47 protein-coding genes (1 of these 47 cut by a window edge) are annotated in these 51,827 nt (G+C 64.9%); 34 read left to right on the top strand and 13 right to left on the bottom strand.

Annotation, left to right across the window (positions count from 1 at the left end):
* Positions 1-131: 131 nt before the first annotated feature.
* From AB0O52_RS01355 to AB0O52_RS01325, 7 genes are all read right to left on the bottom strand, one after another.
* On the bottom strand, positions 132-2,654 hold the full coding sequence (locus AB0O52_RS01355) for an MMPL family transporter (RefSeq protein ID WP_364532246.1): 2,523 nt from the start codon (positions 2,652-2,654) through the stop codon (positions 132-134).
* 43 nt (positions 2,655-2,697) lie between these two features.
* The gene (locus AB0O52_RS01350) at positions 2,698-3,366 is read right to left on the bottom strand and encodes a TetR family transcriptional regulator (protein ID WP_364532243.1); all 669 of its coding nucleotides are present in this window, start codon (positions 3,364-3,366) and stop codon (positions 2,698-2,700) included.
* A gap of 37 nt (positions 3,367-3,403) precedes the next feature.
* Positions 3,404-3,823 (bottom strand): YbjQ family protein, encoded by a 420-nt coding sequence (locus AB0O52_RS01345; RefSeq protein WP_364532240.1) that lies wholly within the window; start codon positions 3,821-3,823, stop codon positions 3,404-3,406.
* A gap of 97 nt (positions 3,824-3,920) precedes the next feature.
* Positions 3,921-5,333 (bottom strand): dicarboxylate/amino acid:cation symporter, encoded by a 1,413-nt coding sequence (locus AB0O52_RS01340; RefSeq protein WP_364532237.1) that lies wholly within the window; start codon positions 5,331-5,333, stop codon positions 3,921-3,923.
* 284 nt (positions 5,334-5,617) lie between these two features.
* A complete protein-coding gene (locus tag AB0O52_RS01335) occupies positions 5,618-7,303 on the bottom strand; it encodes a DUF885 domain-containing protein (RefSeq protein WP_364532234.1) in 1,686 nt (561 codons plus the stop codon).
* A gap of 73 nt (positions 7,304-7,376) precedes the next feature.
* Positions 7,377-7,619, bottom strand: a complete 243-nt coding sequence (locus AB0O52_RS01330) for an acyl-CoA carboxylase epsilon subunit (RefSeq protein ID WP_364532231.1) — start codon at positions 7,617-7,619, stop codon at positions 7,377-7,379.
* Positions 7,616-9,199: an acyl-CoA carboxylase subunit beta gene (locus tag AB0O52_RS01325; protein ID WP_284980961.1), complete on the bottom strand. Its 1,584-nt coding sequence runs from the start codon at positions 9,197-9,199 to the stop codon at positions 7,616-7,618. Before AB0O52_RS01325 ends, AB0O52_RS01330 begins: the two co-directional genes overlap by 4 nt.
* Before the next feature lie 210 nt (positions 9,200-9,409).
* Here AB0O52_RS01325 and AB0O52_RS01320 point away from each other — a divergent pair, with 210 nt between their 5' ends.
* The 8 genes from AB0O52_RS01320 to AB0O52_RS01285 all read left to right on the top strand — a co-directional run bounded on the left by AB0O52_RS01320 (position 9,410) and on the right by AB0O52_RS01285 (position 17,774).
* Complete coding sequence (locus tag AB0O52_RS01320; RefSeq protein ID WP_364532228.1) at positions 9,410-10,309, top strand: NAD(P)-dependent oxidoreductase; 900 nt, start codon at positions 9,410-9,412, stop codon at positions 10,307-10,309.
* Positions 10,310-10,356: 47 nt separating this feature from the next.
* Positions 10,357-11,274: a biotin--[acetyl-CoA-carboxylase] ligase gene (locus tag AB0O52_RS01315; RefSeq protein ID WP_364532225.1), complete on the top strand. Its 918-nt coding sequence runs from the start codon at positions 10,357-10,359 to the stop codon at positions 11,272-11,274.
* Positions 11,267-11,902 (top strand): PH domain-containing protein, encoded by a 636-nt coding sequence (locus tag AB0O52_RS01310; RefSeq protein WP_364532222.1) that lies wholly within the window; start codon positions 11,267-11,269, stop codon positions 11,900-11,902. Before AB0O52_RS01315 ends, AB0O52_RS01310 begins: the two co-directional genes overlap by 8 nt.
* Positions 11,892-13,073, top strand: coding sequence for an adenylate/guanylate cyclase domain-containing protein (locus AB0O52_RS01305; RefSeq protein ID WP_364532219.1), 1,182 nt, complete (start codon positions 11,892-11,894; stop codon positions 13,071-13,073). The genes AB0O52_RS01310 and AB0O52_RS01305 overlap by 11 nt, the downstream gene beginning before the upstream one ends.
* Complete coding sequence (locus AB0O52_RS01300; RefSeq protein ID WP_364532217.1) at positions 13,073-13,831, top strand: protein phosphatase 2C domain-containing protein; 759 nt, start codon at positions 13,073-13,075, stop codon at positions 13,829-13,831. Before AB0O52_RS01305 ends, AB0O52_RS01300 begins: the two co-directional genes overlap by 1 nt.
* A gap of 143 nt (positions 13,832-13,974) precedes the next feature.
* Positions 13,975-14,622: a hypothetical protein gene (locus AB0O52_RS01295; RefSeq protein WP_364532214.1), complete on the top strand. Its 648-nt coding sequence runs from the start codon at positions 13,975-13,977 to the stop codon at positions 14,620-14,622.
* Positions 14,623-14,670: 48 nt separating this feature from the next.
* Complete coding sequence (ligA, locus tag AB0O52_RS01290; protein ID WP_364532211.1) at positions 14,671-16,950, top strand: NAD-dependent DNA ligase LigA; 2,280 nt, start codon at positions 14,671-14,673, stop codon at positions 16,948-16,950.
* Entirely contained in the window at positions 16,947-17,774 is an 828-nt protein-coding gene (locus AB0O52_RS01285; protein ID WP_364532208.1) for an inositol monophosphatase family protein, read from the top strand. Before ligA ends, AB0O52_RS01285 begins: the two co-directional genes overlap by 4 nt.
* Before the next feature lie 91 nt (positions 17,775-17,865).
* On the opposite strand, the gene AB0O52_RS01280 is transcribed toward AB0O52_RS01285, so the two are convergent.
* Positions 17,866-19,221 carry an LLM class flavin-dependent oxidoreductase gene (locus AB0O52_RS01280; protein WP_364532205.1) on the bottom strand — a complete coding sequence of 452 codons (1,356 nt, stop codon included), beginning with the start codon at positions 19,219-19,221 and terminating at the stop codon, positions 17,866-17,868.
* Between the two features lie 263 nt (positions 19,222-19,484).
* Here AB0O52_RS01280 and AB0O52_RS01275 point away from each other — a divergent pair, with 263 nt between their 5' ends.
* Together AB0O52_RS01275 and AB0O52_RS01270 are read left to right on the top strand one after the other, a co-directional pair.
* Positions 19,485-19,997 carry a GNAT family N-acetyltransferase gene (locus AB0O52_RS01275; protein WP_364532202.1) on the top strand — a complete coding sequence of 171 codons (513 nt, stop codon included), beginning with the start codon at positions 19,485-19,487 and terminating at the stop codon, positions 19,995-19,997.
* 57 nt (positions 19,998-20,054) lie between these two features.
* Entirely contained in the window at positions 20,055-20,435 is a 381-nt protein-coding gene (locus AB0O52_RS01270; protein WP_364532199.1) for a RidA family protein, read from the top strand.
* A gap of 59 nt (positions 20,436-20,494) precedes the next feature.
* Here the strand turns inward: AB0O52_RS01270 and AB0O52_RS01265 are convergent, their stop codons facing one another.
* Together AB0O52_RS01265 and AB0O52_RS01260 are read right to left on the bottom strand one after the other, a co-directional pair.
* The gene (locus AB0O52_RS01265) at positions 20,495-21,169 is read right to left on the bottom strand and encodes a response regulator (protein ID WP_364532196.1); all 675 of its coding nucleotides are present in this window, start codon (positions 21,167-21,169) and stop codon (positions 20,495-20,497) included.
* Positions 21,166-23,022 carry a sensor histidine kinase gene (locus AB0O52_RS01260; RefSeq protein WP_364532193.1) on the bottom strand — a complete coding sequence of 619 codons (1,857 nt, stop codon included), beginning with the start codon at positions 23,020-23,022 and terminating at the stop codon, positions 21,166-21,168. The genes AB0O52_RS01265 and AB0O52_RS01260 overlap by 4 nt, the downstream gene beginning before the upstream one ends.
* A 220-nt stretch (positions 23,023-23,242) precedes the next feature.
* On the opposite strand from AB0O52_RS01260, the gene AB0O52_RS01255 reads away from it, so the two are divergent.
* From AB0O52_RS01255 to AB0O52_RS01205, 11 genes are all read left to right on the top strand, one after another.
* Positions 23,243-24,661 (top strand): CitMHS family transporter, encoded by a 1,419-nt coding sequence (locus tag AB0O52_RS01255; protein WP_364532190.1) that lies wholly within the window; start codon positions 23,243-23,245, stop codon positions 24,659-24,661.
* Between the two features lie 146 nt (positions 24,662-24,807).
* Complete coding sequence (gene gatC, locus AB0O52_RS01250; protein ID WP_078105822.1) at positions 24,808-25,104, top strand: Asp-tRNA(Asn)/Glu-tRNA(Gln) amidotransferase subunit GatC; 297 nt, start codon at positions 24,808-24,810, stop codon at positions 25,102-25,104.
* Between the two features lie 4 nt (positions 25,105-25,108).
* The gene (gatA, locus tag AB0O52_RS01245; protein WP_364532186.1) at positions 25,109-26,665 is read left to right on the top strand and encodes an Asp-tRNA(Asn)/Glu-tRNA(Gln) amidotransferase subunit GatA; all 1,557 of its coding nucleotides are present in this window, start codon (positions 25,109-25,111) and stop codon (positions 26,663-26,665) included.
* Complete coding sequence (gene gatB / locus AB0O52_RS01240; RefSeq protein WP_364532183.1) at positions 26,665-28,173, top strand: Asp-tRNA(Asn)/Glu-tRNA(Gln) amidotransferase subunit GatB; 1,509 nt, start codon at positions 26,665-26,667, stop codon at positions 28,171-28,173. Before gatA ends, gatB begins: the two co-directional genes overlap by 1 nt.
* Positions 28,174-28,412: 239 nt before the next feature.
* Positions 28,413-29,030: a hypothetical protein gene (locus AB0O52_RS01235; RefSeq protein ID WP_364532180.1), complete on the top strand. Its 618-nt coding sequence runs from the start codon at positions 28,413-28,415 to the stop codon at positions 29,028-29,030.
* Positions 29,031-29,112: 82 nt separating this feature from the next.
* A complete protein-coding gene (locus AB0O52_RS01230; RefSeq protein WP_364532177.1) occupies positions 29,113-30,117 on the top strand; it encodes a LacI family DNA-binding transcriptional regulator in 1,005 nt (334 codons plus the stop codon).
* Positions 30,118-30,376: 259 nt separating this feature from the next.
* Positions 30,377-31,699, top strand: coding sequence for an extracellular solute-binding protein (locus AB0O52_RS01225; protein ID WP_364532174.1), 1,323 nt, complete (start codon positions 30,377-30,379; stop codon positions 31,697-31,699).
* Positions 31,696-32,646: a sugar ABC transporter permease gene (locus tag AB0O52_RS01220; protein WP_364532171.1), complete on the top strand. Its 951-nt coding sequence runs from the start codon at positions 31,696-31,698 to the stop codon at positions 32,644-32,646. Before AB0O52_RS01225 ends, AB0O52_RS01220 begins: the two co-directional genes overlap by 4 nt.
* The gene (locus AB0O52_RS01215) at positions 32,639-33,616 is read left to right on the top strand and encodes a carbohydrate ABC transporter permease (protein WP_364532168.1); all 978 of its coding nucleotides are present in this window, start codon (positions 32,639-32,641) and stop codon (positions 33,614-33,616) included. Before AB0O52_RS01220 ends, AB0O52_RS01215 begins: the two co-directional genes overlap by 8 nt.
* A gap of 39 nt (positions 33,617-33,655) precedes the next feature.
* Entirely contained in the window at positions 33,656-35,377 is a 1,722-nt protein-coding gene (locus AB0O52_RS01210; RefSeq protein ID WP_364532165.1) for a DUF4091 domain-containing protein, read from the top strand.
* Positions 35,378-35,387: 10 nt separating this feature from the next.
* The gene (locus tag AB0O52_RS01205; protein WP_364532162.1) at positions 35,388-36,572 is read left to right on the top strand and encodes a Gfo/Idh/MocA family oxidoreductase; all 1,185 of its coding nucleotides are present in this window, start codon (positions 35,388-35,390) and stop codon (positions 36,570-36,572) included.
* Here AB0O52_RS01205 and AB0O52_RS01200 read toward each other — a convergent pair.
* Complete coding sequence (locus tag AB0O52_RS01200) at positions 36,569-37,507, bottom strand: LysR family transcriptional regulator (protein ID WP_364532159.1); 939 nt, start codon at positions 37,505-37,507, stop codon at positions 36,569-36,571. The two genes, AB0O52_RS01205 and AB0O52_RS01200, sit on opposite strands and share 4 nt — an antisense overlap.
* A gap of 115 nt (positions 37,508-37,622) precedes the next feature.
* Between AB0O52_RS01200 and tdh the strand changes: the two genes are divergently transcribed.
* The 11 genes from tdh (at position 37,623) to AB0O52_RS01145 (ending at position 48,972) form a co-directional block, all read left to right on the top strand.
* Entirely contained in the window at positions 37,623-38,669 is a 1,047-nt protein-coding gene (gene tdh, locus AB0O52_RS01195; protein WP_364532156.1) for an L-threonine 3-dehydrogenase, read from the top strand.
* A 58-nt stretch (positions 38,670-38,727) separates the two neighbouring features.
* Entirely contained in the window at positions 38,728-39,936 is a 1,209-nt protein-coding gene (locus AB0O52_RS01190; RefSeq protein ID WP_364532153.1) for a glycine C-acetyltransferase, read from the top strand.
* A 5-nt stretch (positions 39,937-39,941) separates the two neighbouring features.
* Positions 39,942-41,342: a 6-phospho-beta-glucosidase gene (locus AB0O52_RS01185; protein WP_364532150.1), complete on the top strand. Its 1,401-nt coding sequence runs from the start codon at positions 39,942-39,944 to the stop codon at positions 41,340-41,342.
* A 54-nt stretch (positions 41,343-41,396) separates the two neighbouring features.
* Positions 41,397-41,867, top strand: a complete 471-nt coding sequence (locus AB0O52_RS01180; RefSeq protein WP_364532147.1) for a pyridoxamine 5'-phosphate oxidase family protein — start codon at positions 41,397-41,399, stop codon at positions 41,865-41,867.
* Positions 41,868-41,907: 40 nt separating this feature from the next.
* Entirely contained in the window at positions 41,908-43,020 is a 1,113-nt protein-coding gene (locus AB0O52_RS01175) for an FAD-dependent oxidoreductase (protein WP_364532144.1), read from the top strand.
* An 11-nt stretch (positions 43,021-43,031) separates the two neighbouring features.
* Complete coding sequence (gene hutI, locus AB0O52_RS01170) at positions 43,032-44,255, top strand: imidazolonepropionase (protein ID WP_364532141.1); 1,224 nt, start codon at positions 43,032-43,034, stop codon at positions 44,253-44,255.
* A gap of 191 nt (positions 44,256-44,446) precedes the next feature.
* Positions 44,447-45,394, top strand: coding sequence for an SIS domain-containing protein (locus AB0O52_RS01165; protein WP_364532139.1), 948 nt, complete (start codon positions 44,447-44,449; stop codon positions 45,392-45,394).
* Between the two features lie 8 nt (positions 45,395-45,402).
* Positions 45,403-46,353 carry an ROK family protein gene (locus tag AB0O52_RS01160; RefSeq protein ID WP_364532136.1) on the top strand — a complete coding sequence of 317 codons (951 nt, stop codon included), beginning with the start codon at positions 45,403-45,405 and terminating at the stop codon, positions 46,351-46,353.
* Positions 46,350-47,321: a hexose kinase gene (locus AB0O52_RS01155; protein WP_364532133.1), complete on the top strand. Its 972-nt coding sequence runs from the start codon at positions 46,350-46,352 to the stop codon at positions 47,319-47,321. Before AB0O52_RS01160 ends, AB0O52_RS01155 begins: the two co-directional genes overlap by 4 nt.
* Entirely contained in the window at positions 47,318-48,157 is an 840-nt protein-coding gene (locus AB0O52_RS01150) for a class II fructose-bisphosphate aldolase (RefSeq protein WP_364532130.1), read from the top strand. Before AB0O52_RS01155 ends, AB0O52_RS01150 begins: the two co-directional genes overlap by 4 nt.
* 23 nt (positions 48,158-48,180) lie before the next feature.
* Entirely contained in the window at positions 48,181-48,972 is a 792-nt protein-coding gene (locus tag AB0O52_RS01145; RefSeq protein WP_234750768.1) for a DeoR/GlpR family DNA-binding transcription regulator, read from the top strand.
* 15 nt (positions 48,973-48,987) lie between these two features.
* Here AB0O52_RS01145 and AB0O52_RS01140 read toward each other — a convergent pair whose 3' ends face one another.
* Positions 48,988-49,668 (bottom strand): phosphoglycerate mutase family protein, encoded by a 681-nt coding sequence (locus AB0O52_RS01140; protein WP_364532127.1) that lies wholly within the window; start codon positions 49,666-49,668, stop codon positions 48,988-48,990.
* 100 nt (positions 49,669-49,768) lie between these two features.
* Here AB0O52_RS01140 and AB0O52_RS01135 point away from each other — a divergent pair, with 100 nt between their 5' ends.
* Positions 49,769-50,533 carry a type II CAAX endopeptidase family protein gene (locus AB0O52_RS01135; protein WP_364532125.1) on the top strand — a complete coding sequence of 255 codons (765 nt, stop codon included), beginning with the start codon at positions 49,769-49,771 and terminating at the stop codon, positions 50,531-50,533.
* Positions 50,534-50,656: 123 nt separating this feature from the next.
* Here the strand turns inward: AB0O52_RS01135 and AB0O52_RS01130 are convergent, their stop codons facing one another.
* Positions 50,657-51,295 carry a VOC family protein gene (locus tag AB0O52_RS01130; RefSeq protein ID WP_028266517.1) on the bottom strand — a complete coding sequence of 213 codons (639 nt, stop codon included), beginning with the start codon at positions 51,293-51,295 and terminating at the stop codon, positions 50,657-50,659.
* A 247-nt stretch (positions 51,296-51,542) separates the two neighbouring features.
* On the opposite strand from AB0O52_RS01130, the gene AB0O52_RS01125 reads away from it, so the two are divergent.
* On the top strand, positions 51,543-51,827 hold the 5' end (the start) of the coding sequence (locus tag AB0O52_RS01125) for a bifunctional o-acetylhomoserine/o-acetylserine sulfhydrylase (RefSeq protein WP_364532123.1). It continues 1,032 nt past the right edge of the window; only the first 285 of its 1,317 coding nucleotides appear in the window; its start codon is at positions 51,543-51,545; its stop codon lies beyond the right edge, outside the window.

Here is a 51,827-nt window from a genome sequence, read left to right as displayed (position 1 = left end):
GGGGTGGGGGGTGTTGGTGTATGGGGCGTTTTGGGCGGGGGGGGGGGGGGTATGGGCGGGTTGTGGGGGGGGGGGGGGGGTTCCGGCCCCCCCCCCCCACGCCCGCTCAGACCGCTAAGGCGACCAGACGCTCAGTGCACCAGCTCCTTGGCCCCGCCTGCCGCCGTCGTGCGCTGCAATTTAGCGCCCTCGACGTCGACGTCGGGCAGGATCCTGGACAGCCAGCGCGGCAGCCACCAGGCCTTTTCGCCCAACAGGTACATCACGGCCGGAACGATGGTCATCCGCACCACGAACGCATCCACGAGCACGCCGAAGGCCATCGCGAAACCGAGCGGCCGGACCATCGTCAGGTGGCTGAAGATGAACCCGGCAAACACGCTGACCATGATGATGGCGGCGGCCGTGACCACAGCTGAGGCATGGCTGAAGCCGGTTCGGACCGCCTGCTTCGCGTTCTCCCCGTGCATGAACGATTCGCGCATGCCGGAGGTGATGAACACCTGGTAGTCCATGGCGAGGCCAAACAGCACGCCAATCAGGATGATCGGCAGGAAGCTCAGCACGGCTCCGGGATTGGGCACGTCGAACACGGTACCCAGCCAGCCCCACTGGTACACGGCCACCACGGCGCCGAACGCTGCCGCGAGCGAGAGCAGGAAGCCGCCGGTGGCCAGCAACGGAACGACGATCGAGCGGAACACCAGCAGCAGGAGGAGCAGCGAGAGCCCGACGACGATCGCCAAGTATGGCGGCAACGCTGCACCGAGCTTTGCGGAGACATCGATGTTGCCGGCTGTCTGCCCCGTCAATCCAATGGTGGCGCCTATGGCCTGCTGGATTTCGGAACCCTTCGCACGCAGTTCCGAGACCACCTGGACGGTGCTGGCGCTCGCGGGTCCATCCTTGGGGATGACCTGGAAAACGGCCGTGCGGTGATCCGGGCTGAGGGCTACCGGAACGGCTGCCACGACGTTGTCGACGCTGCGCAGCTTGTCGGCCACGTCGAACTGCTTGGCTTTGGCCTGGTCGTCGCTGAGTCCGGACGGGAACGTGCCGACAACCACGATGGGACCGGTCATGCCCTCCCCGAAGCTCTTCCGGGTGAGGTCATAGGCCTTGAACGCTTGCGAGTCGACCGGTTCCGAACCGCCGTCGGGCAAAGCGAGGCGCAGCTGGGAGGCCGGGAGCGCCAGCACCCCGAGAAGCACGACCCCGGCAAGCAGCGAGACCACCGGGTGCCGGGTCACCAGTCCGCCCCACCCGCGGCTGCTCCGCCGTTGGTCCTCTGCGCGGTCCGCCGAGGCGTGCTCCGGCTCCGCGTTGTGGCGCTCCGCCTTGGCCCACGCCCGCTTCGAGATCAGTTTGCGGCCGACCAGTGACAGCACCGCCGGGGTCATTGTGAGGGAGACGACGACGGCGACTGCCACCGTCGCGGCGGCCGACAGGCCCATGACGGCCAGGAACGGGAGTCCCGGAACGACCAATGCGGCAAGCGCGATGACCACAGTGAGGCCTGCGAAGAGAACGGCGTTGCCTGAGGTGCCGGTGGCGAGGGCCACGGATTCTTCCGCGTCCATCCCCGCAAGCAGTTGCCCGCGGTGGCGGTTGACGATGAAGAGCGAGTAATCGATTCCGACGGCGAGGCCCAGCATGAGCGCGAGCATCGGGGAGATGGAGCTCATGTCGATGACGCCGGTGAGGGCAAACGTTCCGCCGACGCCCACGGCCACGCCAATGATGGCCATCAGGAGGGGCAAGCCGGCGGCGACAAGCGTTCCCAGCATCACGATGAGGGCGATGGCCGCCACAGCGATGCCGATGATTTCGGAGACGCCGAACAACTGCGAGACGTCCTCGGTGATTTCCTTGCTGGCCAGGGCCGTGACACCTGCTGAGGAGACGCCATGGACGATGTCCTGGACTTGTTGCCGGACTGCCGGCGTCAGGCCGTTGATGGAGGTCTTGAACTGGACCTGGGCGATCGCCGCTTTGCCGTCTTCGGAGACGAAACGCATTCCTTGGGAAGCTGTCACCTGGCGTTTGGCCAGCGCGAGGGCGGCGGCACCATCAGTTGCTTGCTTCTGGCCGGCATCGAGCTTTTGGCGGCCAGCGAGAAGTTCGGCCTTCTGCGGGGCGAGCTGGGCCTGGATCTGCGCAGGGGGCATGCCCGCAGCGGTCATTTGCTGCTCGGCGCCCTTGAGCTTGGCATCACCTGCATCAAGGATGGCCCGGGCCTTGTCCAACTCGGCCTGCCCGGCGGCCGCCTTCTGTTCCCCGGCAGCAAGATCGGACGGCGCCTTGTCCAACGTGGCTTGGGTCGTGAAGGGGTTGACCGTGGACTGCACATCCGGCAGTTTCTCCAGCCGGGCGAGGGCCGACGCAACGGCGTCCTTGCCGGCCTGGGTGAATCCGGCGTCGCCGGCTTCGAAGACGATCCCTGCTGAACCGCCCGAGGACGCCGGAAGGTCCTTCTTGAGCTTGTCCAGCATCTGCTGGGTCTCGGTTCCGGGGATCTGGAAGTTGTTGGACATGGTGCCGTGGAATGCTGCAGCGGAGCCGCCGACGGCCACAAGCACGGCCAGCCACAGGGAGATCACCAGCCAGCGGTGACGGTAGGAGAACTTGCCAAGGCGGTAGAGCAGGAGTGCCATATCGGAACCGATCTGTCGGTGTGGTTATGCCGAGTGTTGTGGGTCAATCGCGGGCGGAGTGCCGCGCGACGCCGGGACTTCGAGGGGCGGGTGCCGTAAAGCCTGAACCGAGCAGGCCAATTGCGTCGATCAAGTGCTGCCGCAGGCTCGCGAGCGATTCCGGGGAAAGATCCGGGCCGTGTTGTTCGAACCAGACGCTCATGGCTGCCTTGCCGCAGGAAATAATCGACCCGGCCAAGGCCCGTAAATAGAGCTCATCGACATCCGGGCCGAGGCGAAGGCGGGCGGCGTCGATGATCTGCGTGGTGCAGTGGTCCCAGGCTTCGAGTTCGGAACGCACCAAGGCACGGTTGTCGTGGGTCAGGCTGAAGAGTTCGGCCATGGGGGAAACCGTCATGGGGTCTGCCAGCGCCGTGAGGGCGGCCCGGGCGGAATCGAGGATGGGTTCCTCCGATGGGCGCAGGCGGAATTGTTCGAGGGCATGGTCCAGGAAGCCCTCGGTCACGGAGGCCAGGGCGGCTTCGAGGCTCGGGAAGTAATTGAAGAAGGTGCGCCGGGACACGCCGGCCGCTTCCGCGATATCTTCCACGGTGAAATTGCCGGCGCCCCTGCTGCGCAACATGGCAAGGGCAGCGTCCGTGATCGCTTGGCGGGTGGCCAGTTTGTTTTGTTCCCGGCGCGAGGGGACAGTAGCGGTGTCGGAAGTCGTCACCTACTTACACTAAGTGCAACTTTGCACTCAGGGCAAGTTAAGATCGGGTTGAATCTTCTGTGGTGGGCTGCGCGGACTGCCGGGCTGCGGTGCTCGTCAAGTAGATCGACTGGCCTGTTGCGCCGGGCTCGCCTTCGGCCAGGGGGATGGCGAACACTGCGGTCCCGTAGGCGCACACCTCGGTCCAGTTGCCGCCCATCTCGGACGTGTCGAAGCGCATGGCGACGATTGCGTTGGCGCCGCGCTGCTGTGCCTCGTTGACCATGCGGGCCATGACTTCCTGGCGGCTTTCATAGAGCGCCTTGGTCATTTCGGGCAGCTCGCCGCCGCCGAGGGAGCGGAAGCCGGCAATCATTTGGGAGCCGAGATCCCGGGAGCGGACGGTGAGGCCCATGACTTCGCCGAAGACGGCGTCGATCCGGTGGCCCGGAATCTTGTTTGAGGTGACGATCAGCATGGACAGAGCCTATCCAGAATCCACCGTTTTCCACGGTTAAAAGGACGAATCCCCAGGGTGTTCCCCGGGGATTCGTCCGTGCGCCGTTGGGCCGCCGCTAGGCCTTGGCGTCAGCGAGTTCGCGAGTGTTCCCGGACGCCTCCGGAGACTCAGTCTCGGCCGCGAACGCCGTTCCCTTGCGTGGCGCGTTGTAGAGCGATTCGTCCAGGATTCCCTGCCGTTTGGCCACGATGGCCGGAACCAGCGCCTGTCCGGCGACGTTGACGGCCGTGCGGCCCATATCCAGGATGGGGTCGATCGCGAGGAGGAGCCCGACGCCGGCAAGCGGCAGTCCCAGGGTGGACAGGGTCAGAGTGAGCATGACGACCGCGCCCGTGGTGCCTGCCGTTGCCGCCGAACCAAGGACCGAAACCACTACGATCAGCAGGTATTGGCTGAAGTCCAGGTTGATGCCGAAGAACTGGGCAACAAAGATCGCGGCGACGGCCGGGTAGATGGCGGCGCAACCGTCCATCTTGGTGGTGGCGCCGAGCGGCACGGCGAAGGAGGCGTAACCCTGCGGAACGCCGAGGTTGCGTTCGGTGACGCGCTGCGTGAGCGGCAGCGTGCCGATCGAGGACCGCGAGACAAATGCCAGCTGCACCGCAGGCCACACGCCCGAGTAGTACTGCTTGATCGAGAGCCCGTGGGACTTGACCAAGATGGGGTAAACCACGAACAGCACCAAAACCAGGCCCGCGTAGATGGCCACCGTGAACTTGCCGAGCGAACCGATGGTGTCCCAACCGTAGACGGCTACTGCGTTGCCGATCAGGCCGATGGTGCCCAGCGGGGCGATGCGGATGATCCACCAGAGGACCTTCTGGATGACGGCCAGGGCTGAAGCATTGAGGTTGAGGAACGGCTCGGCCTGCTTGCCGACCTTGAGGGCGGCGACGCCGACGGCGATGGCGATCACCAGGATCTGCAGCACGTTGAAGCTGATCGACGTGCTGGCGACGCCATCCGTGACGTTCGTGCTCGCGCCAATGCCGAGGAAGTTCTTGGGGAAGAGGCCGGTGAGGAAGGCCCACCAGTCGCCGGTCTTTCCGGCGTACTCGGCCTTCTTGGTGATGCCGGTGCCGGAGCCCGGTTGCAGGAGCACTCCAAGTCCGATGCCGATCATCACGGCGATGAGCGAGGTGATGGCGAACCAGAGCAAGGTGTTCCACGCCAATTTCGCCGCATTGGACACTTGGCGGAGGTTCGCGATCGAACTCACCACTGCGGTGAAGATCAAGGGCACGACGGCGGTCTGCAACAGTGAGACGTAGCTCGAGCCGATGGTCTGCAGCGTGGCGCCGAGCCCGTTGGGAGCCTTCGTGGTGCTACCGGTGGCTTTGGCCAGGAGGCCTAGGGCCAGGCCGATCACCAACGCCGCGATGATCTGGACGCCGAAGGACGTTGCCCACGTGGGAAGCCGGGACGGAGTCTTTTCGGCGGAAGTCAAAGTGTTGGATGAATTGCTCACCGGAACAAACTAGGCCCCGGCAATACCACCGCGACCCGACGTTGAGAAATGTTACGGTCCCAAATTCACCCAACTACCAGAGAACCCTGCGAATTCGCCGCCAATCCAGCCATTTATGAAGTTATTCCCGGACGGAATGTGGGGAATGTAACAGCCACGATGCGCTTGGCGGCGGGCGCCTTCCGCACCGAGCCCTTGGCGACAGGCATCCGGCAGCGTGCGTCAAAGCGACGAAGGAGCAGCACGCCCAGGATGCGTGTCGCCAAGGGCGGCCAGACTTCGGACTACCCCAGCAGCGCCCGGCGAAGCGTATCCAGGCCGACAGAGCCAATGTTCAGCGCATCCGTGTGGAAAGATTTCAGGTCGAACCCGTCGCGGCGTTCGAGTTCAGCCCGGATTTCTTCCCATAGCCGCTGCCCCACCTTGTACGACGGGGCCTGGCCCGGCCAGCCGAGGTACCGGGTGAATTCGAACTGGAGCTGGCCCGCGCTGATGGGAAGGTTGGCCTTGAGGAATTCGAAGCCCTTGTCCGAGGTCCACGTCCCGCTGCCCCAACGTTCTGGAACTTCCAGCTCGAGGTGGACGCCGATATCGAACACCACGCGGGCGGCACGCATGCGCTGCATGTCCAGCATGCCCATGTGGTCGCCCGGGTCCTTGAGGTAGCCGAGCTCCAGCATGAGCTTTTCGGCGTAGAGGGCCCAGCCTTCGCCGTGTCCGGAGACCCAGCAGACGTTCCGTCGCCAGTTGTTGAGGAGTTCGCGGCGGTAGACGGCAGTGGCCACCTGGAGGTGGTGGCCGGGGACGCCTTCGTGGAACACCGTAGTGGTTTCGGCCCAGGTGGTGAAGGTGTCTTCGCCGGCGGGGACGGACCACCACATGCGGCCGGGCCGGGAGAAGTCGTCGGAGGGACCCGTGTAGTAGATGCCGCCTTCGTCCGTGGGGGCGATGCGGCATTCGAGCGTCTTCATGACGTCCGGGATGTCGAAGTGGACGTCGGCCAGTTCGGCTACCGCGCGGTCTGAGAGTTCCTGCATCCAGGCTTTAAGGGCATCGGTGCCCTTGATTTGCCGCTCGGGATCGTTGTCGAGAATGGCTTTGGCCTCCTCGATGGACGCACCGGGCTTGATTTGCTCGGCCACGCGTTCCTGCTCGGCAATGAGCCTGTCGAGTTCCTGCACACCCCAGGCGTACGTTTCCTCCAGGTCCACGGTTGCTCCGAGGAAGGAGCGTGAGGCCAATGCGTAGCGTTCGCGGCCCACGGCATCCTTTTCCGGTGCATACGGCAGAAGCTCCGCTTCGAGGAAGGCGGCAAGGCGCAAGTACGCGGAACGCGCGACGGCGGCACCGGCGTCGAGCTTTTCCTGCAGTTCCGCCGGCAGCGGTTGGCCGTCGATGGTGGCTTCGGCGGCGAGCTTGGCGAAGAAGCCGTCCTCGGCCGCGTATTTGCTGGTCTGTTCGATGACGATCTTGACTTGGCGGACCGCGGAGACTTTCCCTGCATCCCTGGCCGAGCGAAGGGAAGCGATGTACCCGTCGATCGCTTCCGCCACGTTGGCCGCGCGGCCGGCGATGTGCTCCCAGTGTTCGGCCGTGTCGGTGGGCATGAGGTCGAAGATCGCGCGGATGGTTTGGGCGGGGGACTCGATATTGTTCAGGTCCGCGGCATCCCAGCCGGACTCGTGGATCTCGAGGGCCAGGCCGAGCCGTTCGCGCATCGCGTCCAGGGTGACGACGTCGGAGGCGTCCGCGGGTTCGAGCGCGGCCAGCTCGTCCAGCGTATTGCGTGCCGCCTTGGCGAATGCCTCCGCGCCGGCAGGCGAGAAGTCCTGGTACTCGGTTTCGTGTCCGGGCAGGCCGAGGGTGGTGGCGAGGCTCGGGTTGAGGGCAAGGAGGGTGTCCGTGTAGGCGTCGGCGACCGCGTCGATGGCAGTCTGGAGGCGTGCCGGAGCTGTGTTAGGAGTAGTCACCCCACGAGCCTAACCGGGACAACACTCTTGTGAAAGGGTTGTTGCAGATCTCCCGGAGGCCAAGCGCGGGGAGTCAGCCCCGGCTGCGCTTCCAGGCGCCCGGCCCCGGCGTGGGGTCCATGCGCAGTTGCTGCCGGCGCAGCCAGTGCCGCGTGCTCGGTTTGGGCGTTTCGGCTTCCTGCGGCGAGCCAAGGGAAGCGACGACGGCGGCAAGCGCCGCGAGCTCTTCGGGCGTCGGGTCTCCCTTGACTACCGAAAGCAAGGGCTCGGCCGGCGCCGCGTCCGCAAGGTTGGGAACGTTCTGTTCGAGGCTCACAGGGGGATGTTTCCGTGCTTCTTGGTGGGCAGGCTGGCGCGCTTGTCGCGAAGGGCGCGGAGGCCCTTGATGATCTGGATGCGGGTCTCCGACGGCACGATGACTGCGTCGACGTAGCCAAGCTCGGCTGCCTGGTAGGGGTTGAGGAGTTCTTCCTCGTACTGGCGGATGATCTCGGCACGCTTGCCTTCGACGTCGCCGCCCGCCTCGGCGACGGCGGCAAGGTCGCGGCGGTACAGGATGTTGACGGCACCTTGGGCGCCCATGACGCCGATCTGGGCCGTCGGCCAGGCCAGATTGAGGTCGGCCCCAAGCTTCTTGGAACCCATCACGATGTACGCTCCGCCATAGGCCTTGCGGGTGATGACCGTCAGCTTGGGCACAGTGGCTTCGGCGTAGGCGTAAAGCAGCTTGGCACCGCGGCGGATGATGCCCTGGAATTCCTGGTCCTTGCCGGGCAGGAAGCCGGGGACGTCCACCAAAGTGATGATGGGAACGTTGAAGGCATCGCAGTGGCGGACAAAGCGGGCGGCCTTTTCCGAAGCGGAGATGTCCAGGGTGCCGGCGAACTGCATCGGCTGGTTGGCCACGATCCCGACCGTGTGCCCTTCAACCCGGCCGTAGCCGATGATCACGTTGGGGGCGTAGAGCGACTGCATTTCGAGGAAATGGGCGTCATCCACGATCTGCTCGATGACCTTGCGCATGTCGTAGGGCTGATTGGCGGAGTCCGGGATGAGCGTGTCCAGGGCGAGGTCGTCGTCGTCGAGCTCCAGTTCTTGCTCGTGCTCCAGGACGGGGGCCTCGGACAGGTTGTTGGACGGCAGGAAGTCCAGGAGTTCGCGGACGAACTCGATCGCGTCGGCTTCGTCGCTGGCGAGGTACGTTGCAGTGCCGGTGGTGGCGTTGTGCTGGCGCGCGCCTCCGAGAGTTTCCATGTCCACGTCTTCGCCGGTGACGGTCTTGATGACGTCGGGGCCGGTGATGAACATGTGGGAGGTCTTGTCCACCATCACCACGTAGTCGGTGAGGGCGGGGGAGTAGGCGGCGCCGCCGGCGCACGGGCCCATGATGAGGGAAATCTGGGGGACGACGCCGGAAGAATGGACGTTGTTGCGGAAGATGTCGGCGAACATCGCCAGCGAGGCGACGCCTTCCTGAATGCGCGCGCCGCCGCCGTCGTTGATGCCCACCATCGGGCAGCCGTTGCGGAGGGCGAATTCCTGGACCTTGACGATCTTCTCGCCGTTGACCTGGCTCAAGGAGCCGCCGTAGACGCTGAATTCCTGGCTGTAGACGGCCACGAGGCGGCCGTCAACGGTGCCGTAGCCTGAGACGACGCCGTCGCCGAGGGGCTTCTTCTTCTCCATGCCGAACGCGGTGGAGCGGTGGACGGCCAAGGCGTCGAACTCCACGAAGGAGTCTTCGTCGAGGAGCATGTCGATGCGCTCGCGGGCGGTGTTCTTGCCGCGGGCATGCTGCTTCTCGATCGCTTCGGGGCCGGAAGGTTGTTCTGCACGGGCCTGGCGGTCGCGGAAGTCGGCAATCTTTCCCGCTGTCGTTGTCAGATCGTGGCTCATCAATGTCTCCGGCTCTGTAGCTGATTTATGCTGGCACTGCTTCGTTAGGCATGCGCTCTTAAGTAGCATCCGTACAAAGTGCGGGCCCTGTTGGCTAGTCTAATGACGCAAAAGCCGCAGACCGCTGTAGAAACCCTACAATTTTCCGACTTCAAGTCGGGCATTGAATAATGTTACTCGTCAGTAACATGGTTGGGCTACAGTGTCCTCATGACCTCAAGCAACGACGCTTCTGCAAGCCCTGCCCTTCCCTACCAGGCGCGTGGATCACTGAAGGGCCGTACGATCCTCATGTCCGGCGGCAGCCGCGGCATCGGCCTGGCAATCGCCACCCGCGCGGCCCGCGACGGCGCCAACATCGTCATCATGGCCAAGACCGGAGAACCCCACCCCAAGCTGGAAGGAACGGTCTTCACAGCTGCCGAGCAGCTGGAAGCAGCCGGTGGCCAGGCGCTGCCGCTTGTGGGAGATGTCCGCAACGACGGCGACGTCGCCGCCGCGGTTGCCGCCGCCGTCGAACGCTTTGGCGGAATCGACGTCGTAATCAACAACGCCTCGGCGATAGATCTCTCCCGCACCGACGCAATTGACATGAAACGCTATGACCTCATGCAGGACATCAACGTCCGCGGCACCTTCCTGCTGTCCAAGCTCGCGCTTCCGGCCCTGCGGAACTCGAACAACGCGCACATCCTGACTCTTTCCCCGCCGCTGAACCTTGACCCGAAGTGGGCCGGCATGCATTTGGCCTACACCATGGCCAAGTACGGCATGAGCCTCACCACGCTGGGCCTGGCCGAAGAACTCAAGAACGACGGCGTGTCGGTGAACTCGCTGTGGCCCTGCACGCTGATCGACACTGCTGCCATCCGAAATATGCCCGGAGGGGCACAGATCGTCCAGGCCGCCCGGGGCCCGGAAATCATGGCCGATGCGGCCCACGCTGTCCTGACCGGGTCAATCCGGACCGCAGACTCGGGCGGTTCGGCAAGTAAGACAGGCAACTTCTACACGGACGAACAGGTGCTGCGGGCTGCGGGTGTTTCGGACTTCAGGCCCTACAGCCTGGGTGCCCCGGAGGAGAAGCTGATGCCGGATATCTTCCTCTAAGCGGACAACTTCTTCCGGGACCAGCCTGGCTGGATAGGATTCTGTTTATGGATGTCGAACAGCCTGCCAGCAGCGAACCGCGTGCCCCGCGCTCGGGCCTGGACCGTGATGCCCTGCTTCATCCCGACTTCCTGGCGGCCGCCGGTATTTCACAATTGAAGATCGTGGAGACCACCGGCTCCACGAACGCTGATCTGCTGCGCGCCGTCACCACCGAGCCCAAGGAATGGTCCGACCTCGCAGTCCTCACCGCCGAGCACCAGACGGCGGGTCGGGGCCGGCTCGACCGTCAGTGGGAATCTCCCGCGCGTTCGGCGATTTCCGTTTCGATCGTCCTGCGTCCCGTCAATTCCCAAGGCCTGCCGGTCCCGACCCAGAGCTACTCCTGGCTGTCCCTCCTCGGCGCGCTGGCCTTGCGCGAGACCCTCTTGGAAACTGCCGGCCTTCCTGCCGAGATCAAGTGGCCCAACGATGTCCTCGTCCGAGGCCGGAAGATTGCCGGCATCCTGGCCCAGATGGGGCAGTTGGGACAGGTGAGTGACGGATCGGTTCCTGCAGTGATCCTGGGCACCGGCCTCAACGTGACGCTCGCCGAGGATGAACTGCCTGTCCCCACTGCGACCTCCCTCCTGCTTGAAGGTGCCACCACCACGGACCGCACTCTGCTTCTGCAGAACTATTTGTCCCGCTTCGCGGCGCTCTACCGCAGTTTCTGCAATGCCGACGGCGACCCTGCAGCGGGATTGGCCGGGGGCCCATCCCTGCACAAGCGGGTGGAAGCCGCCATGGTCACCTTGGGACGCGAAGTGAAGGCCCATCTGCCCGGCGACCACGAATTGGTAGGGCACGCGTCCAGGTTGGATGAATATGGTTCCCTCTTGGTGGTGGACCATGGCGGCCGCGAGCACGTCGTGACCGCCGGCGACGTCGTCCACCTGAGGGCTACCGAAAGCGGTTATGCGTAAAGAGCTCCTGCGTGGGGAGCAAGTCATCGTGATCACGCGGCGGCAGCCCAGGATGCTCTTTGGTCCCGTTCTGGCATTCATCCTGGTCCCCGCTGCGGCCGCGTTCGCCTGTGCATGGATAGTCAAGGGCGGGCCGGGCAAGTTGCTTCCGGTCATCACGAGCGACTGGACCCAATGGTTGGTGGCCGCGTGCCTGGCGATAGTGGCGATTGTGCTGCTCGGCTACAGCCTGCCGCGATTCATCCGCTGGCGAGGCATACGGTACATCCTGACAAGCGGCCGGATAGTTGCCCGTTTCGGAATGCTTCGCCGGGGCGACTGGCAGGTTCCGCTGGCTGCGGTGCGCAGCGTGGGGATCGAACAATCGCTCCTCCAACGGATATTGCGCTCCGGGAATATATCCTTGGATACCGGGCACCCCGGCGCGGCCGTCCTCGCCGACGTCCCGGAGGTCGGCAGGTTTCGAAGTTTCATCTTGGATGCCATGGCCGAGGTTCCGACGAATGTCAGGTTCGGCCCCGGCGACGTGCCGGAGACCGGCGATTTTGACAGTTTTGCCGGACCAGGTGACTACCCTGGTGCCGCGTTGCCCTGGGATATGAGAGAAGGTGGAAGAGATGAGCGTTGACGAGCAGGAGCCCGAGTACATGGACCACGAGCCCGACGCCGTGCCCGAACCTTCCGTGGACCCCGAACCTTCCGTGGACCAGGCGCCAACGGGGGTCCTCCCCGTCGTGTCCCCGCCGACCGGTGCCCTGTCGGCAGAACGGCTTGCCATCAAGGCTTTGGAAACAAGGCTGCTGGGCGGCGAACGCAAACTCCGGCGACGCGAAGTGGCGGCGGGCGCAGGCGTCTCGCTGCTGTCGGCCCGCAAATTATGGCGAGCGCTGGGTTTCCCCAACTTCGGCGACCAGGACGTGGCATTCACAGAGCGCGACCTCGCCGCGCTTTCCACCATCCTTGACCTTGTCCGCGCAGGAAAGCTCACCGAGGAAGCTGCCATTTCCGTGACGCGCGCCATCGGGCAGATGACCGACCGCATGGTGGTGTGGCAAGTCGAGGCACTCATTGAAGACATGGTGGTGCAGCAAGGCATTCCCGACGCGGTTGCCCGCAAACAGTTGGTCAACGAACTGCCCAACCTCGTGGATGCCATGGAAGAGATCCTGCTGTACTCGTGGCGCCGCCAGATGAACGCCGGCGTGCAGCGCCTGGCCGTCCGTGCCGAAGCGGGCTTGCAGGCCAGCGAGGCCGGCCGCGAAGGCGACGAAGACGATGCCCCGTTGCCCTTGGCACGAGCCGTGGGCTTTGCCGACCTTGTCTCCTACACGAGCCTGTCACGCCGCATGAACGAGAAGACTCTGGCCCAGCTGGTCCAGCGCTTCGAGAACAAATGCGCGGAGATCATCTCCATCGGCGGTGGACGCCTCGTCAAGACCGTCGGCGACGAAGTCCTCTACATCGCCGAGACGCCGGCAGCCGGCGCTGAGATCTCCCTGGCACTCGCCCAGGCCTTTACGGAAGACGAAATCCTGCCGGAAGCCCGCGTGGCCATGGTCTGGGGGCGCATCCTTTCCCGTCTCGGCGATATCTACGGCCCCACCGTCAACCTTGCGGCCCGACTCACGGCCTTGGCTGAACCCGGCACGGTCCTCGTGGACGAGATGACGGCGGCAGCGCTCGGCCAGGACGATCGCTTCGTCCTGGTTCCGCAGGCCGCCGAGAACGTTCGTGGCTTCGGGGAAATCCTTCCTGTCCGGCTTGCCCGCGGCCTTGGCAAAGGACTGGTTCTCGATTGATGAGTTCACCCTCCGCATCGACCGCCCCTGAGCCGGGATTCACGTTGAGCTATGGCTACGGGACGGACCGCGGACTCAGCCGGGAACTCAACGAAGATTCGTTCATTGCGGAGGATCCGGTCTTCGCAGTGGCCGACGGCATGGGCGGGCATGAGGCAGGCGAGATTGCCAGCGCCTTGTGCGTGCGTACTCTCGGCAGCCTGCCGCAACTGGCGTCGGGAGTCCGCTCGGCAACCGCTGTTGCCATGCAAGAGTGCATCTTCGCGGCCGACTTCCAGATCCGGAATGCCACAGGTGGCCGCGCCGGAACCACACTCACCGGCGTCGTCGTCGCTGAGCACATGGGCGTCCCGTATTGGCTGGTCATGAACATCGGCGATTCGCGGACGTATTGCTTGAGCGGGGGCGATTTCAGGCAGATCACCGTGGACCATTCGGAAGTCCAGGAACTCGTGGAGGCCGGAAGCATCACGCGTGACGAGGCCATGGTGCATCCGCGCCGCCATGTGGTGACCCGCGCGCTTGGAACCGGCGGCGCAAACGAGCCGGACTTCTGGTTGCTGCCCATCCAGGATGGGGACCGGATGCTGATCTGCTCGGACGGACTCACGGGGGAGCTGAGCGACGAGCACATGTTCCGGATCCTGAGCACGGTGGAAAAGCCCCAGGACGCGGTGGACGCCCTCATCCAGGAGGCGTTGCTGAGCGGCGGGCGGGACAACGTCACCGCGATCGTGGTGGATGCCAGTATCGGGTAGTACGACGGCGAATGGGCCGGCGCACGCTCCTGCCGATGGCGCTTTTGGAGGGGGGGATTTGCGACACGCCCGGACTATGTAGGAAGATTCCGGTCAATACCACCCCAACTCCGGGCGGCCCGTGCCGTCCTGCAGAGGTAAACATGACCCAACGCTCCTCCGCGCGCTCTGGCGGCGCGAACCGTGCCGCTGTGCGACGCCCGTTCTCCGTTGCCCTCGCGGGCATTGCCATGGCTGTGGTGATGTGCGCTTTCCCGTTGCTTTCGGCCCACGCCGAGACCGTCATGGCTCCCGGCCAGGGACAAGTTTCGCCCACCTCGCCGGCCCCGGCCCCGGCCCCGGCCCCGGCACCAACCGAGCCCACGCCGACACAGCCGAAAGTCGTGGAACCCGCTCCCTCCAAGCCGCCGGTCGTCGTGCCGGTTCAACCCGCCCCGGTGGCACCCGCGCCCGCCGCGCCAGCCGCGCCGGCCGCGCCCGCCCAGGGCCCCGTGACTCAGGTGACGGTGGAACCGGAACCCGGCGTGGCGCCGTCGGAGGCTCCGGTGGCCTCCAGCCAGGCGACCCCGTCGGACAGCCCGACGACGAGCAGCGCCTCGCCGTCGGCGTCGTCCAATTGGAATACCCCCATCCAAGACGGGCTCAAGGCCACCCAGGCTGCCTCGGTGAGCGATGCCAAAGGGCCGGGTTCGGATATGTTCGCCGTGATCGCCATCATGGGCGGCGTGCTTTTGGTCGCGGCCGGCGGCATTGCCTTCGCTTTGTGGAGCCGCCACCACTTTACGCACTGATTCCTGCTCGTCTCTTCTTCCCGTCCGGGGCCCTATTTTGTCGCGGCTTTGCGGCAAGATAGGTACGTGAGCACAGCAGAGAGCGAAACCGCAGTTCCAACGGAAGCCGTACGGGAAGAGTACGAAAACCTCGCAGACCTCGTCCGCAAGTACCGCTACGCGTACTACCAGGAGGATGCGCCGACGGTTTCGGACGCCGAGTTCGATTCCCTCTACCGCCGCCTTGAGGAGCTCGAGGCCCTGCATCCGGAGCTCGTGTCCAACGATTCGCCCACGCAGGAAGTGGGCGGAGAGGTGTCGGCCGCTTTCGCCGCCGTCGAGCACCTTCAGAGGATGTACAGCCTGGAGGATGTCTTCACGCTGGACGAGTTGGAAGCGTGGGTCCGCAAGGCCGAGGCTTCGGTCGAAAGACTGGGCACAGCGGCTTCCCGCATTGCGTGGCTGACGGAGCTTAAGATCGACGGCCTGGCGGTGAACCTGCTCTATCGCGACGGCAAGCTGGTCCGTGCCGCCACGCGCGGAGACGGCACCACGGGCGAGGACATCACCCACAACGTGCTCACCATCAAGGAGATCCCGCGCCAGCTCAGCGGCAGCGGATATCCGTCCGAGGTGGAAATCAGGGGCGAAGTCTTTATTCCGTCCAAGGCTTTCGCCGAATTCAACGAAGCGCTGATCGAGGCCGGCAAGGCGCCGTTGGCCAACCCCCGCAACGCCGCGGCCGGTTCCCTGCGCCAGAAGGACCCGGCGGAAACGGCCAAACGTCCATTGCGGATGTTCGTCCACGGCATCGGGGCGCGCGAAGGCCTGGATGCCACCAGCCAGTCCGAAACGTACAAGCTCCTGGAAGAATGGGGCTTGCCGGTCAGCCCGTACCTGAAGGTCCTGCATTCCTTCGAGGAGGTCCTGGACTTCATCAAGCACTTCGGTGAGCACCGGCACGACCTCCTGCACGAGATCGACGGCATCGTGGTCAAAATCGACGACTTCGCCACACAGCGCGCCCTCGGCTACACCTCGCGGGTTCCTCGTTGGGCCGTTGCCTACAAGTACCCGCCGGAAGAAGTCCACACCAAACTGCTGGACATCCAGGTCAACGTTGGCCGCACCGGCCGCGTCACCCCGTACGGCGTGATGGAACCGGTCAAGGTGGCCGGATCCACCGTGGAGATGGCCACCCTGCACAACCAGGATGTGGTCAAAGCCAAAGGCGTCATGATCGGGGACATCGTGGTGCTGCGGAAGGCCGGCGATGTCATTCCCGAGATCGTTGGGCCGGTATTGGCGCTGCGTGATCAACAGGATCCTCCCGTGCGTGAGTTCGTGATGCCCACGGAATGCCCGTCCTGCCACACGCCGCTGGCTCCGGCGAAGGAAGGCGACGTAGATATCCGCTGTCCCAACGCGAAGTCGTGCCCGTCCCAACTGCGCGAGCGTGTCTTCCACGTCGCGAGCAGGGGAGCCTTCGACATTGAAGCTTTAGGGTGGGAAGCAGCCATCGCCCTCACCCAGCCCGCCGAACCGGAAATTCCGCCACTGCGCAGCGAGGCGGCGTTGTTCAGCCTCAAGCCGGAAGATCTCGCCGACGTCCGCATCCGCCGTGAGAAGCGCTCCAAAGGCGTGGGGACGGGAACGTTCGAACTGGTGCCCTACTTCTATTCCAAGGCCACGGCCAAGACTCCTTCAAAACCCACGGCCACCACGGAGAAACTGTTCAAGGAACTCGAGAAAGCCAAGACGCAACCCCTCTGGCGCGTCCTTGTCGCCCTGTCCATCCGGCACGTCGGCCCCACTGCTTCCAGGGCGCTGGCTACGGCCCTGGGGAGCATGGACGCCATCCGGGCCGCCTCGGAGGAGGAACTGGCCAACGTTGACGGGGTGGGACCGACCATCGCGGCGGCACTGAAGGAATGGTTTGCCGTCGACTGGCACCAGGAAATCGTTGATAGCTGGGCCGCCGCCGGGGTGCGCATGGTTGACGAACGCGACGCCGGCGTCGAGCGGAACCTGGAAGGCCTCACCATCGTGGTGACGGGTTCCTTGCCAACGCTTAGCCGCGACGAAGCCAAGGAAGCCATCATCATCCGGGGCGGCAAGGCAGCCGGCTCGGTTTCCAAGAACACCAGTTACGTCGTAGCCGGAGAGAACGCAGGCTCCAAGCTGGACAAGGCTGAGCAGCTCGGCATCCGGGTGCTGGACGAGGACGGCTTCAAGGCATTGCTCGACGGCGTCCTGGAACCAGCCGGCGGCATCGCTCCGGATGATGAAGACGCCGCTGTTGCCATGGCGGAAATGGAAGCCTCATCGGACACGGACGCCGCCGAATGACGGCCGATGTCTTGGAGCTTCTCGCCGTCGCCCGCACGGCGGCGGCGGCAGGAGCGGAGGTGCTCGCAGCCAGGCCTGCCGGCCCCGACTCGGCGGGGAACCTCGGCGTCGTGAACAAGGGCGACGCCGGCGACTGGGTGACGGCCTTCGACGTCGCGGCGGAGAACGCTGTGCGGGGCGCCATCACGGCAGCCCGCCCGCACGACACCATCACGGGCGAAGAACACGGCACCACCCGGCCCGAGCAGCCCAGTGGCTATCGATGGTCCATCGATCCGCTGGACGGCACCACCAACTTCATCCGTAATATCGTCTACTACGCCACGTCCGTGGCCGTTGCGGATGCCGACGGCGTCTGGCTGGCCGGCGTCGTCAACGCCCCCGCGCTGGGACGCATCTACTCAGCGGCACGCGGCCACGGAGCGTGGCTTGAAGAAAACGGGCAGCGCACCCAGCTGAGCGGACCGCTTTTGGGCCGCACCGGGCTGATCGTTGCCTCCGGGTTCAGCTACGATCCCGCCACGAGGGCCGAGCAGTTCGCTGGGCTCGGGAACCTCATGGAAGGCTTTGCCGACCTCCGCCGGTTGGGCTCCGCAGCGTTGGACCTGTGCCTCGTGGCCGACGGAACCTACGACGCCTTCGGAGAGCGCGGGCTCAACGAACACGACTACGCGGCAGGCGCCCTGATCGCCGAGGAAGCCGGATGCTGGGTCCGGCGCCCACGGCTGAGAAGCCCGCTGGACGGCGGCCCCACAGATGCGGACCGTCTGGAAGCGTGGACCTGCGCGGGAACCCTCGAGCTCTCGGGCAAGTTCCCGCTCTAGCCCCCTGGCGGACGCCCGCTCACTTATGTGGTGTTTCCGGCGGACGCCCGCTCACTTGTGTTGGCTTTTTGGGCGACGGGGGTCCGTCCCGTCAGGCGCCGGCATTGGCGAGCGGCCCCGCCGCTGAGAAGCGGTTCGCGGGGCGTTCCAAGCCGTAGTGTCCGCGCGGCGTGTTACCGCTGTACTCACTGCGGAACAGCCCGCGCTGGCGCAGCACCGGCACCACCTGGTCAACAAAGGTCTCGAGACCTGACGGTAGAACGGCCGGCATGATGTTGAAACCGTCGGCCGCGCCGTTTTCGAACCATAGCTGGATCGCATCGGCGACTTGCTCCGGCGTTCCGGCGAAGGTCAGGTGTCCGCGGCCGCCTCCCAGCCTGCCGATCAGTTGCCGTACCGTGAGTTTCTCGCGGCGGGCCAGCTCCACAATGAGGGTATATCGGCTCTTCGCTCCTTCGATCGAGTCCTCGTCCGGGAGATCCGCGGGAAGCTGCCGGTCCAGCGGCAGGTCCTCAGGATCCACCCGGAGGGTCCTGGCAAGCTCGGCCCTGGCGTATTCGGGCCGGATGAGCTCGTCCAATTCGCGTTCCAGGTAAAGCGCTTCGGCTTGGGTGGAGGCGATCACGGGGACAATTCCCGGCAGGATCTTGAGGCTCTCAGCTGCCCGGCCGAGTGCAGCGCTCCGAGCCTTGAGATCAGCGTAGAACGCCTGTGCATCTTCCAGGGTTTGCTGGGCGGTGAACACGGCCTCCGCATACCTCGCCGCCAGGCCCTTGCCGTTCTCGGAGGAGCCCGCCTGGACAATCAGGGGATGGCCCTGGGGTGAGCGCGGCACATTGAGCGGCCCTTGGACCCGGAAATGCTTGCCAACGTGATTGATGGGCCGGACCTTGGCGGAGTCTGCCCAGACGCCGCCCTCCTTGTCCGCGAGCACGGCGTCGTCCTCCCAGCTGTCCCAGAGCTTGGCGGCCACCTCCAGGAACTCGGCTGCCCGTTCGTAGCGGGTGGCATGGGCGGGCTGATCGTCTATGCCGAAGTTGCGTGCAGCTTCCGGTCCGGCTGTGGTCACCACGTTCCAGCCGGCCCTCCCACCACTGACGAAGTCCACCGAGGCGAAGCGTCTGGCCAGGTTGAAGGGATCGTTGTACGTGGTGGACGCCGTGGCGATGAGGCCAATCTTTTCGGTCGCAGCCGCAATCGCGGTGAGCAGCACCGTCGGTTCCAGCTTTCCCGCGGGGCGGCGTCCGACGTCGCCGAAGATCACGGGGGAGTCGGCGAAGAAGATCGAGTCGAACGTGCCGCGCTCGGCGATTTGTGCGAGGTTTTGGTAGTGCCGGATGTCGGTGTTGGCGCGCGGGTTGCTTTCCGGCAGCCGCCACGAAGCTTCGTGGTGGCCGGTGCTCATGAGGAAGGCGTTGAGGTGGAGTGTGCGTTGCTGCGGGCTCATGGGGGTTCCTTTCGTTGGGTCCTGGCCGCCAATCAACCACGCGGCACCCGCCCTGCGCCAGCATCGCGAAACCTTCCCGCAACAGCAGGAAACCAGGCTTCACCGTCCGCAACCCGACTCAATCTGGCGCCACGCAAAGCAATGTTTCAGGCGCCGCCGATGCTCGCTTGGTGTGTATGTGAGCCGGCGTTGGGGGTGATAGTTCGGTCACGGAAACGGCGCTTTGGCGCCTCGGCCTCCGTGGACGCGACTACCATGGATCAGTGCATTCGCAGATTACTGTCCGTCCCGCCCTGCCCGAAGACTACGACGCCGTAGCCCGTATCACGATGGCGTCTTACGTGACCGCTGGCTACTACGGCAGCCCGGACCACCCGTACCTGGAGAAGCTGCGCGATGTGGCCGGCCGCGCCCGGTACGCCGACGTTTTCGTCGCCGAGCGCGATGGCCGGGTCATCGGCTCCGTCACGTCAGCCAAGGCCGGAGGCGACTTTTCGGACATAGGCCTTCCGGACGAACTCGAAATGCGCACCTTGGTGGTTGATCCGGAGGTTCAGCGCTCCGGCGCGGGACGAGCCCTCGTTCAGGCTGTAGTCGACCAAGCCCGCTCCATGGATGGCATCAACGCCGTTTCGCTCACCACAGGCGCCACGTGGGAAAGCGCCAATGCCCTCTACGCCAAGACCGGATTCGAGAGGGAGCCCGAACGCGACTGGTTCGTACCCGGGACCGACATAAAGCTGTTCGTTTACCGGCAGGATGTCCGCCAGCCATAAAGTTTCCTCGTAAACCCCGGTCATCGGGCCGGGTGCGGAAACTGAGAAAGGCGCGGCATGCGCAAGACATTCGGCACGGGTTCGGTCTGGGAACAGACCCTTGGATACTCCCGGGCAGTCCAGGTGGACAACACGCTCTTCATTTCGGCCACGGCGGCCAGTGGCCCCGATGGCATTGTGGGCAATGACTTCTACTCGCAGACCAAGTACATCCTCGAAAAGCTCGAAGCGGTCCTGGCTGACGCCGGGTTCTCTTACGAGGACGTCGTGCAGTCCAAGCTCTACCTGACCGACATCAGCAAGTGGGAAGACGCCGGCCGTGCGCACGGCGAAGTCTTCGGCGAGATCCGTCCCACCCTTTCCCTGGTCCACGTCCTGCCGTTTCTCGACCCGGAAATGCTGGTCGAAATCGAACTGGTAGCCCAGAAGAGCGCCTAAGAACGATCAAGGGTTGGGCGCGAGCTGGCAGCAGATGCCCTCAGAAACGGCGGGAAGGGTCATTTGCTGCCAGTTCGCGCGGGAACGCCGTAGCGGTGTTCCGGGCGGCCCGTGGTGCCGTAACGAAGTTGGATCTCGACGGCGCCGTCGTCGGCCAGCGAGGACAGGTACCGTTGCGCCGTGGCGCGCGAGACGCCCACCCGTTCCGCCACTTCCGTGGCCGAGTATTGTTCCCCCGGTGCCAGGGACTCCAGCACTGACGCTTCGGTCGCCGAACGGGGCTTTCCCGACGGCGCCACGTCACCGGCGACGAGCGCCCGCTTGGCCCGTTCGATCGTGTCCTGGTCCACGGCATGCTGCCGGCCGAGGATCCGCCGGTATCTGGCATAGGAACGCAGTTGCTGCGACAGGGATTCAGCTGTGAACGGCTTCAGCAGATACGCCAAAGCTCCGCGGCGCACGGCTGTCCTGATGGACACGGCGTCGGACGCTGCAGTCAGCATCATGGCATCGACATCGAGTTGGCCCAGGAGATCCAGGCCCGAGCCGTCCGGCAGATAAACGTCCAGCAACACGAGGTCCGGCCGAAGGCTGTGCACGGACTGCAGCGCCTGCGCCGTGGATCCCACCGGCGCCAAGGCAAGGAAGCCGGCCACGGAGTCCACGTAGGCGGCATGGAGCTTGGCGACGTGGAAATCGTCATCGACAATCAACACCCTGAAGTCTTTGCTCACTCGTGTCCTTCCGTGGGTTCGGTTGCGGAGCGTTCGGTTGCTGCGGTGGGTTCAGCTCGCGGGGCCCCCTCCGGTGTGCCGGTCACCTTCGGCATCGTGGCCATGAAGACTGCCCCTGGACCGCCCGGCGAGCCCGGTTCCAGGACGCGCACGTCGCCACCGCGACGGCGGGCGAGTTGCCGGACCAGCGCGAGGCCGAGTCCCTGGCCGCCGGCCTTGGCGTTCCCGCCGTCGGCGGCCTCCGCCGTCGTGAATCCTTCCACGAAAACCCTTTCGGACTCGACCTCGCCTAGGCCGTCACCGGAGTCCGCGACGACGATGTGCAGCGTGCCGCCGTCGGGCCCCGGCTCGTCGAGCAGCTCGAGCTCCACCCAGCGTTGCGTCGAAGAGCCGGCGACGGCAGCGTTGACGGCGTTGTCGATCAGGTTGCCGAGCACTGTGGTGACGTCCTGCGGCTCGGTGACGTGCTCCCGCACCAGCGTCTCCGGGCCGATCCGCAACGCCACCCCTCGCTCGTGTGCCTCAACGCTCTTCGCGCCGACGAACGCCTGCAGATAAGGATCTTGGAGGAGCTCGGCTTGCTGCACGGGAAACTTCAGCGGCCCGGTGGCGGAGATCCTGGCGAGATAGTCCTTGGCCTGGCCATGTTGGCCGATGCTCATGAAGCCGGCGATCGTATGGAGCTGGTTCGCGAATTCGTGGCGCTGGGCCCGGAGCGCGGCGGACATGGTGCCCACGGCGTCGAGCTGGCGTGTCAGCTGCTGCAGCTCGGTCCGGTCCCTGAGCATGACCACCCAGCCGAGATCTTCCTTGCGGTGCAGCGCTTTGCGGGCATTGGCAACCAAGACCCGGCCGCCCGCCACGATTTCCACGGCTTCGGCGTCGTGCGCGGAAGGTTGAGTCAGGGCTTTCAGCTGCGCCGGGACGGCGGCGTTGGCCCAGTCGGTGCCGGTCCAATCCGAGCCTGCCCACTCGGTGCCGGCCGTGGCGGGGGAGGGATGTCCCGATTCTTCCGGCATGCCCAGCAGTCGTCGGGCGGCGGCATTGAATACTGTGATGCGCCCGTCGGCGGAAATGCCGATCACGCCGTCGTCCACGCCTTGGAGCACGGCAACCTGGTCATGGACCAAAGTGCTGATTTCTTCGGGTTCGAGGCCCAGGGTCAGGCGTTGCAATCGACGACGTAGGAGGAACGACGCCAAGACGCCTGCAATCAGGGAGCCCGCGGCGGTCAGCGCAATCGGGACGATGTCCTCGGCAAGGCTTTGGCCCAGAGACTCCATGGAGTAGCCGACGCTGATTTCGCCCACCACCGTCGCGGCGGAACCGGGCGTCGCTGCGGAACCGGGCGTCGCTGCGGAACCGGGCGTCGTCGCGGCGGAACCGGGCGCGTACACCGGAACCTTTGCACCCGCGGACGGCCCCAAGGTTCCGGTGTTCCGGGTGGTGACTTCCTTCCCGGAGAGAGCATCCGAGGGGTCGGTGCTGACCCGTTCGCCGAGCCGGGCCCGGTCCGGGTGCGCCAGCCGCAGGCCGGTCTCGTCCGTGACCACCACGAACAAGGCACCGGTGCGGCTCCGGGCAGCCTCGGCGGCGGCTTGGATGGGCCCGGCCGCGAGAACGGCAGCGGGCGGGGTTCCCGATTCTTTGCTGATGGCTTCGACCTGGGAACGGATCACCGGATCCGAGGCCACCGTTCGAGCCAAAGTCAGCGCCTGGTTCTCAGCCTCTGTGCCGATCCGCCCATAGACGAGCCACGCATGGACGGTACCGCTGAGCAGCACTACCAGGAGGACGACGCCGAGCTGGAGGAGCAGGGTCTGCGTCGAGAACCGCAGGGCAAGCCTGGGCATCCTGCCTCCTTCCGATGGGGAACGGCCGGCTGGAGCGGGGCAGCAGCGGCGCTGTACTTCTACCTCTCCATTGAAGCATTGAGCAGAATGAGCAAAATGCTCTCAATCAGCAGTATGTCCATCAAATCCCACAAACGCCCCGCCGTGAGCGTCGCCACTATACGTTCTGTATCGCGCATCACACCGACGTGATGCCGTTCACTGTAGTAAGGAGCCGGCTGTGCTGGTATTGCTTGGATTCGCAATGATTGCGGTGTTCATGGTCCTGATCATGACAAAGAAGTTGACGCCCGTTCTGGCGCTGATCATCGTTCCCACCATCTTCGGTTTGTTTGCCGGCGCCGGCCTCGGCATCGGAAGCATGGTCATGGACTCGATGAAGTCCATGACGTCCACGGCCGCCCTCCTGATGTTCGCGATCGTGTATTTCGGACTGATGATCGACGTCGGCCTGTTTGACCCACTGGTGAAGTTCATCCTCCGCAAGCTGGGCAACGACCCCGCCAAGGTGGTCCTGGGCACGGCCATCCTCGCTGCCGCTGTCTCGCTCGACGGCGACGGCTCCACCACCTTCATCCTCACCACCGCGGCGATGCTGCCCGTCTACCTCCGCTTGAAGATGAGCCCCGTCGTCCTGACCTGCGTTGCCGGCCTGGCCAACGGCACCATGAACATCCTGCCGTGGGGTGGCCCCACAGCCCGCGCCGCCACGGCCCTTAAGGTCGACGTCAACGACGTGTTCGTTCCGATGGTGCCGTCCCTCATTGCGGGCCTCGTCGTCGTGTTCGTGTTCTCCTGGCTCCTGGGCCTGCAGGAACGCAACCGCCTCCGTGCCACGGCCCCCGAGATCTGGGGCGACGTCGCCGACGCCGGTGACGTGTTCGACGGCGGCACGCGCCGCAGCGGTGCCGGCACCGGCGGAGGCCCCGGCGTCGGGCTCCTGGAAAGCACCGAAACCCTCGTGGAGCTCGCCGACACAGGCTTGACCGCCACCGCGCTCGATCCCAACCGCAAGACCCTGCGCCCGAAGCTCTTCTGGTTCAACCTCGGCCTGACCGTCGCCGTCATGGTAATGCTCGTGGCCAACCTTGTGCCGCTGCCCTACGTGTTCATGGTGGGTTCCGCGATTGCCCTCTTGGTGAACTTCCCTAAGGTCAAGGAACAAGGCGCGCAGCTGGTGGCCCACGCACCGTCCATCGTGGCCGTGGTCAGCATGGTCATGGCCGCGGCTGTCCTCACAGGTGTCCTCAACGGCACCGGCATGGTCAAGGAAATGTCCGCGTGGCTGGTCCACATCATCCCCGCCGAAATGGGTCCGTTCATGGCCGTCATCACCGGCCTGCTCAGCATCCCGATGACGTTCTTCATGAGCAACGACGCCTTCTACTTCGGTGTCCTGCCGGTCCTGAGCGAAACCGCCGCGCACTACGGCATCAGCGGCGCGGAAATGGCCCGCGCCTCCATCACCGGCCAGCCCTTCCACCTCCAGAGCCCCCTGGTCCCCGCGATCCTGCTCCTCGTCTCCCTGGCCAAGGTGGAACTGGGAGACCACCACAAGAAGGTCCTGTGGCGCACGGCGGTCATCTCCGTCGTCATGCTCGCAGTAGGCATGCTGACGGGAGCCATCGGCATCGGGTAGCAAAGCGATCACCCGCACCAAGCAACGCGGGGTCACTTACAGCCCATTCCGGACCTCCGGATGGACCGTAAGTGACCCCGCGTTGTTCGTCGTCCAACCAACGTAGACTAGTCCGGAAAACCATTTGAACTTTGCAGGGGAGATCCATGGCTGCGATCAACCGTGACGACGTCGCGCATCTTGCGCGTCTGGCTCACATTGAAATGAGTGCCGAAGAGCTGGACAGGATGGCCGGCGAGCTTGCCGTCATCGTGGACTCGGTGAAGTCCGTCAGTGAAGCCGCCGGGGACGATGTCCCGGCTACGTCCCACCCGATTCCGTTGAGCAACGTGTTCCGTGAGGACGTCGTGGGCCACACCTTCACGGCCGAGCAGGCGTTGTCCGGGGCTCCGGATTCCTTCGAGGGCCGCTTCAAGGTTCCGGCAATCCTGGATGAGGACTAAGCGAATGACTGAATTGAACAACTCCGAACTCATCCGCCTGTCCGCAGCACAGCTGGCCGCCAAGCTGGCCGCGCGCGAGGTCACGTCAGTCGAGGTCACCCAGGCTTACCTGGACCGCATTGCTGATGTCGATGGGCAAGTCAACGCATTCCTGCACGTCAACGCTGAAGAAGCGCTCGCCGTCGCCGCCGAGGTGGACGCGATCCGCGCCGCAGGCGGTGCCGAAGCTGAAGCGCTGCACGAACTCGCCGGCGTACCCATCGCCGTCAAGGACCTCATCGTCACCATTGGCCAGCCCACCACGGCCGGTTCCAAGATCCTCGAGGGCTGGCGCAGTCCCTATGACGCCACCGTCATCAAGAAGCTGCGCGCAGCGAAGATGCCTATCCTGGGCAAGACCAACCTGGACGAATTCGCCATGGGGTCCTCCACGGAACACTCGGCTTACGGCCCCACCCGCAACCCGTGGGACCTGGACAGAATTCCCGGCGGTTCGGGCGGCGGCTCCGCGGCCGCCGTCGCAGCTTTCGAAGCCCCGCTGGCCCTCGGCACGGACACCGGCGGGTCCATCCGCCAGCCAGGCGCCGTCACCGGAACTGTCGGCATGAAGCCCACCTACGGTGCGGTCTCGCGCTATGGCGCCATTGCCATGGCGTCTTCGCTTGACCAGATCGGCCCCGTTTCGCGGACCGTGCTGGACTCGGCCTTGCTGCAGGAAGTCATCGGCGGCCACGACCCCTTCGACTCCACCTCGCTGACCGACCCCTTCGACACCCTCGTTGCAGCAGCCAAGACGGGCAACGTCACGGGCATGAAGATCGGCATCATCAAGGAACTCCACGGCGAGGGCTACCAGGCCGGCGTCGAGAATCGTTTTAACGAATCCCTTGACCTGCTCAAGGAGGCCGGCGCGGAAATCGTCGAGGTTTCCTGCCCCAACTTCAAGTACGCGCTGGGCGCCTACTACCTGATCATGCCGTCCGAGGTTTCGAGCAACCTGGCCAAGTTCGACGGCGTGCGCTACGGTCTGCGGGTTCTGCCCGAGGACGGCCCCATGACAATCGAACGCGTCATGGCCGCTACCCGCGCCGCCGGTTTCGGCGATGAGGTCAAGCGCCGCATCATCCTGGGCACCTACGCCCTGAGCGCAGGCTACTACGACGCTTACTACGGTTCCGCGCAGAAGGTCCGCACGCTCATCCAGCGTGACTTCGACGCCGCGTTCACGCAGGCCGATGTCCTGATTTCGCCGACGGCTCCCACCACCGCCTTCAAGCTGGGGGAGAAGCTCGACGATCCGCTGGCTATGTACCTCAACGACGTCGCCACCATCCCGGCGAACATGGCCGGTATCCCGGGCTTGTCCCTGCCGGGCGGCCTGGCCGACGAAGACGGCCTGCCCGTCGGCATCCAGCTGCTGGCGCCTGCCCGCGAGGACGCGCGACTGTACCGTGTGGGCGCTGTCCTTGAATCCTTGCTCGAAGAGAAGTGGGGCGGCCCCTTGCTGGACCGTGCGCCTGTTCTCGGTTCCAGCTCCACCATCGCCGGAGGTTCCAACTGATGTCTACCGACGCCATCCTCAGCTTCGAAGAGGCCATGGAAAAGTACGATCCCGTCCTTGGCTTCGAGGTCCACGTGGAGCTCAACACCAAGACCAAGATGTTCTCCTCCGCCCCGAACGTCTTCGGCGACGAGCCGAACACCAACGTCAACGAGGTTGACCTCGGCATGCCCGGCGTCCTGCCCGTGGTGAACAAGACGGCAGTGGAATCCTCCATCAAGATCGGCCTTGCCCTGAACTGCAAGATCGCCGAGTCGTGCCGCTTCGCCCGGAAGAACTACTTCTACCCGGACACCCCGAAGAACTTCCAGACGTCCCAGTACGACGAGCCCATCGCGTATGACGGCTACCTGGACATCGAACTCTCGGACGGCACGGTATTCCGCGTCGAGATCGAACGCGCACACATGGAAGAGGACGCCGGAAAGCTCACCCACATGGGTGGCGCCACGGGACGCATCCAGGGCGCCGACTACTCCCTGGTGGACTACAACCGCTCCGGTGTTCCGCTCGTGGAAATCGTCACCAAACCGATCGAGGGCGCAGGCAGCCGGGCACCCGAGCTCGCCAAGGCCTACGTTGCCGCAGTGCGCGAAATCGTCAAGAACCTCGGCGTTTCCGACGCCAAGATGGAACGCGGCAACGTCCGTTGCGATGCGAACGTCTCCCTGCGCCCGCACGGCCGCGAACGTTTCGGCATCCGTTCCGAGACGAAGAACGTGAACTCGCTGCGCGCCGTCGAGCACGCCGTCCGTTACGAAATCCAGCGCCACGCCGCCGTTTTGGACTCCGGCGAGCCGGTCGTCCAGGAAACGCGCCACTGGCACGAGGACACGCGCACGACGACGTCGGGCCGGGCAAAGTCCGACGCCGACGACTACCGCTACTTCCCGGAGCCGGACCTCGTTCCGATCCTCGCGTCCCGTGAATGGGTCGAGGAACTGCGCGCCACGCTGCCCGAGCCGCCCGCGGCCCGCCGCAAGCGGCTCCAGGCCGACTGGGGCTATTCGGACCTCGAGTTCCGCGACGTCGTGAACGCCGGCGTCATGGACTCCATCGAGGAAACCATCGCCGCCGGTGCCAGCGCCTCCGTGGCCCGCAAATGGTGGATGGGCGAGATCGTCGGACGCGCCAAGACGGCCGACGTCGATCCCTCCGAACTCGGCGTCACACCGGAAACCATCGTGGAGCTCAACAAGCTCGTCGAGGGCGGCAAGATCAACAACAAGATGGCTTCCCAGGTGCTCGACGGCGTCCTCGCCGGCGAGGGCACCCCGGCGGAGATCGTCGAGAAGCGCGGCCTCGCGGTTGTGTCCGACGACGGCCCCCTGCTGGAAGCGATCGACGCCGCACTTGCGGCCCAGCCCGACGTCGCGGAGAAGATCCGCGGCGGCAAGCTTCAGGCCATCGGTGCGATCGTCGGCGGAGTCATGAAGGCCACCCGCGGGCAGGCCGACGCCGGCCGCGTCAGGGAGCTGATCCTGGAGAGGCTCGGCGTCGAAGGCTAGCCCCCGCCGCCTAACCCCGTCGCAGTTGTTGTCGTTATGACGGCTCATAACGACAACAACTGCCGGGGCCCACGCCGCCCGGGTTCCCTGGCCGAGCGAAGCGAGGTTAGGGAGGCGGTGGGGACTGGTTGTGTCTGGATCCACAGCCGCTACACAGCTTCTAGGATCATGATGGAGTCATCAGTTCTTTGCTGCCCGCCCCTTACCGGCTCGGGGAGGAGCGGAGGAAGGATTCGGCCATGTCCACGATGACTCCGGGGCTTCGCAAGGCCCTCATCGCCGGCGGTATCGCCGTCGTTTTGAGCGGCGGTGGTGTGGCTGCAGTCTGGGCTGCCGGCCAGGTCATCCCCTCGTACGTAGAGGCTGCGACGCCTACAAGCACGGCATCGCCGGCGACTCCGTCGCCCGGGGCTACTTCGCCGGCCACACCGTCGCCAGGCAAGGGCCGGCCGTTCCCGGGATTTCCCCGCGGCCTCGCAGGCCCGGGGATTCACGGTGAGTTCACGGTCAAGAACAACGACGGCAGCTACACGACCCTGGTGACGCAGCGGGGCACCGTCCAGTCCGTCAGCGATTCGAGCATTTCGGTGAAGAGCGATGACGGTTTCACGCAGAGTTACGCGATCACATCGTCTACCACCATCGTCAAGCTCCCCGCCTCCGGAACGGGCATGCAAGGCCGGCGGCCGTCGCCCCAAACCATCAAGGCCACCGACCTGAAGGCGGGCGACACCGTCGCAGTCTCCGGTACGAAGAGCGGCACCACGGTCACGGCCACACGCATCATCGGTGGTACCCTGCCCGCGGCGCCCAATGATGGCGGACGGCGGCTGGGCTATGGGGGAGTTTCTTCCTGACCCGGCGCCCGCTCGTCTGGCTATGATGCTACTACCGCCGAACCACGCCCGTGGTTCGGCGGCTTAGCCAAGAAGGAGACGAATGCGCCCCACGATCAAGTCCGTGGCGGCGGCAGCCGGGGTTTCGACGGCGACTGTGTCCTATGTGCTCTCAGGCAGGAGCGGCAAAGACGGCAGCAGGAGCGGGTCCGGCGTGGCCCCCGCTACCGTGCTGAGGGTTCAAGAGGCTGCCCTCGCCCTCGGATACCGCCCCAACCAATCGGCCAGGGCGATCCGCACTGGACGAACGAACCTGCTCATGTTGTCGCTGACCATGATCTCGGATCCGTGGGCACTGGATGTGAGCCGCGCCGTCGGTGCGGCTGCTGCCCAACGCGGCATTACGCCCATGATCCTGGCCGATACGGACTGGCGGGTCGCCCTGAGACGGCAGAACGCAGACGTGACCTTCATCGACGGCGCCGAAGAGCCCGGGGATGCCGAACTGCTGGCGCAGGCGGCGAGATTGCAGCGCCTGGTGGTTTTCAGCGACACCATGGAACCTGAGGGATTCGACGTCGTGCGGCCCTTGGCGGGTTCATCTTGCGAACAGGCGGTGGATCACCTCACCGGGCGGCACCGCCGGGTAGCTTGCCTGATCTCCTCAAGGCATTCGACGAGCACCATGGACATCCGGTTGGGCGCCTACACCCGTGGCCTGGCCAAGGCTGGTTTGGATTACCGGGACGACTACGTCGAGACGTATGACCGCGACGAACTCAGCGCCTTCGATGCAGCGCTGCGGCTCCTGCAGCGGGCCGACCGGCCGACGGCGATCTATGCGACCACCGACTTCGCCGCGATCGCAGCCATCCACGCGGCCCAACGGCTGCAACTGCGCATTCCCGAGGACATCGAAGTCCTCGGTATCGGCAACACCACTGAAGGCGAGCGCATGACGCCGTCGTTGACCACCGTCGGTCCCGAGGGCTTTTTCGATGGACTGGCCGCATTTTTGCTCGACCGGGCAGAGAATCCCGATGAACCCGCTAGCGTCCTGGAATTCCCGTGGAAGCTCATCGTGAGGGAATCAGCGCCCTCGGTGTGAACCAAGCCGCCCGAATCTGAACCTGACGCTGTCCCGCGGCGTGCCAAGCGCGTGCCCGATGATCGTCCGGCCGCTCTCCATGCACTTTGATGACGTTTTCCACCCATAAAAGTTAAAGAAAGATCATTCCGCATCTTGCCTTTAAACGATTAACATGATGTGATCAACTGCACAACACCAGTTGGGTTGGCTGTTCGCCGAATGCGGGCCCACCCCCGAAGGACCGTCGGTCTTCTGACCAAGACATCGGAGAATTCTTATGAACCACAACGTGACCCGCAGGTCATTCCTTTCCTTTGCGGCTGCCGGTGCCGCCGTCGTTTCGCTCGCCGCCTGCGGCGGGAACAGTGCCGCCGGGGGTAGCGCAGCCAAGGCCGCCTACGCTGCTCCCGCCAAGGACCTGAGCGCCGAGCTGAGTTACGCCATCTGGGACGCGGCGCAAAAGCCCGCGATGCAGAAGATCGTGGCCGAGTTCAACAAGCAATACCCGAACATCAAAGTCACCATCGACGTCACGCCGTCGAAGGGCTCGGCCTACTGGACGAAGATCCAAACCCAGGCAAGCAGCAACACCCTGCCGGACGTTTTCTGGATGAATGGCCCGCACATCAAGCTTTACGCGCAAAACAACCAGCTGATGCCCTTGGACGGCCTGGTGTCCGGCAAGGCAGTGGATACGGCCAACTACCCCAAGGCGTTGGTCGATCTGTACACCGTCAACGGGACGTTCTACGGGGTACCCAAGGACTTCGACACCAGCGCGCTTTTCTACAACAAAGCCCTCTTCAAGGAAGCCGGCGTGTCCGAGCCGACGTCCAACTGGACGTGGGACGACGTGAAATCCGCCGGCGCCAAGCTGTCCAAGTTCTATCAGGGCAAGGGCGTCTATGGGTATGCCGGTGATCTCACGGGCGGCCAGACCAGTTACTACAACACGATGATCGAAGCCGGCGGGACCATCATCTCAACTGACGGCAAGAAGTCCGGATACGATTCCGCAGGCTCAATCGCGGGCCTCCAGTTCTGGCGCGACCTGATCGAGTCCGGCGTATCTCCCTCGATGCAGCAATTGACGGACACCGCATCGAGCGACATGTTCACGTCCAGGAAATTGGCCATGACCATGGACGGATCCTGGACAGTCGGTCCGGCCCAGAAAGCCCTTGGTGACGATCTGGGCATCGCCAGCCTCCCCAAGGGGCCGAAGAGCAACCAGAGCGTGATCCACGGTCTTGCCAACGTCATTCCCGCCAATGCGAAGAACCCGGCCGCTGCACAGGCGTTCGTGGCCTTCCTGGGAACCCAGGATGCCGCCAGGATCCAGGCTGAAACCGGAACAGTCATCCCGGCCTTCAACGGCACGCAGGATGCCTGGGTCAAGTCTGTTCCCTCGGTTGACCTCAATGTCTTCCTTGAGCTGGCAAAGGATGCTTCGCCCTACCCGGCGTCGGCAAACACGTCCGCCTGGAACGAACTTGAGAACACCTTGCTGCCGCAGGCGTTCGCCGGTGCCAAGCCGGTTGCCGACGTCGCCAAGGACCTTGCCAGCCAGATGAATGCCGCGCTGGCCAAAGAATCATGAAAGCCCAGACCCTGACGCCGGCCTCCGAAAGCAGCCGGGCCGCCCAAGCAACAGGGGGTCACCGCAGAGGAAAATCGAAGTCGGATGGCTGGTGGCCATGGTTGTTCGTGGTGCCTACCGTTGCGGGCATCGGCGTTTTCTACCTTTGGCCGATCGTCCAGACGTTCTACTACAGCTTCACCAAGTGGGGCGTCTTCGGCGGGACCAAGTTCATCGGCCTGGACAACTACGTACGGATGTTCGCGGATTCCACTATTCCGCAGTCGATCCTCAACACGCTGATCTACACGGTCGTCGTGCTCCTGGGGATTCCCATCGCGGTCATTCTCGCGTCGTTGATCGAGCGGCCCGGCCTGCGCTTCGCAGCCCTGTACCGGACGCTGTACTTCATTCCCTACATCACCATGCCGGCCGCCGTCGGGATCGTGTGGAGGCTGATCTACAACGGTGACTTCGGACCCATCAACTGGTTCTTGGGCTTGTTCGGGATCCAGGGCCCCTACTGGACATCCACGCCGGGGTTCGCACTGCTCGCCGTGGCTACCGTGGGGCTTTGGATGTCGCTTGGATTCAACCTCATCATCATCAGCGCGGGACTGCGCGAGATCCCGCGGGAGCTCTTCGAAGCCGCGGAAATGGACGGGGCCAGCCGCGTCCGCCAATTCTTCAGCATTACCGTTCCGTTGTTGACGCCCAGCATCTTCTTCGTCACGATCGTCACCGTGATCAACGGCTTCCAGCTGTTCGATCTCCTGTACGTGATGATGGGCAAAGCCAACCTTGCGATGCCGCAGACGCAAAGCCTCGTGTACATCTTCTACAACCAGGCCTTCCTGCAGAACGACAAGGGCTATGCCGCAGCCATCGGCATCCTGATCCTGGTCATCATCGCTCTTCAGACCGCTTTCCAGTTCCGTATCCAGAAGAGGTGGGTCAACTATGTCTGAATCGATGCTTTCAACAAAGAGCGGCGTCGAATCGCGACGGATCGGAGCGGCTGAAACCAGCCCGTCTCAAGCAGGAGGCAAACCCGCGGAACCCGCGGGCCGCGACGGCAAGAACCACAGCACCAAAGGCACCAAACGCCACGGCACCAAAGGTGGCAAGCAGGGCTCGAACGTCCTGGCTCACTGTGTATTGGCCCTCGGCGGGTTGGCCATGATCTCGCCGCTCCTATACCAGGTCGTCATGTCGCTTTCGACGAACGCCGAAGTCCAAAGCACACCGCCCACCCTGTGGCCCGGCGTCGTCCAATGGCATAATTTCGCGGACGTCTTCACCTCCATGAATTTCGGTTCACAGCTCTGGGTGACGGTGGCAATCACTGTGGTCAGGGTGATCGGCCAGGTACTCCTCTGTTCGATGGCGGGCTACGCCTTCGCGCGGATGCGGTTCCGGTTCAAAGGGCCCATCCTGGCCGTTGTCTTGTCGATCATCATGGTGCCGTCGCAATTGTTCCTGATCCCGCAGTACCAGATCATCCAAAACCTGGGTTGGCTGAACAGCATCGCCGGCATCGTGGCTCCGGGCATCTTCAGCGCCTTCGGCCTGTTCCTGATGCGCCAGTTCTTCATGGGGCTCCCGGACGAACTCGAAGACGCGGCACGGCTCGACGGCGCCAATCCATTCCAGATCTTCTTCCGGGTCATGCTGCCGCTCGCGGCAAACGGCCTGTGGGCACTGGTCATCATTACCGTGCTGTGGTCCTGGAATGACCTCCTGTGGCCCTTGGTGGTGACGTCGACGGCGAACGCCGCGCCGTTGAGCGTCGGGCTTTCGAACCTCCAGGGTGAGCACGCCAACAATTACCCGATACTCATGGCGGCATCGTTGATGGCCATGGCGCCGATCCTGATCATGTTCCTGCTCATGCAGAAACGCGTCATGGCAGGCATCGGCCGCTCCGGACTCAAGTAGAGACCCACGCAGAGACCCAAACAGGAAAGGATCGCAGCCTTGACGGAACAGAATCAGGTCCCACAGGACGGCTGGTCGTTCGTGCTGGTGGACTCCCTGGAAAAGGTCTACCCGGACGCTCCACCACGGCCTTTCGACAGGACCATCCCGATGTCCGTTTTTCCCGGCGAGACCGCGTCGGTCCAGGTGGCCCTCAGGCCGCCCATGAAACACGATTTTCGGCTGTCGGGGCCGTTGGAAGTTGCAATCGATGGTCCGGCGGCAGCGTTTTCCTCCATTTCGCAGGTTGAGCTGGTGCCTTGTTCCTTAGTGGCATTCCCGCAGCATGATGGCGGCTATGACCGGGACACTCCCGGTTTGTATCCCGACCTTTTGCGGCCAGCCCCGGACGGGCTGATCAAGCCCCTCTATGGGCAATGGACGGCCGCATGGATCGACCTCGTGGTGCCCTCCGTGGAGCACTCGGGCGATCACGAACTCGGGATCTCGGTGCGGGACATGGAAGGGAACACTCTCTTCAGCACGACCATCGACCTCACGGTCCTCGGGACGAAAGCCCCGGAATTGGAGATCGTGAACGCGCACTGGTTCCACTGCGACGGCTTGGCGAGCCATTACGGCGTCGGCGTCTTCAGCGAGGAGCATTGGTCGATCATCGATGCCTTCATGGGGTCTGCGGCACGGATGGGAGCCAACTCGCTCCTGACGCCGACGTGGACTCCTCCGCTGGACACAGCCGTCGGGGGAACACGGCTGCCCACCCAGCTGATTGGGATCCGCGAAGACTCCGGCTACCACTTTGATTTCGGCAAGCTGCTGCGCTGGCTGGGCCTTTGCGCCAAACACGGCATCCAGTACGTGGAAATCGTCCACTTGTTCACGCAATGGGGTGCCAAGGCGACGCCGGCGATCTATGTCGAGACCACGCAAGGCCTGGAACGGCGCTTTGGCTGGGACGTGCCGTCGACGTCGCCGTCCTACCGGGAGCTCATGGCCGGGCTGCTGCCGGCCTTGCGTTCATTCCTGGCGGAGCATTGGTCCCTTGACCGGGTCATATTCCACATTTCCGATGAACCCGAGGGGGCCGAAGCCCTGGCGGGGTACCAGCAGGCAAAGGACGTCGTCGCGGATCTCCTGGATGGTCTGACGGTGGTTGACGCCCTGAGCGACTTTGAGTTCTACAGCAGCGGAGCTGTGCCGAAACCGGTTGTGGCAAGCGATGCCGTGGCACCGTTCCTGGCGGCCGGGGTGAAGGACTTGTGGGTCTATTACTGCGTCGCGCAGGACACCGGCGTTGCCAACCGGTTCATTTCCATGCCTTCGGTGCGGAACCGGGTGTTGGGCCACCAGCTCTTCGCCCTGGGATGTGCCGGCTTCCTGCATTGGGGATTCAACTTCTACAACACAGCCCACTCGCTGGCGCCCGTCGACCCGTTCAAGGACACCTGTGCCGGAGGGGCTTTTCCTGGCGGCGACGCCTTCATGGTCTACCCGGGACCGGATGGGGTGCCGTGGGAGTCGATCCGTTACAAGGTGTTCGCCCAGGCCATGTGGGACCACCGGGCACTCTCGCTCCTGGCCGCGCTGGCCGGCCGCGAGGAGGTGCTGGCCCTCATCGATTCGAACGGCCCGGGCGGGAGCCTCGCCATGGACAGCTTCAGCTACGACCCCCTCCATTACCGAAGGGTCCGCGAGCTGGTCAACCAGGGAATCGCGCAGCGCGTGGGTCAAACACGCCGGCGCATCAACTCATCTAGTTAGGAAAGTATTTATGGACCTCAAAGTAGGCATCGTCGGATTCGGCTTGCGGTCGTCACTGTGGCGCCATGCGCACAAGCCCGGCCACGGTTCGGAAGTCACCGTCGTGTGCGATCTGGGCGAGCGCGGCAGGGCGGATGCGGCCGAAAAGATCCCGACGGCGGTAATCACCGATGACTTGGACGTCTTGTTGACCTCCGGCCTGGACGCGGTCCTGGTCCTGACTCCGGACAACCAGCACGCCGCCGTCGCCGTACGGACGCTCAAGGCGGGCATTCCCACCTTCTGCGAGAAACCGCTTGACGCCACGCTGGAGGCAGCCGACCTTATCCTCCAGACGGCCTTCGACACCGGAACGCGACTTTATGTGGGCCACAACATGCGCCACATGCCGGTGGTGGTACAGATGCGCGAAATCATCCAGGCCGGGACCATCGGAGACGTCAAGGCAGTCTGGTGCAGGCACTTCGTGGGGAACGGAGGGGACTACTATTTCAAGGACTGGCATGCCCAGCGTGCCAACACCACAGGGCTGTTGCTGCAAAAGGGCGCGCACGATATCGACGTCATCCACTGGCTCGCCGGCGGATACAGCACCAAGGTGCAGGCGATCGGCGAGTTGGCCGTCTACGGGGACGTCGCTTCCCGTCGCGACAACACGACGCGCCGCATGGGGGATTGGTTCTCCGTGAATAATTGGCCCCCCACCGAACAGACGGACCTCGCCGAGACGATCGACGTCGAGGACATCTCGATGATGAACATGGTCCTGGACAACGGGGTGCTCGCCTCGTACCAGCAGTGCCATTTCACCCCGGACTATTGGCGGAACTACACGGTGATCGGCACCAGGGGCAGGATCGAGAACTTCGGCGACGGGGCCGGCGACCAGATCTACGTGTGGACCACCAGGACCACCTCCGGTTTCGCCGAGCCCGACCAGAAGGTCTTGATCCGGGACGGAGAAGGCGGCCACGGGGGTGCGGACCCCTTGCTCATAGCCGAGTTCCTGCGGTTCGCCAAGGACGGCGGCGCCACGGCGACTTCGCCGATCGCGGCGCGCGAGGCTGTCGCAGCGGGGGTGCTTGCCACCAAGTCCCTCCGCGGCGACGGCGGCACCCGCGAAGTTCCGGCGTTGCCCGGGGAGCTCGTGGAGTATTTCAACGCAGGCCAGCCGGCCCGGGTGCGGGGAATTTAGCGCCCCGTGCCCCCGGCGAGTTCGGTCATGACGGTCTGCAGGGCTTCGCAGACCGCCATGACCGATTTCCGTTTCAGCGTTTCCGGCCTCGCCAGGATGTCGATCTTGCGCACGGAATTCACCCCCGCGAGCGGACGCAGCACCACGCCGGCGTCCAGTACCCGCTGGGCAGTGAACCGCGGGAGCAGACCAATCGCGCCTCCGTCCGCCACGAGCGAGGCCACGGTGGAGTAGTCGTTGATGCGGTGCAGGACATCCGCCGGACGCCCACTGACGGCGACGACGGCGGCCAGCACGTCCGCGGGGGAGTAGCCGGCGCGGCTGGTCACCCAGGGCTGCCCGACGACGTCGGCCGGCCTGAGTTCGCGGCGCGCCGCGAGCGGGTGCCCGGCAGGCAACGCGACGTCGAGCGGTTCGTCCGCGAGCGGGATGACGGCTACTTTGTCGGTGGGCCACCCGGGGCTGTGCTCCATCCGGTGCGCCAGCACGAGGTCATAGCGCGCGGCGAGGCCGGGAAAGTCCTCCTGCGCTACGTCCTCGTCGGCGAGCTTCACGCGTGGAACGCTGCCTTCCGGGCCCGCGTTGCGCGCGGTGGTCAGCAACGCCGCGAGCGGAGCGAACAGAGCCTGGCCTGCACTGTGGAAGGCGCTCACGGTCACGGTGGAGCCCGGTGAGTCGTGGTACGCGCCGATGGCTGCCCGGGCGTCGGCCATGGCGCTCACGACGGCAGCCCCGGCGTCGGCGAGGACCCGGCCCGCATCCGTGAGCACCAGGGCGCGGCCTTCCTTGCGGGTCAGCGGCACGTCCACCGACTTCTGGAGGAGTGCGAGCTGCTGGGAGACGGCCGACGGGGTGACCATGAGCGTCTCGGCAACGGCCTTGACACTGCCGAGATCTCCTAGTTCCCTGAGCATTTGGAGCTGATGGACTTCCATTTAGCAAATGCTAAATCGTTGATTGAGAAAAACCTAGTTGTGCTAAACCGTCCTCGGGGCTTCAATGAAGTGAAACGGCACACAAACGGCCCAGTCCCTTGAGTTAGGAAGACCCATGAAGGCTCTCTACAAGTCCGGTCCCCACGCTGGTTTTGAACTCGTCGAACGCCCCGAGCCGGAAGCCGGTCCCAGCGACGTCAAGATCCGCGTCATGACCACCGGCATCTGCGGAACGGACCTGCACATCCAGTCCTGGGATGCGTGGGCACAGAGCATTATCGAGACTCCTTTGATCGCGGGACACGAGTTCTACGGCGAAGTGGTCTCCGTGGGAGAGGACGTCCGCGACGTCAAGGTCGGCGACCGTGTCTCCGGTGAAGGCCACGTGGTCTGCGGAATCTGCCGTAATTGCCGTGCGGGCCGCCGCCAGATGTGCATCCACACGGTGTCGGTGGGCGTGCAGCGCGATGGTGCGTTTGCCGAATACGTCGTCATCCCGGAGACCAATGTCTGGGTCCACCAGGATCCCTCCATCACTCCCGAGCTCGGTGCCATCTTCGACCCCTTCGGCAACGCCGTCCACACCGCCCTGAGCTTCCCCTTGGTCGGCGAGGATGTGCTCATCACAGGTGCCGGGCCCATCGGACTCATGGCAATCGCCGTCGCGCGCCACGCAGGTGCCCGCAAGATCGCCATCACGGACGTCTCGGCTCCCCGCCTCGAACTTGCCCGGAAGATGGGCGTGGACCTCGCCGTCGACGTGTCGAAGATGCGCGTCAAGGATGCCCAGCTCGAGCTCGGAATGCGCGAAGGGTTCGACATCGGACTGGAAATGTCCGGGCATCCCACGGCCCTGCCTGAGATGATCAACAACATGAACCACGGCGGACGCATCGCCATGCTTGGCTTGCCCAGCCAGTCCATTGACATCGACTGGGGCAAAGTGGTCACCCACATGCTGACCCTCAAGGGCATCTACGGCCGCGAGATGTACGAAACCTGGTACGCCATGAGCGCCATGCTCTCCTCCAACCCCGTACTGCACAGCCACATTTCCGCCGTCGTCACGGACAAGCTGTCCGCCACGGACTGGGAAAAGGGCTTCGAAATCGCCCGCGCCGGCACAGGCGGCAAGGTTGTCCTCGACTGGACCGAAATCTAAGACACCGTAAAGTCCCCCCAGAGACCCAGTACCAGAGACCCCAGTACCAGGAGCCACCATGTACTCAAGCATCAAAGACCAGCTGCAGGGCGAGCTTGAAGAGATCCGCGCCGCGGGCCTCTTCAAGACCGAGCGCCACATTGACTCGCCGCAGGCCAGCCACATCTCCGCAGGCCAGCTCGGCCAGCCGGCGAACACCGTCCTGAATTTCTGCGCCAACAACTACCTGGGCCTGGCAGACCACCCGGATATCATTGCCGCCGCCAAGTCCGCCATGGACGAGCGCGGCTTCGGCATGGCATCCGTCCGGTTCATCTGCGGCACCCAGGACTTGCACCTTGAGCTCGAAGCCCGGGTCTCGCAGTTCCTCGGAACCGAGGACACCATCCTGTTCTCCAGCTGCTTCGACGCCAACGGCGGCGTCTTCGAGTCCCTGTTCGGGGCCGAGGACGCCATCATCTCCGATTCCCTGAACCACGCCTCCATCATTGACGGGATCCGGCTCAGCAAGGCCAAGCGCTTCCGCTACGCCAACCAGGACATGGCCGACCTCGAAGCCAAGCTGATCGAGGCCTCCACCGGCGAGGCGCCGGCCAGGCGGAAGATCATCGTGACGGACGGCGTCTTCTCCATGGACGGCTACCTCGCTCCGCTCGAGGCCATCTGCGATCTCGCGGAAAAGCACGACGCGCTGGTCATGGTGGACGATTCCCACGCCGTCGGCTTCATGGGGGCCACGGGCGCCGGAACCCCGGAACACGCGGGAGTTTCCGAAAGGATCGACATCTACACAGGTACGTTCGGCAAGGCGCTTGGCGGCGCCTCCGGCGGCTATGTCTCCGGCCGGAGCGAAATCATCGCCATGCTGCGCCAGAAGGCGCGCCCGTACTTGTTCTCCAACTCCCTGGCCCCGGCAATCGTTGCAGCGACCATCAAGGCGATTGAGCTGGTCCAGGGTTCGGGCGAGCTCCGCTCCAGGCTCTTCGAGAACGCCGCCCTGTTCCGCCGCCGCATGAGCGAGGAAGGCTTCGAGCTGCTCGACGGCGAGCACGCCATCATTCCAGTGATGTTCGGCGACGCCGTGGCTGCCGCGAAGGTTGCCGACGAGATGCTCCACCACGGAGTGTTCGTCACGGCGTTCAGCTACCCCGTGGTCCCCAAGGGGGCTGCCCGGATCCGCGTCCAGCTCTCGGCCGCGCACAGCACCGAGGATGTCGAGGCGTGTGTCCAGGCCTTCGTGAAGAGCCGCGCAGCCGCGGGGCTCTGAGTTCCATGATCCTCACCATCCTGGGCGGCGGGGGATTCCGGGTACCCCTGGTCTATTCAGCACTGCTGTCGGACCACGGGCCCGGCCGGGTCACCGAACTCAGGCTGTTCGACGCCGACCCCGCGCGCCTGGGCGTGGTGGCCAGGGTCCTTGCCGACATGGCCGCGGAAGTGCCCGATGCGCCCGCAGTACGGATGTTCACGGAGCTGTCAGAGGCGTTGCCGGGCACCGACTTCATCTTCTCTGCCATCCGGGTGGGCGGGCTGGAGGGGCGCTCGGCCGATGAAAGGATCGCCCTGGAGCACGGGGTCATCGGGCAGGAGACCGTGGGCGCCGGGGGGATTTCGTATGCCTTGCGGACCATTCCCGTGGTCCTGGATATCGCCGAGTCGGTGAAGAAGCATGCTCCCCACGCCTGGTTCATCAACTTCACCAACCCGGCGGGCGTCATCACCGAAGTCATGACGCGGGTCCTTGGCAACAAGGCGGTGGGGATCTGCGACTCGCCGGTGGGGCTGGCCAGGAGATGCCTGCTCGCAGCCGGAATCCACCGCGGAGCGGCAGCCTTTCGGGACGGTTCGGTGGAAATCGACTACATCGGCCTGAACCACCTGGGCTGGCTGCGCGGGCTGGTGGTCGACGGTGAGGATGCCCTGCCGCGGCTCCTGGCCGACGACGGCGCCCTCGGGTCCTTTGAAGAAGGCCGGCTGTTCGGCGCTTCGTGGATCAAAGCCCTGGGCGCGGTTCCCAACGAGTATCTGCATTACTACTACTTCAGGCGGGAAGCGCTCGACGCCGACCGGCGCGCCGGAACCACCCGCGGCGCCTACTTGGCGAGGCAGCAGTCGACCTTCTACAGCGGGCTGGCGGAAGCGGACGACGGCGGTGCGGGGCCAGCCCCGGGGGTCCCGTCGTCGAAATCAGCCCTCAGGCTCTGGGAAAAGACCAAGCTCGATCGCGAAGAGACGTACATGCAGAGCAACAGGGACGCAGCCGGCACGTTCGAGCGCGACGCCGGGGACCTGGTGTCCGGCGGCTACGAGACCGTAGCCTTGGCGATCATGCGTGCCATCAGCCAGGGGGAAACGGCGCGCCTGATCCTGAACGTCCCGAATAACGGCACCCTGGCAGAACTCGACGCTGAAGCCGTCATCGAGGCGCCCTGCCTCGTGGATGCCGGCGGAGTCCGTTTGCTCCCGGCCAAGGCCCTTCCGGACTACGCGCGCGGACTCGTCATCAATGCCAAGGCCGTGGAACGCGCCACTATCGACGCTGCGCTCACCGGTTCCCGGCGCTCCGCGTACAAGGCGATGGCCATGAACCCGCTCGTGGACTCGGTCAGGGTGGCAGAAGCCCTTCTGGATGACTACATCAACCATTTCAAGGAGCTCCAGTACCTGCGCTAGGTCCCTTCACGGGAGCCCTGTCCCAAGGGGGATCGGAGGCCTAGTATCTGCAGCATGGACAAAGATGCAGCACAACGTGTAACCGAGGTGTTGGATTCGCAGCAATGCTGGAATCTCCTGAGGGGCGTGTCCGTCGGCAGGCTGGCCGTGTGGCTCGGGGACCACCCTGACATTTTTCCGATCAATTACACCGTGGACCAGGGGACGGTTGTCTTCCGGACCGGAGCGGGCACAAAGCTCGCCGCGGCTTTGGGCGAATTCCCGGTGGCCATGGAGGTGGACGGCGTCGACGCGGACACAGGAGTCGCATGGAGCGTCGTGCTCCATGGCAAAGCAACTCCCATCAAACAAATCGACGACGTGGTCAGCTCGTTCTCGCTGCCACTCTTTCCCTGGGAAGCCGGCAAGAAGGACCATTTCGTGCGCGTTCCCGCGGATTCGATCTCGGGGCGGCGCTTCACCGTCACGGAGCCGCTCACATGGTGGACCCCCTACAGCGGGGTCAAGCCGTCCGCGGCGGAATAGCCCCCTCGCATCCGGGCCTGCGCGCTGACAGGATGGTGGGATGGCTGCAAATTATGATGTGGTAATTGTCGGTGGAGGCATTGCAGGATTGTCGCTGGCTTCGGCGCTTGCCGGCCAATGCTCGGTGGCCCTCGTGGAAGCCGAACAGACACTGGCTTACCACACGTCCTCCCGTTCGGCCCGGCAGCTGATCCCGAGCTACGGACCCCCCGTCGTACAGGAACTCACCGTCCGCACGCTGGAACTGATGGCGGCCCGGGACGCCGAGTTGCCGGTGCCGGTGCTGGAGCCGCGATCGTTCATGTTGGTGGGCGACGAAGCCACGGTCAGGGCAGAGTCCAGCGGGCACATGCACCCCATCACGCACGCCGAAGCCCTTGAGCTGTGCCCGGCACTGAACCCCGGGGCTTTCACGGCCGCTGGCCTGGATACGGAGTCGTTCGCTTGCAATACGCCCGTGCTCTTGGAGGACCACCGGCAACGCGCCGAGGCCGGGGGAGTGGACATCATCACCGGCGCCAGGGTCCATTCGGCCCAACGCCTTGGTTCCGGCTGGCAGTTGGGTGCCGGGCTGGAAGGCTTCCAGTCCGCCGTCGTCGTCAACGCGGCAGGGGCCTGGGCGGATGAACTCGCGGTGCTCAGCGGTGTGGAGAAGCTAGGCTTGCAGCCGTTCCGGCGCACGGCGGCAATCGTCGATGTCGAACGCCCGCTTCCGCCCGGGAGCCCCATGGTGTGCGCCGCGGATGACACCTACTATTTCCGGCGCGAGGGCGAACAGGTCCTCATTTCGCCATCGGAGACGGTGCCGAGCGGCCCCGAGGATGCACAGCCGCGGCCCGGAGACGTGGAAGCGCTCGTGACCCGGCTGAATTCGATCACCTCGCTGGGCATCCGCTCAGTAGCCAAAGCCTGGACCGGGTTGCGCACTGAAGCTGCCGACGGCGTTCCGGTGGTGGGTTTCGACGCCGAGGCTCCCGGCTTCTTCTGGCTTGCGGGCCAAGGCGGCTACGGATTCCAGACCTCTTCCGCCATCGCCGAACTCGCGGCCGCGGAGATCCTGGGTTCGGCGATCCCCGGCTCCGCGTCGGGTGCTAGTCCGGTATCCCGGACACCGAGGGAGCTGGCAGCGGCCCGTTGGTCCATCCGCCGTTGAACAATAGGTTCATGAGCGGGCAGACGAGCACACTGATCAGCAACATCGGCGAACTGATGACCCAGGATGCGGAGCATCGTGTCCTCAAGGACGCCGCCGTGGTGATCGAAGGTGAGCGGATTTCCTGGATCGGTCCGGCGTCGGAGGCTCCCTCGGCAGATGAGCACGTGGACGCGGAAGGCCGTGCAGTGCTCCCGGGCTGGGTGGACTCGCACTCGCACCTGATTTTCGCCGGGGACCGCACTGCCGAATTCGAGGCCAGGATGGCAGGCCAGAGCTACAGTGCCGGCGGGATCGCCGTCACCACCGGCGCCACGCGCGCCGCGAGCGACGAGGAACTGACCCGGCTCGCTGCCGCACGCGTAGCCGAAGCCGTCTCCCAAGGCACCACCTATCTCGAGAGCAAGACCGGCTACGGACTGGACCTCGAGAACGAGGCCCGCAGTGCACGCATCGCGGCGGCGACTGTGGATGAAGTCACCTACCTCGGCGCGCATTTGGTCCCGGCCGGAGCAGACGCCGAGGAATACACGGACCTTGTCTGCGGTCCGATGCTCGACGCCGTCCGCCCGTACGTCCGCTGGGCCGACGTCTTCTGTGAGCGCGGCGCCTTCACCGAAGAGCAGTCGCGCCGCGTCCTGACCGCGTGCCGCGATGCGGGCCTGGGCCTGCGTGTCCACGGCAACCAATTGGGTGAAGGACCCGGCGTGCAGTTGGCCGTGGAGTTCGGTGCGGCCAGCGTTGACCACGTCAACTACCTTTCAGCGGCCGATATCGACGCGCTCGCCGGAACCTGGAGCGGCTGGGACGCCTCCGCCGGAACGGGTGCGCGCGGCACGGTGGCCACGTGCCTGCCGGCCTGCGATCTTTCCACCCGCCAGCCGCTCGCTCCCGGCCGCGCGTTGATCGACGCTGGGGTGCAGATTGCCTTGGCGGCGAACTGCAACCCCGGCACCTCCTACACGAGCTCCATCGCCTTCTGCGTCACAACGGCCGTGCTGCAGATGCGCCTGAGCGTCCACGAAGCCGTGCGGGCGGCCACTTATGGCGGTGCGCTCGCGCTCGGCAGGGAATCGGGCAACGACGTCGACGGCGAACGGGCGGTAGGATCGATCGCCGTCGGTCACCGCGCAGACCTGCACATGCTCAAAGCGCCGTCGGCGACGCACCTGGCGTACCGGCCCGGTATCCCGCTGACTTTCGCGGTCTGGCGGGCAGGCGACCGCGCAGTCTAGCGGCGCTCCCGGGTCAACAAGGCAGGGCCCCTCCACATGGAGGGGTCCTGCTTTTTCTTTCGGTGCGCTGTAGCCCTCCACGATCCTTGTGCGATTGAATATGATCGTTTAGTGTTTATATGGATCACAAAACGTCAAATCGTTGAGTTGAAGAGTGCGTCGAAGAAGCGCGGACAGGAATGGTAAGTGCGATGAGTAACAACGCCCTCGGGGCCTTCATGGAAGAAGAGCTTGTTTCGCAGCCCGAGGTCTGGAGGCGGGCCATCGAGCAGTGCGAACGTGAGCAAGCCAAAGCAGGGCACCTGCTTCCTGCTGACGGTGAGCGGGTCGCCGTCGTCGGTTGCGGTACCTCATGGTTCATGGCGCAGAGCTATGCCGCTGCCCGGGAAGCCGCGGGCAAGGGCGTCACCGACGCGTTCGCGGCCTCCGAAGCCTTCCTCAATCACAACAGCGCCGGCCGCCAATACGACGCCGTCATCGCCATCACCCGCTCCGGCACCACCACGGAGGTGCTGGAACTCCTGGAAGCCGTGCGCGGAAAGGCCGTCAGCGGGAAACCCCGGACGGTTGCGCTGATCGGGGACGTGCATTCACCCATCACCGCCCTGGCCGACGCCGTGATCGGCCTTCCCTACGCGGACGAGAAATCGGTGGTCCAGACCCGATTCGCCACCACGGCCCTCGTGTACCTCCTGACGAGCCTCGGTATCGAACTCGGAACGGCAATCGAGGACGCCCGCGCTGCCGTCGCCGAGCCTGTTTCGCAGGAACTCCTCGACGCCGAACAGTTCACCTTCCTCGGTACCGGCTGGACAGTCGGCCTGGCCCACGAAGCCGGACTCAAGATGCGCGAAGCAGTGCAGGGCTGGACCGAATCCTATGCGGCGATGGAATACCGGCACGGTCCTATTTCCATTGCCGCTCCCGGTCGGGTGACGTGGATCTTCGGCCCGCAGCCTGAGGGCCTGGACGCCGAGATGAGCCGCACAGGCGCCCTCTATGTCAACACCGGCAAGCACCCGCTCGCCGAGCTGGCCCGGGTCCATAAAGTCACCCTGGAGCGGGCACGCGCGCGCGGCCTGAACCCCGATGTGCCGCGCAACCTCACGCGTTCCGTTGTCCTGAACGCCACGGCCTAGGCAATCCCATGGTTCTCGGAGCCGCCGAATCCGCAGTCCTGGCCTTCGATGTCGGCGGCACGGATCTGAAGGCGGGCCTTGTCGACACGGCCGGGAATGTCCTCGGCCTGCGCCGCACTGCTACGCCGCATGATCCCTTGCGGCCGGGCGAGGCGATCCTGGACGCCATCGCCGTGCTGGCTGCCGAGTTTGCCGCTGAATTCCCCGGCCACCCGGCGAAGGCCGCGTGCATTGTTGTTCCCGGAATCGTGGACTCCGACACCGGAGTGGGGATCTATTCGGCGAACCTGGGATGGCGCAACTTTCCCTTCGGGGAAAAGGCCGCGCAACGCCTCGGGCTGCCGGTCTCCTTCGGCCACGATGTCAGCACGGCCGCCGAAGCCGAATTCCGGTTCGGAGCCGCCCGCGAATTTCGAAACGTCGTGGTGATGGTGGTCGGCACAGGGATCGCCGCCGCCGTCATCTCCGACGGGTACCCCGTGCGTGCAGGCGGCTTCGCCGGAGAGCTGGGCCACGCCCTCGTACCGGACCCCGACGGTCCCGGCCACACGATCCTCGAGGCCGTCGGCTCCGCCGGAGCAATCGCCCGACGTTACAGCGACAAAGCCGGAACTCCGCGCACGGGTGCCCGTGAAGTCCTCGAACGGGCCAACGCAGGCGACGCGCTTGCAGCCCGGATCTGGGCCGATGCGGTGGACGCCCTCGCTTTCAGCCTCAGCCAATGCGTCAGCATCATCGGCACGGAGGCCGTGGTGGTGGGCGGCGGCCTTGCCGAAGCGGGAGAAGGACTCCTGCAGCCACTGCGTTCGCGCCTCGATGAGCTGCTCGACTTCCAGCGCCGGCCCGTCATCATGCGCGCCCAACTGGGCCAGGATGCAGGCCTGCTCGGCGCCGCCATGCGGGCCCGGGCCCTGCTCCCGGCCGCGAAGGCCGCCGCCGGCACGGGGACGAGGCGATGAAGCAGGCCATGAAACGGGTCATCACCGTCACGCCCAATCCGGCCGTCGACCTCAGCTACCACGTCGCCGGGATCACCCCGGGAGCGAGCCACCGCGTCGCCGCACCCCTCAGCCGCGCAGGTGGAAAAGGCCTCAACGTCGCGCGCGTGGCGCACCAGCTGGGCCATCCCGTACTGGCACTCGCGCCCTCTGGCGGCACTGCAGGTGCGGAATTCGCTGCCGAACTGCTCAGCAGCGGCGTGCCGCATCGCCTGATTCCGGTCGCCGCGGAAACCCGGCGCAGCATCGCCCTCGTCGATACGGTGGGCGGCGAAACGTCCGTCTTCAACGAGGAAGGGAGCCCACTCCAACCGTCCGAATGGCAGGCGCTGGCCGCCGCCGTCGTCGACGCCCTGCACATCGACAACCCGGACGGGCAAAGCGCAGGAGTGCTTGTCGGTTCCGGCAGCCTGCCGCCCGGCGCGCCCGCCGACTTCTACCCGGCGCTGGTGCGTCTGGCGCACGACGCCGGGATTCCGGCCGTCGTCGATACCTCCGGAGCCGGGATCATCGCCGCCGCACGGGCCGGGGCAGACCTCCTCAAGCCCAACAACCACGAACTCCTCGAAGCAACGGGGGAAAGCAGACTGGACGTCGCGGCACGGCGATTGATCGCCCTCGGGGCCAAAACCGTCCTGGTCAGTGCCGGCGCCGAAGGCATGCTTGCGTTCCACCACGCCGCCCCCGGAGGCTACTGGAGCGCCCGGCTCCCGGAACCACTCAGCGGCAATCCCACCGGAGCCGGCGACGCCGGAGTTGCGGCGGCCGCCGTCGCGCTCGCCGCCGGAGTCTCCGACATCCCCACGATCCTCCGAAGGGCAACCGCCTGGTCCGCCGCCGCGGTGCTCATGCCTGCCGCGGGCGAGATCTCGCCGCTCTACGCGGACCTTGAAGACCAACTCATTCTCAACTGGAAGGAGACCCTGTGACGCTCGTCAGTACACGGGAACTCATGGAGACCGCCGCCGCCAACGGAATCGGACAGGGCGCGTTCAACGTCATCCACCTCGAAACCGCGGAAGGCCTGGTGGCGGGGGCGGAGACAGCGGGTGTCCCGTTGATCCTGCAGATCTCGGAGAACTGCGTCCGTTTCCACGGCGGACTCGTCCCGATTGCCCGGGGTGCAATGTCCATCGCCCGGGACTCCTCGGTGCCCGTGGCCCTGCACCTGGACCACGCCGAGTCCGAAGAGCTGGCCCTGCAGGCCGTCGACCTCGGGTTCGGGTCCGTCATGTACGACGGAGCGCACTTGCCGTACGACTCGAACGTTGAAGCCACGCGCCGGATCGCCGGATACGCCCGGGACCACGGGGTGTACGTCGAGGCCGAGCTCGGGAAAGTCGGAGGCAAGGACGGTGCCCATGCTCCGGGAGTCCGGACGGATCCGGCCGAGGCCCGTTCCTTCGTGGACGCCACCGGCGTCGATGCCCTCGCCGTCGCCGTCGGTTCCTCGCACGCGATGACCGAACGCAGCGCAGCCTTGGACTTGGCCCTCATCACCCGGCTCAAAGAGGCCGTCCAGCTTCCGCTCGTCCTTCACGGGTCCTCCGGCGTGCCGGACGAAACGCTCGTAGCGGCAATCCGGGCCGGTATGACTAAGATCAACGTATCCACACACTTGAACGGGTTCTTCACCCGCGCCGTCCGTGAGTACCTGGATGCCAACCCTTCCGTGGTGGACTCCCGCAAGTACATCAAGGCCGGACGGGACGCCCTGGTGTTGGAAACCGCACGTCTGCTGACGCTGTTCGCGAAAGTGAACTAGTCCCCATTTCCGGAAGGTTCGTGATGACCCGCAACGATCGACTGACAGCCATCCTTGATCTCCTCGCCGAGTCAGGGCATGTTGAGGTCGAGGATATCGTGACCCGGCTGGCCGTCTCGCCGGCTACCGCGCGCCGTGACCTGGACAGCCTCGCCAAGCAGCGGCTCCTGAGCCGTACCCGCGGCGGTGCAACCACGGGATCAGTGGCCTACGAACTTCCGGGGCGCTACAACAGGGACGATCACGCCGAGGCCAAGCAGCAGATTGCCTTGGCAGCTTCGGAACTCATCATGCCCGGCGCGGTGATCGGACTCAGCGGCGGCACCACCAACACGGCCCTGGCCCAGGTGCTGTCCACCCGCGAAGACCTCAACGCGCCCTCCAACCGGCCCATGCTGACGGTGGTCACCAACGCCATCAACATCGCCGCCCAGCTTGCCGTGCGCCCCAACATCAAGATCATGGTCACCGGCGGCATCCTGAACCCGCGTTCCTATGAACTTGTCGGGCCTTACACGGATGTCATCATGCAGAAGGTCGCTTTGGACATCGCCTTCATCGGCGTTAACGGAGTCGATCCCAAGATCGGCCCCACCATCACCGACGAGGGAGAAGCCATGGTGAATACCGTCATGGCCCGACGCGCCACCGACTCCTATGTCCTGGCCGACTCCACGAAGATCGGCAAGCGCGCCTTTGCGGCCATGGCCGGGTACGATTTCCGCCGGCTCATCACGGATTCGGGCATCACGGCAGAGGACAAGGCAGCATTTGAAGCCAGCGGCACCGAGGTGATCGTTGCCAAGGACGCCTAGCAGCGTTCGTGCCCGTCAGAAGACCATCGGGGGAGCGTTCAGCACGGTTTCGTCCGTGCTGCGCTGCACCCACTGGCTGAAGGGCGTGTCGAGATCGTACTTGTCCTGCTCGTTGCGGATAAGTGTCCGTAGCTCCGCGTTTCCCGGGTTGTTGAGGGACTCGAAGTACTCCACCGACCAGTGGAACCACCGCATGCAGAAGAGCCGCATGGTGAGGCCATGGGTTACCAGCAGGGTGTTGGGCGCGTAGTCGGGTTTTTCCCAATGCCGGTACAGGGTTTCCATGAAGGACGAAATCCGGTCGTAGACATCGGAGCCTGATTCGCCCTCGCGGAACCGGTAGAAGAAATGTCCGTAGAGGTTGCGGAGCTCCTTTTGGTCCCCGATGTCTCCGGCAATCTGGAAGTTGGCCCAGTCCTGCTCACGCAGCCGGGGCTCTTCGATCACCCTTTCCGTCAGGCTGCCCAGATTCAGTGCTTCGAGGGTCTGGTACGCCCGGAGATAGGGCGAGACATAGACGCACACAGGTTCGCCGTCGAGCTTCCTGCGCAGGGCCTCACCGGCGGCCCGTGCCTGTTCGACGCCAAGCTCCGTCAGCGGGATGCGGTAATCGGGCACACGGTTGTAGATGGAAGTATCGGCATTGGCGGCGGACTGGCCGTGCCGGATCATGAAGATTCGTGCTGGCGCGCTCATCCCACCAAGCATAGGGTCAGGAGCCGCCCGGCCCATGCACGCGGACGGCGGCGACCCGGCTCCGAGGAAAACTTCAGGCAAATGCAGGCAAGATAGGAGCATGCTCCTAGCCTCAACGCGCCGGTTGCGCGCCGAAGTGCTGATTGTCCTTGGCCTGTCCCTGGGCCAATCGGCCGTGTACTCCGTTGTGCAGTTGTTGGACAAGATGACCCAAGGGCCCTTGGCCCACGCGACGTCCACCCTCAACCGCTCGCAGAGCACGCGTGAGTACTTCGATCTCACCTACCAGCTGCTGGATATCGCGTTCGCGCTGGTCCCTGTGGTGTTGGTGTTCTACTTCCTGTCCTTGCACCGCCAAACGGCCGAAAGTCCCTCGGGCTTCACCCGGCTGGGCTTCAACTTCGCCCGCCCGGGCCGTGACGCGTTGCAAGGACTGGGCCTCGCCGCGCTGATCGGAATCCCGTCGCTGGGCCTCTACGCGGCCGGCCGCGCCCTGGGGATCACGACGGCGATCATCCCCAGCGGCCTGGACTCCTATTGGTGGACCGTGCCGGTGCTGGTCCTCTCCGCGGTGCGGCACGCCATCGTCGAAGAAGTCATCGTAGTGGGCTACCTCCTGGACCGGTTCGGGAAGTTCGGGTGGAGCACCCCGCTCGCGATCGCGCTCAGCGCGCTCCTTCGCGGCAGCTACCACCTGTACCAAGGCTTCGGGCCGTTCATCGGCAACGCCGTCATGGGCCTCGTGTTCGGCTGGATTTACACGAAGACCAAACGCGTCATGCCGCTCGTCGTGGCCCACGCCCTCCTGGATATCGTGGCATTCGTCGGCTTCAGCGTCTTCGGCAAGGCCATCGGGCTGGGGTGAGGGGTGGGTTAAAAGGTTTCGGCCGCCATCGCGGGGTGACGTCATTGGCACCCGCATATGGCGGCCGAAGTTTTCCGGGCCCTCCTGGCCCGATGGTCCGTCAGATGGCGACGGGTTGGTCCGTCAGATGGTGACGGCTCCGTTGGCGGTTTCGAACGTTACCGACATGATTCCCGGCGTTCCGTGCGGAGCCATCCATTGGACTGCAACGTCCTCAAGCGGCTTCTCCACGGGTTCCCCAAGCCACTCGGTGACGCGCTCCGCGGAGCCGGCAATCGTGAGGCTGGACATCTTGACATCGCTTGGGTAGACGAGGGAAGGGTGAAGTGCGGGGTCGCCCTCCCAGCGGAGCAAATAGGGAACCTGGGGATCGGCGATGAGTCCCAGGATGCCGATCTGCGACCAGACGAGTTCGCGGCCGTCTGGAAACTTTCGGTTGCCGGGGACGGCGGCGCGTCCGAGCCGCTGTTCGAACGGGCTCAGGTCGTCAACAGCGACGCACCAGCCCATCCACCCACCTCCTGCGGCGGAGCGTGCACGGACGGCTTGTCCGAAAGGTGCCTTGTCGGATGCCGGGTGGTCAAGGACCTCGACAACTTCCAGGTATTTGTGGTCAGCAAGGGGGATGATCATGTTCCGGGTGCCGAAGCGCGGGTGCACTCCGCCCCGGACTGCGTCCACTCCCAATGCTGCGGAAATCCGCTCGGTGGTGGCCAAGAGGCCATCTCGTTCACAAGCGTAAGAGACGTGATCCATGCGCATGGCTTCATCTTGGCACTTTGTGATGGAGCTCTCAGCTAAGTCAAGCCTAACTAAGGTGGGACGTATCGAAAAGGCAGCCCAAAGTCACTTCAGGACGCGCCAAGACCGAAAACTACTGCGTTCGTCACAAAGCTTCCGGAGCCCGCAACACCGTCCCTAGACTGGCGGCAACCGAACGCCGGCAGGCTGAATACCGCAGCTCCGCAGGCTGAAACACGGCAGAGAGCCCAGACAACCAGGAGTCAGCATGTCCCAAGGATGGTCATTCGAAACGCGCCAGATCCACGCCGGCCAGGAGCCGGACGCCGCCACCGGCGCCCGGGCACTGCCCATCTACCAGACCACCTCGTTCGTCTTTCCTAGCGCGGAAAGCGCTGCCAACCGCTTTGCGCTCGCCGAGCTGGCGCCCATCTACACCCGGATTGGCAACCCCACGCAGGATGCGGTGGAACAGCGCATAGCGAGCCTGGAGGGTGGCTTGGCGGCGCTCCTGCTGAGCTCCGGCCAGGCTGCGGAAACGTTCGCCATCCTC

Origin of the sequence: Arthrobacter sp. NPDC080073 (genome assembly GCF_040686575.1) — a bacterium.
GTDB lineage: Bacteria > Actinomycetota > Actinomycetes > Actinomycetales > Micrococcaceae > Arthrobacter.
This window is presented reverse-complemented; position numbering and strand designations above follow the sequence as displayed.

Coding starts and splice junctions, on each gene's coding strand:
- gatA (WP_364532186.1), top strand. CDS start 25,109: ATGACTGAATTGAACAACTCCGAACTCATCCGCCTGTCCGCAGCACAG.
- AB0O52_RS01205 (WP_364532162.1), top strand. CDS start 35,388: ATGGACCTCAAAGTAGGCATCGTCGGATTCGGCTTGCGGTCGTCACTG.
- AB0O52_RS01320 (WP_364532228.1), top strand. CDS start 9,410: ATGACCTCAAGCAACGACGCTTCTGCAAGCCCTGCCCTTCCCTACCAG.
- AB0O52_RS01220 (WP_364532171.1), top strand. CDS start 31,696: ATGAAAGCCCAGACCCTGACGCCGGCCTCCGAAAGCAGCCGGGCCGCC.
- AB0O52_RS01160 (WP_364532136.1), top strand. CDS start 45,403: ATGGTTCTCGGAGCCGCCGAATCCGCAGTCCTGGCCTTCGATGTCGGC.
- AB0O52_RS01165 (WP_364532139.1), top strand. CDS start 44,447: ATGAGTAACAACGCCCTCGGGGCCTTCATGGAAGAAGAGCTTGTTTCG.
- AB0O52_RS01145 (WP_234750768.1), top strand. CDS start 48,181: ATGACCCGCAACGATCGACTGACAGCCATCCTTGATCTCCTCGCCGAG.
- hutI (WP_364532141.1), top strand. CDS start 43,032: ATGAGCGGGCAGACGAGCACACTGATCAGCAACATCGGCGAACTGATG.
- tdh (WP_364532156.1), top strand. CDS start 37,623: ATGAAGGCTCTCTACAAGTCCGGTCCCCACGCTGGTTTTGAACTCGTC.
- AB0O52_RS01295 (WP_364532214.1), top strand. CDS start 13,975: ATGACCCAACGCTCCTCCGCGCGCTCTGGCGGCGCGAACCGTGCCGCT.
- AB0O52_RS01155 (WP_364532133.1), top strand. CDS start 46,350: ATGAAGCAGGCCATGAAACGGGTCATCACCGTCACGCCCAATCCGGCC.
- AB0O52_RS01235 (WP_364532180.1), top strand. CDS start 28,413: ATGTCCACGATGACTCCGGGGCTTCGCAAGGCCCTCATCGCCGGCGGT.
- AB0O52_RS01305 (WP_364532219.1), top strand. CDS start 11,892: ATGAGCGTTGACGAGCAGGAGCCCGAGTACATGGACCACGAGCCCGAC.
- AB0O52_RS01260 (WP_364532193.1), bottom strand. CDS start 23,022: ATGCCCAGGCTTGCCCTGCGGTTCTCGACGCAGACCCTGCTCCTCCAG.
- AB0O52_RS01315 (WP_364532225.1), top strand. CDS start 10,357: ATGGATGTCGAACAGCCTGCCAGCAGCGAACCGCGTGCCCCGCGCTCG.
- AB0O52_RS01215 (WP_364532168.1), top strand. CDS start 32,639: ATGTCTGAATCGATGCTTTCAACAAAGAGCGGCGTCGAATCGCGACGG.
- AB0O52_RS01300 (WP_364532217.1), top strand. CDS start 13,073: ATGAGTTCACCCTCCGCATCGACCGCCCCTGAGCCGGGATTCACGTTG.
- AB0O52_RS01185 (WP_364532150.1), top strand. CDS start 39,942: ATGATCCTCACCATCCTGGGCGGCGGGGGATTCCGGGTACCCCTGGTC.
- AB0O52_RS01190 (WP_364532153.1), top strand. CDS start 38,728: ATGTACTCAAGCATCAAAGACCAGCTGCAGGGCGAGCTTGAAGAGATC.
- AB0O52_RS01280 (WP_364532205.1), bottom strand. CDS start 19,221: ATGAGCCCGCAGCAACGCACACTCCACCTCAACGCCTTCCTCATGAGC.
- AB0O52_RS01325 (WP_284980961.1), bottom strand. CDS start 9,199: ATGAGCCACGATCTGACAACGACAGCGGGAAAGATTGCCGACTTCCGC.
- AB0O52_RS01225 (WP_364532174.1), top strand. CDS start 30,377: ATGAACCACAACGTGACCCGCAGGTCATTCCTTTCCTTTGCGGCTGCC.
- AB0O52_RS01285 (WP_364532208.1), top strand. CDS start 16,947: ATGACGGCCGATGTCTTGGAGCTTCTCGCCGTCGCCCGCACGGCGGCG.
- gatC (WP_078105822.1), top strand. CDS start 24,808: ATGGCTGCGATCAACCGTGACGACGTCGCGCATCTTGCGCGTCTGGCT.
- AB0O52_RS01200 (WP_364532159.1), bottom strand. CDS start 37,507: ATGGAAGTCCATCAGCTCCAAATGCTCAGGGAACTAGGAGATCTCGGC.
- AB0O52_RS01355 (WP_364532246.1), bottom strand. CDS start 2,654: ATGGCACTCCTGCTCTACCGCCTTGGCAAGTTCTCCTACCGTCACCGC.
- gatB (WP_364532183.1), top strand. CDS start 26,665: ATGTCTACCGACGCCATCCTCAGCTTCGAAGAGGCCATGGAAAAGTAC.
- AB0O52_RS01270 (WP_364532199.1), top strand. CDS start 20,055: ATGCGCAAGACATTCGGCACGGGTTCGGTCTGGGAACAGACCCTTGGA.
- AB0O52_RS01310 (WP_364532222.1), top strand. CDS start 11,267: ATGCGTAAAGAGCTCCTGCGTGGGGAGCAAGTCATCGTGATCACGCGG.
- AB0O52_RS01345 (WP_364532240.1), bottom strand. CDS start 3,823: ATGCTGATCGTCACCTCAAACAAGATTCCGGGCCACCGGATCGACGCC.
- AB0O52_RS01140 (WP_364532127.1), bottom strand. CDS start 49,668: ATGAGCGCGCCAGCACGAATCTTCATGATCCGGCACGGCCAGTCCGCC.
- AB0O52_RS01230 (WP_364532177.1), top strand. CDS start 29,113: ATGCGCCCCACGATCAAGTCCGTGGCGGCGGCAGCCGGGGTTTCGACG.
- AB0O52_RS01180 (WP_364532147.1), top strand. CDS start 41,397: ATGGACAAAGATGCAGCACAACGTGTAACCGAGGTGTTGGATTCGCAG.
- AB0O52_RS01175 (WP_364532144.1), top strand. CDS start 41,908: ATGGCTGCAAATTATGATGTGGTAATTGTCGGTGGAGGCATTGCAGGA.
- AB0O52_RS01130 (WP_028266517.1), bottom strand. CDS start 51,295: ATGCGCATGGATCACGTCTCTTACGCTTGTGAACGAGATGGCCTCTTG.
- AB0O52_RS01135 (WP_364532125.1), top strand. CDS start 49,769: ATGCTCCTAGCCTCAACGCGCCGGTTGCGCGCCGAAGTGCTGATTGTC.